General features: G+C 72.0%; 52 protein-coding genes, 1 tRNA gene and 1 pseudogene (1 of these 54 running past the window's edge). 31 read left to right on the top strand and 23 right to left on the bottom strand.

Translation table 11 applies throughout. The annotated features are described in order from the left end of the window. The 5 genes from ACIRJT_RS13015 to ACIRJT_RS12995 all read left to right on the top strand — a co-directional run. Positions 1-141: the 3' end of an ATP-binding protein gene (locus tag ACIRJT_RS13015; RefSeq protein ID WP_403908029.1), read on the top strand. 1,893 nt of this gene lie to the left of the window's left edge; 141 of the gene's 2,034 nt are visible here — the last part of the coding sequence; its start codon lies beyond the left edge, outside the window; its stop codon occupies positions 139-141. Between the two features lie 114 nt (positions 142-255). Next, complete coding sequence (locus ACIRJT_RS13010) at positions 256-672, top strand: roadblock/LC7 domain-containing protein (protein ID WP_007447032.1); 417 nt, start codon at positions 256-258, stop codon at positions 670-672. Next, the gene (locus tag ACIRJT_RS13005; RefSeq protein ID WP_403908027.1) at positions 669-1,025 is read left to right on the top strand and encodes a DUF742 domain-containing protein; all 357 of its coding nucleotides are present in this window, start codon (positions 669-671) and stop codon (positions 1,023-1,025) included. The genes ACIRJT_RS13010 and ACIRJT_RS13005 overlap by 4 nt, the downstream gene beginning before the upstream one ends. Then, positions 1,006-1,620: a GTP-binding protein gene (locus ACIRJT_RS13000; protein WP_403908025.1), complete on the top strand. Its 615-nt coding sequence runs from the start codon at positions 1,006-1,008 to the stop codon at positions 1,618-1,620. The genes ACIRJT_RS13005 and ACIRJT_RS13000 overlap by 20 nt, the downstream gene beginning before the upstream one ends. Further along, positions 1,617-2,891, top strand: a complete 1,275-nt coding sequence (locus tag ACIRJT_RS12995) for a cytochrome P450 (protein ID WP_403908023.1) — start codon at positions 1,617-1,619, stop codon at positions 2,889-2,891. The genes ACIRJT_RS13000 and ACIRJT_RS12995 overlap by 4 nt, the downstream gene beginning before the upstream one ends. 160 nt (positions 2,892-3,051) lie before the next feature. Here the strand turns inward: ACIRJT_RS12995 and ACIRJT_RS12990 are convergent, their stop codons facing one another. From ACIRJT_RS12990 to ACIRJT_RS12975, 4 genes are all read right to left on the bottom strand, one after another. Then, the gene (locus tag ACIRJT_RS12990) at positions 3,052-4,203 is read right to left on the bottom strand and encodes a cytochrome P450 (protein ID WP_403908247.1); all 1,152 of its coding nucleotides are present in this window, start codon (positions 4,201-4,203) and stop codon (positions 3,052-3,054) included. Between the two features lie 182 nt (positions 4,204-4,385). After that, on the bottom strand, positions 4,386-5,276 hold the full coding sequence (locus ACIRJT_RS12985; protein WP_403908021.1) for a cellulose-binding protein: 891 nt from the start codon (positions 5,274-5,276) through the stop codon (positions 4,386-4,388). Positions 5,277-5,523: 247 nt separating this feature from the next. Beyond that, complete coding sequence (locus ACIRJT_RS12980; RefSeq protein WP_403908019.1) at positions 5,524-8,046, bottom strand: SUKH-4 family immunity protein; 2,523 nt, start codon at positions 8,044-8,046, stop codon at positions 5,524-5,526. A gap of 5 nt (positions 8,047-8,051) precedes the next feature. Then, entirely contained in the window at positions 8,052-9,029 is a 978-nt protein-coding gene (locus tag ACIRJT_RS12975) for an SMI1/KNR4 family protein (RefSeq protein WP_215111447.1), read from the bottom strand. 235 nt (positions 9,030-9,264) lie between these two features. Here ACIRJT_RS12975 and ACIRJT_RS12970 point away from each other — a divergent pair, with 235 nt between their 5' ends. Together ACIRJT_RS12970 and ACIRJT_RS12965 are read left to right on the top strand one after the other, a co-directional pair. Then, positions 9,265-9,789: a YwqJ-related putative deaminase gene (locus ACIRJT_RS12970; protein ID WP_403908017.1), complete on the top strand. Its 525-nt coding sequence runs from the start codon at positions 9,265-9,267 to the stop codon at positions 9,787-9,789. A 10-nt stretch (positions 9,790-9,799) separates the two neighbouring features. After that, positions 9,800-10,297: an SUKH-3 domain-containing protein gene (locus tag ACIRJT_RS12965; protein ID WP_403908015.1), complete on the top strand. Its 498-nt coding sequence runs from the start codon at positions 9,800-9,802 to the stop codon at positions 10,295-10,297. A gap of 286 nt (positions 10,298-10,583) precedes the next feature. Here the strand turns inward: ACIRJT_RS12965 and ACIRJT_RS12960 are convergent, their stop codons facing one another. Continuing rightward, a complete protein-coding gene (locus tag ACIRJT_RS12960; RefSeq protein WP_403908013.1) occupies positions 10,584-11,906 on the bottom strand; it encodes a sensor histidine kinase in 1,323 nt (440 codons plus the stop codon). A gap of 156 nt (positions 11,907-12,062) precedes the next feature. Between ACIRJT_RS12960 and ACIRJT_RS12955 the strand changes: the two genes are divergently transcribed. The 7 genes from ACIRJT_RS12955 (at position 12,063) to ACIRJT_RS12925 (ending at position 17,727) form a co-directional block, all read left to right on the top strand. Then, complete coding sequence (locus ACIRJT_RS12955) at positions 12,063-12,935, top strand: hypothetical protein (RefSeq protein WP_403908011.1); 873 nt, start codon at positions 12,063-12,065, stop codon at positions 12,933-12,935. Between the two features lie 6 nt (positions 12,936-12,941). Continuing rightward, positions 12,942-13,012, top strand: a tRNA-Gln gene (locus tag ACIRJT_RS12950). Between the two features lie 108 nt (positions 13,013-13,120). Beyond that, a complete protein-coding gene (gene glmU / locus ACIRJT_RS12945) occupies positions 13,121-14,566 on the top strand; it encodes a bifunctional UDP-N-acetylglucosamine diphosphorylase/glucosamine-1-phosphate N-acetyltransferase GlmU (RefSeq protein ID WP_403908009.1) in 1,446 nt (481 codons plus the stop codon). A gap of 119 nt (positions 14,567-14,685) precedes the next feature. Beyond that, entirely contained in the window at positions 14,686-15,663 is a 978-nt protein-coding gene (locus tag ACIRJT_RS12940) for a ribose-phosphate diphosphokinase (protein WP_015609053.1), read from the top strand. A 207-nt stretch (positions 15,664-15,870) separates the two neighbouring features. Then, on the top strand, positions 15,871-16,458 hold the full coding sequence (locus ACIRJT_RS12935) for a 50S ribosomal protein L25/general stress protein Ctc (protein WP_403908007.1): 588 nt from the start codon (positions 15,871-15,873) through the stop codon (positions 16,456-16,458). Between the two features lie 129 nt (positions 16,459-16,587). Then, entirely contained in the window at positions 16,588-17,181 is a 594-nt protein-coding gene (gene pth / locus ACIRJT_RS12930; protein ID WP_403908005.1) for an aminoacyl-tRNA hydrolase, read from the top strand. Positions 17,182-17,256: 75 nt separating this feature from the next. Then, positions 17,257-17,727, top strand: coding sequence for a hypothetical protein (locus ACIRJT_RS12925; protein WP_403908003.1), 471 nt, complete (start codon positions 17,257-17,259; stop codon positions 17,725-17,727). Between the two features lie 30 nt (positions 17,728-17,757). On the opposite strand, the gene ppc is transcribed toward ACIRJT_RS12925, so the two are convergent. Next, on the bottom strand, positions 17,758-20,487 hold the full coding sequence (gene ppc / locus ACIRJT_RS12920; protein WP_403908001.1) for a phosphoenolpyruvate carboxylase: 2,730 nt from the start codon (positions 20,485-20,487) through the stop codon (positions 17,758-17,760). A 397-nt stretch (positions 20,488-20,884) separates the two neighbouring features. Here ppc and ACIRJT_RS12915 point away from each other — a divergent pair, with 397 nt between their 5' ends. The 3 genes from ACIRJT_RS12915 to ACIRJT_RS12905 all read left to right on the top strand — a co-directional run bounded on the left by ACIRJT_RS12915 (position 20,885) and on the right by ACIRJT_RS12905 (position 23,253). Further along, complete coding sequence (locus ACIRJT_RS12915; protein ID WP_403907999.1) at positions 20,885-21,862, top strand: acyl-CoA desaturase; 978 nt, start codon at positions 20,885-20,887, stop codon at positions 21,860-21,862. Continuing rightward, positions 21,859-22,545, top strand: a complete 687-nt coding sequence (locus tag ACIRJT_RS12910; protein ID WP_097869750.1) for a TetR/AcrR family transcriptional regulator — start codon at positions 21,859-21,861, stop codon at positions 22,543-22,545. The genes ACIRJT_RS12915 and ACIRJT_RS12910 overlap by 4 nt, the downstream gene beginning before the upstream one ends. A gap of 90 nt (positions 22,546-22,635) precedes the next feature. Next, entirely contained in the window at positions 22,636-23,253 is a 618-nt protein-coding gene (locus tag ACIRJT_RS12905; RefSeq protein WP_403907997.1) for a Uma2 family endonuclease, read from the top strand. Positions 23,254-23,263: 10 nt separating this feature from the next. On the opposite strand, the gene ACIRJT_RS12900 is transcribed toward ACIRJT_RS12905, so the two are convergent. Continuing rightward, a complete protein-coding gene (locus ACIRJT_RS12900) occupies positions 23,264-23,641 on the bottom strand; it encodes a glyoxalase (RefSeq protein ID WP_403907995.1) in 378 nt (125 codons plus the stop codon). Further along, positions 23,638-24,450, bottom strand: a complete 813-nt coding sequence (locus ACIRJT_RS12895; protein WP_403907993.1) for a trans-aconitate 2-methyltransferase — start codon at positions 24,448-24,450, stop codon at positions 23,638-23,640. Before ACIRJT_RS12895 ends, ACIRJT_RS12900 begins: the two co-directional genes overlap by 4 nt. 89 nt (positions 24,451-24,539) lie before the next feature. Between ACIRJT_RS12895 and ACIRJT_RS12890 the strand changes: the two genes are divergently transcribed. Next, complete coding sequence (locus ACIRJT_RS12890; RefSeq protein ID WP_403907991.1) at positions 24,540-25,037, top strand: MarR family winged helix-turn-helix transcriptional regulator; 498 nt, start codon at positions 24,540-24,542, stop codon at positions 25,035-25,037. On the opposite strand, the gene ACIRJT_RS12885 is transcribed toward ACIRJT_RS12890, so the two are convergent. Beyond that, positions 24,993-25,781, bottom strand: coding sequence for a LuxR C-terminal-related transcriptional regulator (locus ACIRJT_RS12885; protein ID WP_403907989.1), 789 nt, complete (start codon positions 25,779-25,781; stop codon positions 24,993-24,995). The two genes, ACIRJT_RS12890 and ACIRJT_RS12885, sit on opposite strands and share 45 nt — an antisense overlap. 246 nt (positions 25,782-26,027) lie before the next feature. Here ACIRJT_RS12885 and ACIRJT_RS12880 point away from each other — a divergent pair, with 246 nt between their 5' ends. Then, positions 26,028-26,468, top strand: a complete 441-nt coding sequence (locus ACIRJT_RS12880; protein ID WP_403907987.1) for a GNAT family N-acetyltransferase — start codon at positions 26,028-26,030, stop codon at positions 26,466-26,468. Positions 26,469-26,486: 18 nt separating this feature from the next. Here ACIRJT_RS12880 and galK read toward each other — a convergent pair whose 3' ends face one another. Genes galK through galT form a run of 3 tightly spaced genes read right to left on the bottom strand, consistent with a single transcriptional unit; the run spans position 26,487 to position 29,703 of the window. After that, positions 26,487-27,668 (bottom strand): galactokinase, encoded by a 1,182-nt coding sequence (gene galK / locus ACIRJT_RS12875; protein ID WP_403907985.1) that lies wholly within the window; start codon positions 27,666-27,668, stop codon positions 26,487-26,489. After that, the gene (gene galE, locus ACIRJT_RS12870) at positions 27,665-28,663 is read right to left on the bottom strand and encodes a UDP-glucose 4-epimerase GalE (RefSeq protein WP_403907983.1); all 999 of its coding nucleotides are present in this window, start codon (positions 28,661-28,663) and stop codon (positions 27,665-27,667) included. Before galE ends, galK begins: the two co-directional genes overlap by 4 nt. After that, entirely contained in the window at positions 28,660-29,703 is a 1,044-nt protein-coding gene (gene galT, locus ACIRJT_RS12865) for a galactose-1-phosphate uridylyltransferase (protein ID WP_403907981.1), read from the bottom strand. Before galT ends, galE begins: the two co-directional genes overlap by 4 nt. A 245-nt stretch (positions 29,704-29,948) precedes the next feature. On the opposite strand from galT, the gene ACIRJT_RS12860 reads away from it, so the two are divergent. Further along, entirely contained in the window at positions 29,949-31,619 is a 1,671-nt protein-coding gene (locus ACIRJT_RS12860) for a sodium:solute symporter family protein (RefSeq protein WP_403907979.1), read from the top strand. 15 nt (positions 31,620-31,634) lie between these two features. After that, positions 31,635-31,955, top strand: coding sequence for a hypothetical protein (locus tag ACIRJT_RS12855; protein ID WP_403907977.1), 321 nt, complete (start codon positions 31,635-31,637; stop codon positions 31,953-31,955). A gap of 42 nt (positions 31,956-31,997) precedes the next feature. On the opposite strand, the gene ACIRJT_RS12850 is transcribed toward ACIRJT_RS12855, so the two are convergent. From ACIRJT_RS12850 to ACIRJT_RS12830, 5 genes are all read right to left on the bottom strand, one after another. After that, complete coding sequence (locus ACIRJT_RS12850; protein WP_403907975.1) at positions 31,998-32,708, bottom strand: response regulator transcription factor; 711 nt, start codon at positions 32,706-32,708, stop codon at positions 31,998-32,000. Between the two features lie 271 nt (positions 32,709-32,979). Further along, the gene (locus tag ACIRJT_RS12845; protein ID WP_403907973.1) at positions 32,980-34,848 is read right to left on the bottom strand and encodes a PQQ-binding-like beta-propeller repeat protein; all 1,869 of its coding nucleotides are present in this window, start codon (positions 34,846-34,848) and stop codon (positions 32,980-32,982) included. An 85-nt stretch (positions 34,849-34,933) separates the two neighbouring features. Beyond that, positions 34,934-36,856, bottom strand: a complete 1,923-nt coding sequence (locus ACIRJT_RS12840) for a PQQ-binding-like beta-propeller repeat protein (RefSeq protein WP_403907971.1) — start codon at positions 36,854-36,856, stop codon at positions 34,934-34,936. A 237-nt stretch (positions 36,857-37,093) separates the two neighbouring features. Continuing rightward, positions 37,094-38,797, bottom strand: a complete 1,704-nt coding sequence (locus tag ACIRJT_RS12835; RefSeq protein ID WP_403907969.1) for a PQQ-binding-like beta-propeller repeat protein — start codon at positions 38,795-38,797, stop codon at positions 37,094-37,096. Between the two features lie 69 nt (positions 38,798-38,866). Beyond that, the gene (locus ACIRJT_RS12830; protein WP_403907967.1) at positions 38,867-40,684 is read right to left on the bottom strand and encodes an ABC-F family ATP-binding cassette domain-containing protein; all 1,818 of its coding nucleotides are present in this window, start codon (positions 40,682-40,684) and stop codon (positions 38,867-38,869) included. 147 nt (positions 40,685-40,831) lie between these two features. Here ACIRJT_RS12830 and ACIRJT_RS12825 point away from each other — a divergent pair, with 147 nt between their 5' ends. The 4 genes and pseudogenes from ACIRJT_RS12825 to ACIRJT_RS12810 form a co-directional block, all read left to right on the top strand. Beyond that, a complete protein-coding gene (locus tag ACIRJT_RS12825; RefSeq protein WP_403907965.1) occupies positions 40,832-41,578 on the top strand; it encodes a lipoprotein in 747 nt (248 codons plus the stop codon). A gap of 106 nt (positions 41,579-41,684) precedes the next feature. Beyond that, positions 41,685-42,824: a hypothetical protein gene (locus tag ACIRJT_RS12820; protein WP_403907963.1), complete on the top strand. Its 1,140-nt coding sequence runs from the start codon at positions 41,685-41,687 to the stop codon at positions 42,822-42,824. After that, entirely contained in the window at positions 42,821-43,903 is a 1,083-nt protein-coding gene (locus ACIRJT_RS12815) for a hypothetical protein (protein ID WP_403907961.1), read from the top strand. The genes ACIRJT_RS12820 and ACIRJT_RS12815 overlap by 4 nt, the downstream gene beginning before the upstream one ends. 79 nt (positions 43,904-43,982) lie before the next feature. Continuing rightward, positions 43,983-44,110 (top strand): annotated as a pseudogene (locus tag ACIRJT_RS12810) (Txe/YoeB family addiction module toxin); the annotation flags it as partial. Here the strand turns inward: ACIRJT_RS12810 and ACIRJT_RS12805 are convergent. The 5 genes from ACIRJT_RS12805 to ACIRJT_RS12785 all read right to left on the bottom strand — a co-directional run bounded on the left by ACIRJT_RS12805 (position 44,098) and on the right by ACIRJT_RS12785 (position 48,936). Beyond that, positions 44,098-45,465: an acyltransferase gene (locus ACIRJT_RS12805; protein ID WP_403907959.1), complete on the bottom strand. Its 1,368-nt coding sequence runs from the start codon at positions 45,463-45,465 to the stop codon at positions 44,098-44,100. The pseudogene ACIRJT_RS12810 and the gene ACIRJT_RS12805 overlap by 13 nt on opposite strands. 96 nt (positions 45,466-45,561) lie before the next feature. Then, on the bottom strand, positions 45,562-46,470 hold the full coding sequence (locus ACIRJT_RS12800; RefSeq protein WP_403907957.1) for a 4-(cytidine 5'-diphospho)-2-C-methyl-D-erythritol kinase: 909 nt from the start codon (positions 46,468-46,470) through the stop codon (positions 45,562-45,564). After that, positions 46,467-47,339 (bottom strand): 16S rRNA (adenine(1518)-N(6)/adenine(1519)-N(6))-dimethyltransferase RsmA, encoded by an 873-nt coding sequence (gene rsmA / locus ACIRJT_RS12795; RefSeq protein ID WP_365083608.1) that lies wholly within the window; start codon positions 47,337-47,339, stop codon positions 46,467-46,469. The genes ACIRJT_RS12800 and rsmA overlap by 4 nt, the downstream gene beginning before the upstream one ends. 173 nt (positions 47,340-47,512) lie before the next feature. Continuing rightward, positions 47,513-48,388, bottom strand: coding sequence for a TatD family hydrolase (locus ACIRJT_RS12790; protein WP_403907955.1), 876 nt, complete (start codon positions 48,386-48,388; stop codon positions 47,513-47,515). Positions 48,389-48,564: 176 nt separating this feature from the next. Then, positions 48,565-48,936 (bottom strand): hypothetical protein, encoded by a 372-nt coding sequence (locus ACIRJT_RS12785; protein WP_403907953.1) that lies wholly within the window; start codon positions 48,934-48,936, stop codon positions 48,565-48,567. 452 nt (positions 48,937-49,388) lie between these two features. Between ACIRJT_RS12785 and ACIRJT_RS12780 the strand changes: the two genes are divergently transcribed. The 5 genes from ACIRJT_RS12780 to ACIRJT_RS12760 are packed head-to-tail and all read left to right on the top strand — an operon-like array spanning position 49,389 to position 53,358. After that, positions 49,389-49,565 (top strand): hypothetical protein, encoded by a 177-nt coding sequence (locus tag ACIRJT_RS12780; protein ID WP_371623929.1) that lies wholly within the window; start codon positions 49,389-49,391, stop codon positions 49,563-49,565. A gap of 10 nt (positions 49,566-49,575) precedes the next feature. Then, positions 49,576-50,283 carry a hypothetical protein gene (locus ACIRJT_RS12775; RefSeq protein WP_403907951.1) on the top strand — a complete coding sequence of 236 codons (708 nt, stop codon included), beginning with the start codon at positions 49,576-49,578 and terminating at the stop codon, positions 50,281-50,283. Beyond that, the gene (locus tag ACIRJT_RS12770) at positions 50,280-51,356 is read left to right on the top strand and encodes a DUF6895 family protein (RefSeq protein WP_403907949.1); all 1,077 of its coding nucleotides are present in this window, start codon (positions 50,280-50,282) and stop codon (positions 51,354-51,356) included. Before ACIRJT_RS12775 ends, ACIRJT_RS12770 begins: the two co-directional genes overlap by 4 nt. Next, entirely contained in the window at positions 51,353-52,282 is a 930-nt protein-coding gene (locus ACIRJT_RS12765; protein WP_403907947.1) for a DUF6895 family protein, read from the top strand. The genes ACIRJT_RS12770 and ACIRJT_RS12765 overlap by 4 nt, the downstream gene beginning before the upstream one ends. Further along, entirely contained in the window at positions 52,279-53,358 is a 1,080-nt protein-coding gene (locus ACIRJT_RS12760; protein WP_403907945.1) for a serine hydrolase domain-containing protein, read from the top strand. The genes ACIRJT_RS12765 and ACIRJT_RS12760 overlap by 4 nt, the downstream gene beginning before the upstream one ends. Positions 53,359-53,381: 23 nt before the next feature. Here ACIRJT_RS12760 and rsmI read toward each other — a convergent pair whose 3' ends face one another. Then, the gene (rsmI, locus tag ACIRJT_RS12755; RefSeq protein WP_403907943.1) at positions 53,382-54,278 is read right to left on the bottom strand and encodes a 16S rRNA (cytidine(1402)-2'-O)-methyltransferase; all 897 of its coding nucleotides are present in this window, start codon (positions 54,276-54,278) and stop codon (positions 53,382-53,384) included. Positions 54,279-54,331: 53 nt separating this feature from the next. Here rsmI and ACIRJT_RS12750 point away from each other — a divergent pair, with 53 nt between their 5' ends. Then, positions 54,332-56,101 (top strand): dolichyl-phosphate-mannose--protein mannosyltransferase, encoded by a 1,770-nt coding sequence (locus ACIRJT_RS12750; protein WP_403907941.1) that lies wholly within the window; start codon positions 54,332-54,334, stop codon positions 56,099-56,101. The last annotated feature ends 132 nt before the right edge of the window (positions 56,102-56,233 follow it).

Raw genomic sequence — 56,233 nt, 5'->3', positions numbered from 1 at the left:
TTCGGCGCCTTCCGACGCGGTACCAAGCCCGGAGGCACTCCCGAAGGCAAGGCCGGAGATCCCGAAGGCAGGGCCCGAGACCTCGACGGCCGAGCCGAAGGACCCGACGGCGGGACCGTACCGCCGACCACCGCTCCGTAACCCGGAACGCCCATCCGTTCGGTGTCCGGTCCACCGGACGCGCTCGCTCGAACACCCGAGATTGGAGGTACGGGCCCTCGCCGCTCCCCCGGCGCCACGGTCCCGTCACTCATCATGCAGACCACAGACAACAGCCTCACCTGGCTCCTGCAGAGGCTCCTCGAGCAGACCCCCGGCACCCGGCACGCCCTGGCCCTGTCGCGCGACGGGCTCAAGCTCTGCTGGACCGAGCACCTCACCCTCGACCAGGCCGACCAGCTCGCGGCCATCTGCTCGGGCATGCAGGCGCTCGCCCAGGGTGCCTCCATCGAGTTCGGCGACAGCACCGGAGGCGTCCGGCACTCGATGACCGAGTTCCACGGCGGTCTGCTCTTCATCGTCGAAGCCGGTGAGGGCGCGCATCTGGCCGTCGTCGCCACGGAGGAGGCCGACCCCAGCGTGGTGGGCCACCAGATGACGGAGATGGTCGAGCAGATCGGTGAGCACCTGCGCGCCGCACCACGCGGCGAGGTGCCGAGGAGCGCGTCATGACCCTCCGCCCCGTCGACACCGGAGCCCCCGACCGGCTCTACACGGTCACCGGCGGACGCAGCCGCTCCGCGGACTCCTTCGACCTGGTGACCCTCGTGGTCAGCGAGTGCCGGCCCACCGCCGGAATGCAGTCGGAGCACGCCCGGATCCTCGACCTGTGCCGCCACCCGACCGCCGTCGTCGAGATCGCCGCCGAACTCTCGCTTCCCGTCACCGTGGTGCGCATCCTGCTCGACGACCTCCACGACATGGGCCGCATCACCGCCCGCCACCCCCGGGCGCCCGCCTCACCCGGCGCGCTTCCCGACTCCGACCTGCTGAAGGAGGTGCTCCATGGACTCCGGAAGCTATGAGCTGCCGGCACAGCGCACACCGCTGGCCGACGCCGCGGAAACCGGCCTGAAGATAGTCGTCGTCGGAGGATTCGGCGTCGGCAAGACCACGCTCGTCCACTCGGTGAGCGAGATCCGGCCGCTGAACACCGAAGAGGTGATGACGCAGGCGGGCGTCGGCGTCGACGAGACCTCCGGCGTCGACGCCAAGACGACCACCACGGTCGCCTTCGACTTCGGACGCATCAGCCTCAACGAGCGCATCGTGCTCTACCTGTTCGGCGCACCGGGCCAGGAACGCTTCTGGTTCCTGTGGGACCGGCTGTTCTCCGGCACGCTCGGCGCCGTGGTCCTCGTGGACACCCGCCGGATGAACGACTCCTGGTACGCGATCGACCGGCTGGAGCACCACGGCACACCCTTCGTGGTGGCGGTCAACCGCTTCGACGACGACCTCGCCCACTCCCTCGACGAGATCCGTCAGGCCCTGGCGCTGCCCGAGCACATCCCGATGATCGACTGCGACGCCCGGGTCCGGCGGTCCAGCAAGAACGTCCTGATCACGCTCGTCGACCATCTGCGCACGATGGCCATCGCCCGGGAGACGACACCATGAGCACCTCCAGCCCCTCCTTCGGCCCCCAGGCCCCCTCCGGCTGCCCGGTAAGCGCTGGCGCCGCCGCCGGCGCGGTGCGTCTGTCCGGAGCCTCCTACCAGCAGACGCCCACGGAGCTCTACCGCTCGCTGCGGCGGGAGCACGGGGCGGTGGCGCCGGTGCTGCTGGACGGTGACGTTCCGGCCTGGCTGGTCCTCGGCTACGCCGAACTGTCCTACGTCACCACGCACGACGAGCTGTTCGCGAGGGACTCGCGCCGCTGGAACCAGTGGGAGACCATTCCCCCGGACTGGCCGCTGATGCCGTTCGTCGGCTACCAGCCCTCCGTGCTCTTCACCGAGGGCGACGAGCACCGGCGCAGGGCGGGCGTCATCACCGAAGCCCTCGAAGGCATCGACCAGTTCGAGCTGGCACGCGACTGCCGGCGCATCGCCGACCGGCTCATCGCGGACTTCGCCGGAAGCGGCCGGACGGAACTGATGAGCAGATACGTCCACGCCCTGCCGATGCGGGCCGTGGTCCAGATGTGCGGCATGCCGGTGTCGGGCTCCGACACCCAGCAGCTGGTGGACGACCTGCGCATCTCGCTCGACGCCGGCGAGGGCGACGACCCGGTGGCGGCGTACGGACGCGTCGGCGACCGGCTGCGCCAACTGGTCAAGGACAAGCGGGCGGCACCCGGCACCGACGTCACCTCCCGCATGGTGACGCACGGGGCGGGCCTCACGGACGAGGAGATCGTCCAGGACCTGATCTCGGTGATCGCCGCCGCCCAGCAGCCCACCGCGAACTGGATCTGCAACACGCTGCGGCTGCTCCTGACCGACGAACGCTTCGCGCTGAACGTCTCCGGCGGCCGGCTCAGCGTCGGCGAGGCGCTCAACGAGGTGCTGTGGCTCGACACCCCGACGCAGAACTTCATCGGCCGCTGGGCCGTACGGGACACCCAGCTCGGCGGCCGGCACATCCGGGCGGGCGACTGCCTGGTCCTCGGACTGGCCGCGGCCAACACCGACCCGGAGATCTGGCCGGAGAGTTACGTCGGCGCCGAGAACTCCGCGCACCTGTCGTTCAGCGGCGGCGAACACCGCTGCCCCTACCCCGCACCGCTGCTGGCCGACGTGATGGCCCGTACAGCGGTGGAGACGCTGCTGGAACAGCTGCCGGACCTGATGCTGGCGGTCGACCCGGCGGAGCTCTCCTGGCGTCCTTCGATCTGGATGCGCGGGCTGTCGGCGCTGCCGGTCCAGTTCAGCCCGATGGCGCATTAGCGGCCCGCCGCCGAACGGTGCGAGCGGCCGGAGTCCGCGGTGGATCCGGCCGCCCGGGTCGACGCCGACGTTCCGGTCAGCCGGTCGGTCGGTCAGGCGATCAGTCGGTCAGGCGGCGTTCCGGTCAGCCGGTCGGTCGGTCGGTCAGCCGACGTTCCGGTCAGCCGGACACCGGCGTGAAGCGGACCGGCAGGCTCTGCGGTCCCCGGGTGAAGACCCCGCGCTCGACCGGGTCGAAGCCGTCGGCCAGCCGCAGGTCCGGCATCGCGTCCAGCAGCTGGCCCACCCCGATCTCGACCTCGGCCTTGGCCAGCAGGGCACCGACGCAGAAGTGCCGGCCGAGCGCGAAGGCCAGATGGTCGGCCGCCGCCGAGAAGGCGTTCGTCGCGGTCAGGTCCTCGCGGAAGATGTCGAAGACATCGGGGTTCCGGTAGCGGTCCTCGTCACGGTTGGCGGCGCCTATCAGGCAGGTGACGGTGGAGCCCGCCGGTACGGTGCCGCCGCCGAGTGCCACATCCGTCGCCGACTTGCGCATGATCATGTGCACCGGCGGTGTGTAGCGCAGCGTCTCGGCGAAGGCGCGGGGTATCAGGGTGCGGTCGGCGCGGACCGCCTCCAACTGCTCCGGGTGGCTCAGCAGATTGGTGAAGATGCCGGCGATGGCCTTGTCGGTGGTCTCGCCCCCGGCGGCCAGTAGCAGACTGCAGAACGCCTTGATGTCCTCGTCGCCCATCCGGACGCCGTCGACCTCCGCGGTGCACAGGGTCGACAGCAGATCGTCGCCCGGCGCCTCCCGCCGCTTCCGGATGATCGGCAGCATGTACTCGGCGAACTCGACGCGCGTACGCTCACCGGCCCGCGTCACCTCCGGATCGCCGGAGAGATTGCCGAGAAACGCGATGACGGCCGTGTACCAGCCGTGAAATCGCTCATAGTCGGACTTGTCCAGTCCGAGCATGTCGGCGATGACGTTGACGGGAAAACGGGTGGCGTAGTCGGCGACCAGGTCGACGGACCCGGAATCACGGAACCCGTCGATCAATTCGCGCGAATTACGCTCGATGACCGGCAAGAACTTGTCCCGCAGATCGCTGCCCCGGAAGGCCGGTGCGACCAGGGCTCGACGCACGGCGTGCTCACGCCCGCTGAGCTGGAGAATCGTCCGCCCGTGCACCGGTTCGATCTGCCAGTCGTAGTTCTCCGTGGTGAATTCGCCTTCTTTGTCCTTGAAGACGCGCTCGACGTCCTCGTAACGCGAGACGATGTAACTTCCGGTGGCCTCGTGCCACATCAGAGGCGTGTCCTGACGCATCAGGCGATACGCCCGATACGGATCTTTCTCGAACTCCGGTGACAAAATGTCCGGCGCTGCGACCGACATGAACACTCCCTGCTGAACGGGGAACGGAAACGTGTGAACTGAACACTTCCATCACCTCCTGAGAACACGCGTTCGTCAAGAGTTGCCACCCGTTGCGACCTGCCGGGACCCGCTCAGTCCTGCGAGGCCACCCGCCCCGTCAGCGCCGCCAGCGAGCTGCGCACATGCGCCATGTGCGCCTGGGCCTCCTCGCGGCCCTCATCGTGCTCCCGCAGGATCCGCTCCGTCTCCCGCACCACCCGCTCCTCACGGACCCGGGCCCCGGCCAGCAGCTCCGCCGCCCGCGCCTCCGCGTCCTCCTGGCCGTGCCGGGCCGCCTCCTGCGTGGCGGCGAGGTCCCGGCCCGCCTCCGCGAGCAGCGCCTCGGCCCGCTCGGTCAGCCCCGCGAACCGGGCCTCCGACGCCGCATCCCGGTCGGCCAGTTCGGCCTCGGCCGCCTTGAGGCGCTCCGCGTGCTCCTGCTCCTGGTGGGCCAGCACGCTCGCCGTACGGTCACGGGTCTCCGCCATCGCGGAAGCGGCCGCCGCCCGCGCCTCCTCGGCGTCCTGCCGGGCCGCGGCGAGCAGACCCTCCGCCTCCCGGACCGCCCCGGCCACCCGCTCGTCGGCCACCCCGTCCGCCGCCGCACGCACCTCGCCGGCCGCCTCGCGCGCCGCGTCCCCGGCCGCCCGGCCCGCAGCCCCGGCCGCGTCCCGCAGCGCCTGGCCCGCCGCGACCGCCCCGGCGTCCAGCGCCGCCGCCTCGCTCTCGGCCAGCGCCAGGATCCGCTGCGCCCGCTCCCCCAGCTCCGCGTAGTCCTGCACGGGCAGCGTCGCGACGGTCTCCGCCAACCGGGCGGACTCGGCGAGCAGCTCCTCCACCCGGGCCGTCAGCCGCGCGAGCTCGTCGAGCGCCTCGTCCCGCTCGGCCGTCAGGGCCGCCGTCGCCCGGTCCACCTGCTCAGGGCGGTAACCACGCACCCGCACCCCGACGACGTCGTACGCGGACCCCGGTCCAGCACTCATCCCTGAAACCTCTCTCCGACCCGCCGACACGCCCTGCCACGCTCCGACACCCGTAATACGCCAAGGATGCGGCAATTGGTGCCGGAAGTCGGAATCGATCAACCGCATTCAGGCCGGAAGCGACCGGCATCACAGACCCGGGCGAACCGGTGATCATCGGCCCGAGGCCCCGGAACACGGCGAGGCACCCGGACCCGTCCGGATCCGGGCGCCTCGTGCACGCTCGCCGCTCAGCCCTGCGTACGGCTCAGATCAGGCCGTCCCACATCTGCTCCAGCAGCACCGACCACCAGCTCTCCGGCGACGCCAGCGCCGCCGGGTCCAGCGCCACCAGCTGTGCCTGGAAATCGACGGTCCAGCGCCCCGCCTGCTCCGGGTTCAACCCGAACCGCAACCGCCACATCCGGCCCAGCAACGCCATCGACCGCACGAACTCCGGCAGCCCGGTGTTCACGAACTGCGGCGGCACCGACTGCCCGCCGGGGCCCGCCTCCACCGGCACGGCCACGATGTTCGCCGTCCCGTACTGAACACAGACCGCCCGGCCGAAGTCCGTGCCCATCACCAGATACGAGCCCGCGTCCGGCGCGGACTGCACCTGACGCTGCGCCGCCAGCTCGGCCAGCGTAGGCACCACCGGCTGCCCGGGCTGCGCCCAGAAGAACGGCCCGAAATCGGCGGGCAGCCCCGCCCACACCAGCGTGCGCGCGACGACCTCCGGCACCCCCTGACGGGACACCGCCCGCTGGTCGAACCGCAGGATGCCCTGCGGACCGAACGCCTGCACCAGCTCCTCGGCCACCGCCTCCGGCGGCAGCGCGGGCGCGGGCGGCATCTGCGGCAGCGGCGCCCGCACCGGCGCGGGCCGCGCCGGGCCGTCCGCGACCTGGTGCAGCTCGCCCTGGTGCGTCAGCAGATGCTGCATGCCCTGCTGCCGACTGGCGTGATCCGTGCCGTACGGGGCGACGCTGGTGATCCGCACCTGCGGCCAGGTCTCCCGGATCATCCGGGCGCAGTACCCGCCCGGCAGCTCACAGGACTCCAGCTCGGTGTGCAGCTCGATGACCTGCTGCGGCGGCACGTTCATCGCCCGCAGCTCGTGCAGCATCTGCCACTCGGGATGCGGGGTGCCCGGCGCCGAACGGCGGATCAGCTGCTGCTCGCTGCCGTCCGGAGCCCGGAACCGCAGCACGGCCTGGTAGCCGGGGCCCACGGTCGGCTGACCGGTGGGCTGCTGCGGATAGCCGTACGCCGCCGGCGGCGGGGTGTGCGCACCGGGCGGCGGACCGGGCGGACCCGGCGGCTGCGGCACGGGACCGGGGGCCCCGGGCGGGCCGGGAGGACCGGGCGGCCCTACCTGCCCCGGGCCCGCGAACATCGTCTCCGCGTGGTGCACCCCACCACCGGGAGGCGGCGTGGAACCGGGCGGCGGACCCGGCGGGCCGGGAGGCTGCGGCGCACCCGGAACACCGGGCGGGCCGGGAGGCTGCGGGACTCCCGGAGCACCGGGCGGACCCGGCGGCCTGGGAGCACCCGCGACGCCCGCACCGAGGCTGCTCCCGTCGGCGAACATCGTCGCGGCATGGTGCATCCCCCCGCCGGGAGGCGGCGTGGAACCGGGCGGCGGACCGGGAGGACCGGGAGGCGGGGTGGAACCCGGCGGCGGGGTGGAACCCGGCGGCGGACCCGGCGGCGGGGTGGCGCCGGGCGGGCCGAGCTGGGACACGAGCTGCGTCGGGACGTACCCGCCCGCCGGGGCACCGGGCGCACCCGGACCCGAGGGCGGCGGCGTCGCACCCGGCGGCATCCCGGGAACCCCCGGGGCGCCGGGCGGCGGCGGGGTCGACGAACCGCCCCCGCGAGACCTGCGCGGCGGCACGACCGCCTTGCTGGTGGCCGCGTCCGCGATGTCACCGGCCCCGCCCGGGGGGCCCTGGTCCGGCCGGAGCGCCTGCGCCACCTGCGTACGCGGCAGCTGACTGCCCCCGGACATCAGGGCCGTGGGCGCCTCCGCCGGGACGACCGGCGGCGGGGCCTCCTCGTCGTCGGTGCCCGACAGCGGCGGCGCGAACACCGTCGCGGGCAGCGGCACGGCCCCGTCGTCGGAGTCCGAGTTGGTGTCCGTACCCGCCCAGGGCGTCGCCCCGGCGGGCACACCGTCGGAGGCCGTGGGCTCGTGGGCATCGCCACCGCCGGCGGCGGGCCACGACGCGGCGGGCCCCCCGGCGGAAGCGGGAGACGAAGGCGGCGGCGAATCCGCGACAGCGGAGGGCACGGGTCCGGGCTCGGGAACCGGAACGGGAACAGGAGAAGGCTCGGAAACGGAAGCGGCGGGGGCGGCGGGCGCGGCCGCGGACGCCTCCTGCGACTCCCGCCGCTCAGCCCGATGATCCGGAATCCCCAGCTTGTCCGCCGCCTCCTGGAGCCACTCCGGCGGCGTCAACAGGAACGACGTCTGGTTCAGATCCACCCGCTGCGGCGGCTCGGGAGCCGCGACCGGCGCACCGGCCAAAGTCCCGTACTCCTCCTCGTAACGCCGGATCACCTCGCCCACCGGCAGCCCCGGCCACAACGTCGCCTCACCGCTGTCGCGCGCGATCACCAACCGCTGACGGCCCCCGTCCGACACGGGTCCCTCCGCCCGGTCCTCGGCCCACACCACGAAACCCAGCTCGAACTCACGGACCCGCACCTCACGGTGCTGGTACGCGGGCACATCACCGTTGACCCACTCGTCCGCCCGCTCCTGCGCCTGCGCGAAAGTCACCACCGCGCTCACCCCTCCACCGGGACGGCGCGCGCGAAGCCGCCGTCCACCATCAGGTTCGCCACGGTCTCCAGCTCCGGCGGATTGCCCGCCAACCGCTGGAGGAAGGCGTCGAAGTCCACGCCGCAGGGCAACAACAGCCGCTCCACACGCTCCTGGACACTCCAGCCGTCCTGGTCCCGGGCATCGTCGTACGGGCAGAACCACACCGAACCCGGGTCCTGACCGCGCACCTTCACGGCGAGAATCCCGCCCTGGACGAACGCGACGCCCAGGAAATCCTTGGTGAAGTGGTCCCGCAGACACTTGTTCACGTACACCAGATCGTTCACCGCGGCCTCGTCACGCACCGTGAAGAACGGCTGGTCCACCAGCAGCCCCAACTCCGCGTCCAACGCCGCGCCCACCGGGGCCGAACCGCCCGCCGCCTTCAGGAACGAGCGGTACGCGCCGGGCAGCCGGTAGCCGAGGTCCTCCTCGACGCCCTGCACCTGCTGCTCACTCACCGCGGCCGCGCCCCTGGGCAGCCGAAAATGCGCCGGGCGGGTCTCCTGCAACGGGCGGGTACCGCGCCGGTTCTGATCCACGTCCGTGCCCGCCAGGCCGCCGTGATGACGCAGCAGCGCCTTCACCTCGACCGGCACCAGCTCCATCCGCCGACCGCCCGGCACGTGATGCCAGGTCCAGCCGTGCGGGGTCGCCACCGCGGGAATCGTGTCCCACAGGTCGTGACCGCTCGCCGCCAACGCCGCGTTCGCCGACACGTAGTCGGTGAGGCGCAGCTCATCGATGCCGAAGCCCGGGGGCGGATCGGCGATCTCGGCGGCGGCACGCGCGTACGGCGAAAGAACCGGGTGGCCGCTCCCGTCCATCCGCACCCCTCTGGGGTGGCGGGACGCCCGGACCGGGTCCGGGAAGTTCACGACCTGCCCGGCGTAGGCGGCGTTCGGTGGCGCGGCTTGCTGCCCGAGCCGACCTGTCGTCATGGCTGTTGCCCCCTGCTGCGTCCGGTGTTCCGCACAGCCTAAGCGGTGGGGCAACAGGGCAACCCGTCCCGCAGGATCCGTCACGAACGGTCACATTCGCGTGACGGTAAGGCGGCAGACCCGCACCTTCGGGTGACACGCAGACACGTTTCGCCGACCCAGCTTCCCCACCACCCGGCACATTTGGCAGGCTGTCCCCGCAACTCGGGGGATTGCAGGGAGGGACGTCAACACGATGCATTCCACACAAACCGTCACATCAGGCGATCCGCGCCTCAGCTGGAGCAGCACCGAAACCAGCCGTACACCCCGACTGATCCACCGCCGCGACGGGATTCTCCCCGCCGTGGCCGCCGCGCTGTCCGTACGCGGCGAAACCCTGACCTGCACCGCCGGCAAAGGGGACCAGCCACCCGTACTGCACCCGCTCGTCCAGGACTTCCTCGACACCCTCACCAGCGGCCAGCGTGAACGCTTCACCGGCCGCTGCCCCGAAGCCATACTGCTCTCCCGCCAGCTCACCGCCGCCGAGAGCGGGCGCTCCAAACGCGCCCAGCGAAAACCCCTGACCAACGGGGAAGCGCGCCGCGCGCTCAAGCACTCCCGGCTCACCACCCGCCGCATCCGCGAGGACGGCGACCCCCTCCACGGCAGCTACGCACCACCCTGCCGGTCCTGCTCCGCACTCCTGTCCCACTTCGGCGTACGCCCCGTCGACCTGACCTCCACCGGCGCCGCGACCACCGCCGAGAAGGGCTGACCGCCCACCGATGCACGACCGCCAGCAACACTCCTCCACCCGCTTCCCCGTCGCCGTCGACGCAGCCCTGCGCGAAGCGGGCTGGCAGCCCGGACGCTGGGACATCCGCCAGGCCGAGGAATGGGCCGACGCCCTGCGCTCCCACGCCTCCCCGGCAGGCCACCAGCACGCGGTCTTCCCGGCCGCGGTCGAGGCCTGGGCGGAGTTCGGCGGCCTCCACATCACCGCGTCCGCACCCGGCCGGCACATCGCGCCCGCCGCGGTGCGCATCGACCCGCTCAGCGGCCTCCACCTGGCGCGGACGCTCGGGGACCTCGGCCGCGCCCTGGAGACGGAGGTCAGCCCGCTCGGGGCGGAGGGCGAGGAGCAGGCGGTCCTGGCGATCGATACGGAGGGCCGGGTATACAGCATCGACCACACGGGGGACTGGTTCCTGGGCCAGGACATCGACGAGGCCCTGGCCACCCTGATCACCGGCACCCAACCGGCCCGCCTGACCTCAGCCTGACCCGGGCCACTCCCAGCCCGTCCGGCGATCGAGGACGGAACCGTCGCTCGGGACGAAGGGGCACGAACGGGCACCATCGCCTCCCGGACACGGAAAAGCCGCCGCCCCCCACGACCGGGGTTCCGTCCTCAAACGCCGGACGGGCTGAAGTGGGCAGCCCACTCCGGACGGGCTGGAAGGGGCGGCCCTCAAGCAGGCCGAAGTGGGCGGCCCGCGCCGGACCGGATGAAGGGGGCGGCCCTCAACCGCCGCACACACGGAAAGGTGCGGCCCGGAATCAGCCGCTTCAGGCGTCGCGCGAGCCGTCCGGCAGCACCGCCGAGACCCGGAAGCCCCCCGCGTCCGTCGGACCGGACACGAACACGCCCCCCAGCCCCAGCACCCGCTCCCGCATCCCCACCAGGCCGTTCCCCCCGCTCGGCAGCCCCGCGTCCGCCGCCGCCAAGTCCGAAGGACCGTTCTCCACCTGCATCGCGACCTCGGCCTCCCGATGCGCGAGCCGCACCCACGTCTTCGCGCCCGCCGCATGCTTGTGCACGTTCGTCAGCGCCTCCTGCACCACCCGGTACGCCGTCTGCTCGACCTCCGGCGGATACGGCCGCAGCTCACCGTCCACCGACAGCTCCACGACCATCCCCGCCTGCCGCGACTGCGCCACCAACGCCTCCAGCTCATGCAGCCGGGGCCCGTCCTCGGAAGCGGCGGCGGCGGCCGCGACGGCCGCCTGCCTCACCGACGCCAGCGGAACCGCCCCCGCGGCAGCGGGCGCGGTCAACGCGTCCCCGGTGCGCAGCACCCCGAGCATCTCGCGCAGCTCCGTCAGCGCCTGCCGACCCATGTCCCCGACCAGCGCCGCGTTGCGCACGGCCTTCGCCGGATCCTTCGGCGCCACGGCCTGGAGAGCGGCGGCGTGGACCACCATCAGGCTCACCCGGTGGGCCACCACGTCATGCATCTCCCGGGCGATCCGGGTCCGCTCCTCCGTACGCGCCCACTCGGCCCGCTCCTCGGCCCGGTCCGCGAGCAGCGACAGCTCCCGCTCCAGCGAATCGGCCCGCTCGCGCAGGCTCTCCATCAGACGGCGCCTGGCCCCTATGTAGAGGCCGAGCAGCACGGACGGGGCCGTGAGCCCCACCGCCATGAAGACGGACAGCAGCGGGACGTACCAGTCCCCCGGCCCGAAGTCGGCCTGCTCCGCCACGCTCTGCCGCAGCCGCACCCAGGTGACGATGAACGTCCCCACCAGCGCCATCCCCGCCAGCACGACGGTGATCCGGCGCGGCACCTCGGACGCGGCCAGGGTGTAGAGGCCCACGAGGGCCATCAGGAAGCCCATCTCGGCCGGCGTCATCGCGATCGTCACGAGCACCACGGCGATCGGCCACCGCCGGCGCACCAGCAGCACCGAACCCGCCAGCAGTCCGAACACCACGCCCACCGGCACCGGCACCCCGGTGTTCCGGGCGAACTCCACCCCCTCCAGGCCACACTCCAGCGCCGACACCAGCGCCAGTCCCACGTCCAGGGCGACACCGCGTCGCCGCTCCCACCACCAGTAGCCGCGGGTGGTCGATCCCGCCGCCTCCCGGTCTGCCCCCGTTGCGGTCATGGCATCCAGCCTACGGGCGGACGCATCTCATTTTCGGGTGACCGGCAACAGCACGTTCCGCATTCGAACAAGCACGAAACCCATGCCGATCGCCTGAAATGGCGAATCGACCGCGCTTTCGACCCGGACGTTCGCATTCCGGACGACGATCCCCGTATGACGGAAACCACAAGCAAGTACGCCGACTTCGAGGGCCTGCGCGAGCGGGCGGTGGCGCTGCGCCGGGAGGGGCTCAGCCGCCGCCAGATCCGCGACCGGCTCCACGTCGACAACAACGACATCCTCAACCGGCTCCTGGAGGGAGAGCCCGCCCCGGAGTGGACGAAGCGTCCGAACGCCAAAGACGATGTACGGGCGAAAGCCCGGGAGCTGCGGCTCCAGGGCCTGACCTATGACCAGATCCAGGTCGAGCTGGGCTGCTCGAAGAGTTCGATCTCGCTATGGGTGCGGGACCTGCCGAAGCCCGAGCGCAGTCGGACCCGGGAGGAGTCCTCCGCCATCGGGCGGCGCGGCTGGGAGGCGACGCTCCAGCGGCGGGACGTCGAGCGCCGGGCGGCAAAGCAGAAGGCCGCAGACGAGATCGGCTCCATGACCGACCGCGAGCTCTTCTTGCTGGGCGTCGGCCTCTACTGGGCGGAGGGCTCAAAGTCCAAGCCGTACCGCACCCAGGAGAGGGTCACCTTCGTCAACAGCGACCCCGACATGATCGAGGTCTTCCTTGCCTGGCTCCGACTCCTGGGAGTGAACGACGAGCACCTACGCTTCCACGTCCATATCCACGAGACAGCGGACGTCACGACCGCCGAGCAGTTCTGGGCCGCACTCACCGGCGCGGAGCCCTCGGCCTTCGGGAAAACGTCGCTCAAGAAGCACACCCCGAAGACGAACCGGAAGAACGTCGGCGAAAACTATCGGGGCTGCCTCGCGGTACGTGTCCTGAAAAGCGCCGAGCTGTACCGTCGCATCGAGGGCTCCTGGTGCGGCATAGTAGGTGCTGCAAAAAGAGCCGATCAAGAGAATCGGACATAACGCCCATCCCGGGTCGTCTAAGGGCAAGACGTCAGATTTTGGATCTGATCATGAGGGTTCGAGTCCTTCCCCGGGAGCAGCGCTCGCGGGCCCCGACCTCCCCGGTCGGGGCCCGCCCCCGTTTCCACCGGAAACACCCCCGGTATCCTGCGGATGACCACCACCCGAAGCCGAAGGGCACATCCGTGAGCGCAACCAGCCCGGCAGCCGTCGTCGTCCTCGCAGCGGGTGAGGGCACCCGCATGAAGTCGAAGACACCCAAGGTCCTGCACGAGATCTCCGGGCGCTCGCTCGTCGGACATGTCGTCGCCGCCGCCCGTGAGCTGGCCCCCCAGCACCTCGTCGTGGTCGTCGGGCATGCCGGCGAGCAGGTCACCGCGCACCTGAACGCCGACGCCCCCGTGCGCACCGCGTTCCAGGCCGAGCAGAACGGAACCGGGCACGCCGTCCGCATGGGCCTCGAGGAGTTGGGCGGGAGCGTCGAGGGCACCGTGATCGTCGTCTGCGGCGACACCCCCCTGCTGTCCGGCGAGACGCTCGGCGCGCTCGCCGCCACCCACGCCGCCGACGCCAACGCGGTCACCGTCCTGAGCGCCGAGGTCCCCGACTCCACCGGCTACGGGCGCATCGTGCGCGACCCCGCCTCCGGTGCGGTCACCGAGATCGTCGAGCACAAGGACGCCACCGACGAGCAGCGGGCGATCCGGGAGATCAACTCCGGGGTGTTCGCGTTCGACGGGCGGCTGTTGGGCGACGCGCTGGGCAAGGTGCGCACCGACAACAGCCAGGGCGAGGAGTACCTCACCGACGTGCTGTCCATCCTGCGCGAGGCCGGGCACCGGGTCGGGGCGTCCGTGGCGGGCGACCACCGCGAGATCCTCGGCATCAACAACCGGCTCCAGTTGGCCGAGGCGCGTCGGCTGCTGAACGAGCGGCTGCTGGAGCGGGCGATGCTCGCGGGCGTGACCGTGGTGGACCCGTCGTCCACGCTGATCGACGCGACGGTGACGTACGAGCGGGACGCGGTCGTGCACCCGGGGACCCAGCTGCTGGGGACCACGCACCTCGCGGAGGACAGCGAGGTGGGGCCGAACTCGCGGATCGGGAGCACCGTCGTCGGGGCCGGAGCCCGGGTGGACAACTCCGTGACGGACTCGGCCGAGATCGGGGCGGGGGCGCTCGTCGGCCCGTACGCCTACCTGCGGCCGGGCACCCGGCTGGGGACCAAGGCCAAGGCCGGTACGTACGTGGAGATGAAGAACGCGACGATCGGGGAAGGGACCAAGGTCCCGCATCTGAGTTACGTCGGTGACGCGACGATCGGCGATCACACCAACATCGGTGCGGCGAGCGTCTTCGTGAACTATGACGGCGTCGCCAAGCACCACACGACGATCGGCTCCCACTGCCGTACCGGTTCGGACAATATGTTTGTGGCGCCCGTCACGGTCGGGGACGGGGTCTACACCGCCGCCGGGTCGGTCATCACCAAGGACGTGCCCGCCGGTTCACTGGCCGTGGCCCGGGGCCAGCAGCGGAATATCGAGGGTTGGGTGGCCCGGAAGCGGCCGGGCAGCGCCGCCGCGCAGGCCGCTCAGGCGTCGTCGCAGGAGACCGACGGGCAAAGCTGACCGGAAACAGGTGCGCCGGTGACGGCGTACCGTGATAGATGCTCACCCATTTCGGCTGGCTCGTTGCACATCGGGACCTATGCGTGCAGCGCCAGATACACGTCTGAGGAGACTGTGCTGTGACCGGGATCAAGACGACCGGCGAGAAGAAACTGATGCTCTTCTCCGGCCGCGCCCACCCCGAGCTTGCCGAGGAGGTCGCCCATCAGCTGGGAGTCGGTCTCGTGCCGACGAAGGCCTTCGATTTCGCCAACGGTGAGATCTACGTGCGGTTCCAGGAGTCGGCACGTGGCGCGGACTGCTTCCTGATCCAGAGCCACACGGCTCCGATCAACAAGTGGATCATGGAGCAGTTGATCATGCTGGACGCGCTGAAGCGCGCTTCCGCCCGCTCCATCACGGTGATCGTGCCGTTCTACGGCTATGCCCGCCAGGACAAGAAGCACCGTGGCCGCGAGCCGATCTCGGCGCGCATGGTGGCGGATCTGATGGCGACGGCGGGTGCGGACCGCATCCTCACCGTCGATCTGCACACGGACCAGATCCAGGGCTTCTTCGACGGCCCGGTGGACCACCTGTTCGCGCTGCCGATCCTGGCGGACTACGTGGGCGCGAAGGTCGACCGCTCCAAGCTGACGATCGTGTCGCCGGACGCGGGCCGGGTGCGGGTCGCCGACCGCTGGTGCGACCGGCTGGACGCGCCGCTGGCGATCGTGCACAAGCGTCGCGACAAGGACGTGCCGAACCAGGTCTCGGTCCACGAGGTCGTGGGCAACGTCGAGGGCCGGGTCTGTGTGCTGGTCGACGACATGATCGACACCGGTGGCACGATCTGCGCCGCCGCGGACGCGCTGTTCGCGCACGGTGCGGAGGACGTCATCGTGACGGCGACGCACGGGGTGCTGTCGGGTCCGGCTGCGGACCGCCTGAAGAACTCGAAGGTGAGCGAGTTCGTGTTCACGGACACGCTGCCGACCCCGGGTGAGCTGGAGCTCGACAAGATCACGGTGCTCTCGATCGCGCCGACGATCGCGCGCGCGGTGCGTGAGGTGTTCGAGGACGGTTCGGTGACGAGCCTCTTCGAGGAGCAGGGCTGACAGCAGTGACGATCACCCTCCGGTGATCCACTTTGGGGTGCGGCCTCCCCGCCGGGTAGACTCAGCGAGTTGCTCGGCGAGGGAGGCCGTACCTGTGTGTACGGCGGTCCGTTATCGACGCGCTCTTCGTAGCAGGCCTGTCGTGGGCCGGGTGACCGTTCGTGTTCCGTCTCCCGACGGCTCACCCACCTGACGAGGAGTGCAACCATGGCTGAGATCAAGCTCGCCACCGAGGTCCGTACCGAGTTCGGCAAGGGCGCCGCCCGCCGCGTGCGTCGCGCCAACCGCGTTCCCGCGGTCGTCTACGGCCACGGCGCCGAGCCGGTCCACGTCACGCTGCCGGGCCACGCGCTTCAGCTGGCGCTGCGTACGGCCAACGTCCTGATCGGTCTGGAGATCGACGGCAAGGACGCGCTGGTCATCCCCAAGGCCGTGCAGCGTCACCCCCTCCGCAGCACCATCGAGCACGTCGACCTGCTGACCGTGAAGCGCGGCGAGAAGGTCGAGGTCGAGATCGCGGTGCACGCCGAGGGCGACCTGGCGCCGGGCGCCAACCTGCTCGAGTTCGTGCTGAACACGCTGCTCGTCGAGGCCGAGGCCACCCACATCCCCGAGTCCGTGACGGTCTCCGTCGCGGGTCTGGACGCCGGTGACTCGATCCAGGCCAAGGACATCAAGCTGCCGAAGGGCTCCGTGCTCGCCGGTGACGAGGACGCCATCGTGATCCAGGTCGTCGCCGCGCAGGCCGAGGAGCCGTCCGCGGACGAGGCCGGCGAGACCGGCGCCGAGGCCTGAGCCGTACCGCTCACCGTTCCACCTGCTTGACTGACGGGGTGGTGGTTCCCTTCCGGGAGCCGCCGCCCCGTTCGCCTGCCATCCCTGCTGGCCCTGCCATCCCCCTGCGTGCGAGGAGACCGAGCGCTGATGTCCGACGCCACCGAACCCTGGCTCATCGTGGGCCTGGGCAACCCGGGTCCCGACTACGCCGCGAACCGCCACAACGTCGGGTTCATGGTCGCCGATCTGCTGGCGACGCGGATCGGCGGGAAGTTCAAGCGGGCGCAGAAGGCCCAGGCGCAGGTCGTGGAGGGGCGGATGGGCCCGCCGGGTCCGGCGAGCCGCCGGGTGATCCTGGTGAAGCCGATGTCGTACATGAATCTGTCGGGCGGGCCGGTGACGGCGCTGCGGGACTTCTACAAGGTGCCGACGGATCATGTCGTGGCGGTCCATGACGAGCTGGACGTCGACTACGGGATGCTGCGGCTGAAGCTGGGCGGCGGCGACAACGGGCACAACGGGCTGAAGTCGATGACCAAGGCGATGGGTCCGGACTATCACCGGGTGCGGTTCGGGATCGGGCGGCCGCCGGGGCGGATGCAGGTCGCCGATTTCGTGCTGAAGGACTTCTCGTCGACCGAGCGCAAGGAGCTGGCGTTCCTGGTGGACCGGTCGGCCGACGCGGTGGAATGTCTGCTGGCGGAGGGGCTGGAGCGGGCGCAGAGCGCGTACAACTCCTGACATTCCCTTCCCTGGTGGGGCGTTTTTCGGCCACAGGTTGACCGGGGGTGCGGGTCTGGCCAAGGATCGGCCCCCATGAAACGGAGCTCTTCCCACCGTGCGGCGCTCGCGGGCCGTCGGGCGGCCATGGGGTTGGTCGTCCTGGTGCTGCTGGTCGCGGGTGCGTGGTCGTCGTGGAACACCGCGCACCACATCGTTCTGGCCAAGGGCCGTGACCACGGCACCGTGACGGTGACGGGGTGCGGCGAGGAAACATGCACGGGTGCGTACGAGCCGGACGCGGCGTCGCGGGAGCGCCCGCGGGTGAGCGTGGACCGGTCCGTAGCGGCGCGGGAGGGGGATCGTTTCCCCGTGGTGGTGAAGCCCGGCACCGATGCGGTGGTCCGCACGGGGATGCCGGGCCTTCTGCATGCGTGGGTGCCGCTGGGCGGGGCGATGGTGCTGGCCGCGTTCGTGATCGGCGGCGGGCTGCGGATGTCGCGGACGGCCTGGGGGGTCGGTACGGCGGGGGCGGCCCTGCTGGTGGCGACGTTCGTCGCGCTGTAGCAGGACCGCCCCTTTTCGGCGTGCGTACGGTCAGCCGGTGTTGCGCAGGCCTGCCGCTACGCCGTTGACGGTGAGCAGCAGGGCGCGGGCGAGCAGCGGGTCGGCTTCCTCGCCGCGCTCCGCCGCCTGGCGCTGGCGGGCGAGCAGGGAGACCTGGAGGTAGGAGATCGGGTCCAGGTAGGCGTCGCGGATGGCGAAGGTCTGCTGGAGCACGGGGCTGGTGCCGAGCAGTTCGGTGGAGCCGGTGACCTTGAGGACTTCCCGCACGGTCAGCGCGTGCTCGGCCTCGATGGCGTCGAAGACGTGCTTCAGCTCGTCGGGGACGAGTGTGTCGACGTAGTGCCGGGCGATGCGCAGGTCGGTCTTGGCGAGCGTCATCTCCACGTTGGAGAGGAAGTTGCGGAAGAAGTGCCAGTGCTCGTGCATCTCGTCGAGGACGGTGTCGAGTCCGGCTTCGCGCAGGGCCTTGAGGCCGGAGCCGACGCCGAACCAGCCGGGGACGATCTGGCGGGACTGGGTCCAGCCGAAGACCCACGGGATGGCCCGGAGGCCGTCGAGCGAGACGCCGGAGCCGGGGCGGCGGGAGGGCCGTGAGCCCAGGTGCAGGTCGGCGAGCTGGTCCACCGGGGTGGAGGCGAGGAAGTACGCGGGGAGGTCGGGGTCCTCGACGAGCTTGCGGTAGGCGTCGTGGGCGGCGTCGGAGACGGTGTCCATGGCCGCGTCCCAGCGGGCGAGGGCTTCGTCGGACTGGCGGGGCGCGGTGTGCAGGGCGGAGGCCTGGAGGGTGGCCGCGACGGTCAGTTCCAGGTTCTCGCGGGCGAGGGCGGGGATGAGGTACTTGTCGGAGATGACCTCGCCCTGCTCGGTCACCTTGATCTCGCCCTCCAGGGTGCCCCAGGGCTGGGCGAGGATGGCGTCGTGGGAGGGGCCGCCGCCCCGGCCGACGGTGCCGCCGCGGCCGTGGAAGAGGCGCAGGCGTACGCCGTAGCGGTGGGCGACGTCGCGGAGGCGTCGCTGGGCGCGGTGGATCTCCCACTGGGAGGTGGTGATGCCGCCGAACTTGGAGGAGTCGCTGTAGCCGAGCATGACCTCCTGGACGTCGCCGCGCAGGGAGACGAGGCGTCGGTAGGAGGGGTCGGCGAGCATCTCGTCGAGGATGACGTCGGCGGCCTTGAGCTCGTCGGTGGTCTCCAGGAGCGGGACGATGCCGATCTTGGCCCAGCCGGCGTGGAGGTCGAGGAGTCCGGCCTCGCGGGCGAGGACGGCGGCGGCGAAGACGTCGTCGGCGCCCTGGCACATCGAGATGATGTAGGACTCGATGACTTCGGGGCCGAAGCGTTCGAAGGCCTGCTTGATGGTGTGGAAGACGCCGAGGGTCTTCTCGCCGGCCGCGTCGAGCGGGGCCGGGGTGGGGGCCAGCGGGCGGCGGGAGCGCAGTTCCTTGGCGAGGAGCTTCTGCCGGTAGTCGCGGGGCATGTCGGCGTAGCGCCAGGACTCCTCGCCGAGCCGGTCGAAGAGCTGGCCGAGGGCGTGGTGGTGGGCGTCGGCGTGTTCGCGTACGTCCATGGTGGCGAGCTGGAGGCCGAACGCGCCGAGGGTGCGGATGGTGCGGTCCATCCGGCCGTCGGCGAAGAGGCCGCCCTTGTGCGCGCGCAGGGAGGTCTGGATGAGCTCCAGGTCGGCGAGGAGCTCGGCGGTGCCGAGGTAGTCGCAGCCGGGGCGGTGGGGGGTGCCTTCGGCGAGGCGCTCGCGGGTGTTGACGAGCTTCTGCCGGATGCAGGTGGCCTTGAGGCGGTAGGGCTCCTCGGCGTTCAGCCGCTTGTAGCGGGGGCTGATGCCGGGGAGGCGTTCCAGGTCGGCCTGGAGGGAGGTGAGGAGTTCCTCGGTGGCTCCGGCGTAGCGGATGGAGTTGGAGAGGAGGCCGCGGAGGTGGTCGATCATCTCCAGGGCGTCGGAGATGCCGTGCTCGTGCTGGAGGATCAGGACGTCCCAGGTGACGGCGGGCGTCACGTTGGGGTTGCCGTCGCGGTCGCCGCCGATCCAGGTGCCGAAGGTGAGGGGGCGGGTGCCGGCGGGCAGTTCGACGCCGACGCGGTCCAGCTCGGCGGCGAGGTCCTCCAGGACGTCTCCGACGGCGCCCGCGTGGAGTTCGTCGAGGTAGTAGATGGCGTTGCGGGCCTCGTCGGCGGGCTCCGGACGGACGACGCGGAGTTCGTCGGTCTGCCAGATGAGGTCGATGTTCTCGGCGAGCCGGAGGTCCAGGCGGCGGCGGTCGGCCTCGACGACCGGGGTCTCCAGGAGGGCCCCGATGCGGCGGAGCTTGTTGAGGACCGAGCGGCGGGCGGCCTCGGTGGGGTGCGCGGTGAAGACGGGGCGGACGTTGAGGTTCTTGACCGTCTCGCGGAGGTGCTCGGGGTCGGCGTCCTTGAGCCGGTCGGCGGTGCGGGCCAGCAGGCCGCCCTCGGCCGCGCGGCGGTCGCGCATCTCGTGGGCGCGGTGGACCTGCTCGGTGACGTTGGCGAGGTGGAAGTAGGTGGAGAAGGCGCGCACGAGCTGTGCCGCGGTCTCCAGGTCCGTGTCGCCGAGGAGTTCGGCGGCGGCTTCGCCGTCGGTGCGGGTCAGGGCGCGGACCCGCTCGACGAGGTCGAGGAGCTCCTGTCCCTCCTGGCGTACGAGGGTCTCGCCGAGGAGGTCGCCGAGGCGGCGGATGTCGGCGCGCAGCGCGGGGCTGGCGGCAGGGGTCTGGTCGGCACTGCTCACAGTGTGCGGCTCCTTGCAGTGAATGAGGAGGTGCGTTCGCTTCGCCGCCCCACGTGGGTGGTGGTGGGGCGGGTGGCGGGTTCCGGGGCCCTGCGGCTGGCAGCGGTGCTGTCGCCACGCCCCGACGAGCGGGTGCGGACCGCGCTGTCCGACGCTCCCAGGATAGGTGTCGTCGCAGGCGGCGTGTCCGCTGCCCCGACGGGGGTCGCGGTCGTCGCCCGGGACACCCGGGCCCCTATCCCCTTACCCCATGGGCGGGCGGGCTACCGCGTGGGACGGGTTGGAGCGGCTTCTCGTGTTGTGGGGCCCGTCACTGCCATACTTACCAAGCCGTAGGTTACGCAACCGTAGCCACGGCCGTCCGCGCCTTCTCCCTCACCCTCAGAGGTATCCCCCCATGCCGAGCACCCCCCATGTGATCGACGAGACCGAGCCTCCCGGGGCCGCGTTGCCCCCCGGCACGCTGGGTGGCGACAAGAAGCGTTCGATCGAGCAGCTCGCGCTGCTGGCGTTCATCGTGGTGCCGTTCGTGGCCCTGGTCGTGGCGGTGCCGTTGGCGTGGGGCCGGGGGGTGAGCTGGCTGGACGTGGGGCTGATGGTGGCGATGTACTTCATCGGCTGTCACGGGATCACGATCGGCTTCCACCGGTACTTCACGCATGGTTCGTTCAAGGCGAAGCGGCCGCTGCGGATCGTGCTGGCCGTGATGGGCTCGCTGGCGGTGGAGGGGCCGCTGGTGCGGTGGGTGGCCGATCACCGCAAGCATCACCGGTTCTCGGACGCGGAGGGCGATCCGCATTCGCCGTGGCGGTTCGGGGAGAGCCTGCCGGCCCTGATGAAGGGGCTGTGGTGGGCGCACATCGCGTGGATGTTCGACGAGGAGCAGACGCCGCAGCAGAAGTACGCCCCCGATCTGCTCAAGGATCCGGCGATCCGGGGCATCTCGCGCCACTTCCTCTCCTTCACCATCGTCTCCCTGGCGATTCCGCCGCTGGTCGGCGGCCTGGTGACGATGTCGTGGTGGGGTGCGGCGACGGCGTTCTTCTGGGGTTCGCTGGTGCGGGTGGCGCTGCTGCACCATGTGACCTGGTCGATCAACTCGATCTGTCACGCGGTGGGCAAGCGGCCCTTCAAGTCCCGTGACCGGTCGGGGAACGTGTGGTGGCTGGCGGTGCTGTCGTGCGGCGAGTCGTGGCACAACCTGCACCACGCGGATCCGACGAGCGCCCGCCACGGTGTGATGAGGGGGCAGGTCGACTCCAGTGCCCGGCTGATCCGCTGGTTCGAGATGGCGGGCTGGGCCACGGATGTGCGGTGGCCGGATGGAGCGCGTATCGAATCCCGGCGCACGTCCGTTCCGGCCGACGCGTCATGATTGACGACGTGGCGACCGACGGCAGCACGAGCAGCGAGAAGAGCAGGACCTCCCCCTCCCGCCGGGCCCGGCGGGTCCGGATGACGGGCAAGGAGCGCCGCGAGCAGCTGCTGGACATCGGGCGCGCCCTGTTCGCCGACAAGGGTTTCGAGGGCACGTCGGTGGAGGAGATCGCGGCGCGGGCCGGGGTGTCCAAGCCGGTGGTGTACGAGCACTTCGGCGGCAAGGAGGGCCTGTACGCGGTGGTGGTCGACCGTGAGATGCGCCAGTTGCTGGACATGGTGACGGGGGCGCTCACGGCGGGCCATCCGCGCGAGCTGCTGGAGCAGGCGGCGTTCGCGCTGCTGGACTACATCGAGTCGTACACGGACGGTTTCCGGATCCTGGTGCGGGATTCGCCGGTGGCGCAGTCGACGGGCACGTTCGCGTCGCTGATCAGTGACATCGCCACGCAGGTGGAGGACATCCTGGGCCTGGAGTTCAAGGCCCGGGGTTTCGATCCGAAGCTGGCCCCGCTGTACGCGCAGGCGCTGGTGGGGATGGTGGCGCTGACGGGCCAGTGGTGGCTGGACGTGCGCAAGCCGAAGAAGGCCGAGGTCGCCGCCCATCTGGTGAATCTGTGCTGGCACGGGCTGGAGAACCTGGAGGCGAAGCCCCGGCTGATAGGGCACCGGAAGAACTGACCGCGTGACCCTTGCGCACGTCGTCACCCGTGGTGATGACGTATGCGGATTTCCCGCCGTAGGGTGGTCGGGAGGGCAGAGGACTCGTCCATGGGAGGAACCGTGACCGCCGAGCCGACCACCGCGCACAGCTCCCGCTGGCCGGTGCCCCCGCAGGACGGATACACCGTGGACGATCTGTTCACGCTGCCCGATCTCCCGCCGCACACAGAGCTGATCGACGGCAGTCCGGTTTTCGTGAGTCCGCAGCGAGACTTTCACAGCACGATGATCGATCTGCTGGTGACGGGACTGCGCAGTACGGCACCGCCGGAGGTGAAGGTCCGCCGCGAGATGACCGTGGTGCTGGACCGGCGCAATGGGCCGGAGCCGGATGTCTCCGTCGTTCGCAGCGAGGCTGATAAGAAGGGGATGGAGCAGACGTCGTACGCCGCGGCCGACGTGCTCCTCGCCGTGGAGGTCGTCTCCCCCGAGTCCGAGGCCCGCGACCGTGAGGCCAAGCCGCACAAGTACGCGACGGCCGGCATCCCGCACTTCTGGCTGGTCGAGATGACCGGGACCGACCAGCACCCCGTCGTCCGGGTCTACGAGCTGGACCCGGTGACGAAGGCGTACGCGCTGACCGGGATCCATCACGACCGGTTGAAGACGGGTGTGCCGTTCCCGGTGGACATCGACGTCTCGGCGGAGGCGCTCGCAGCGCTGTAGAGGGCTCGGGTTACGCGTCCGGCTCCAGGAACTCCAGCCGGTTGCCGACCGGGTCGTGGGCGTAGAAGCGGCGGTGGCCGGGAAGGGCGCCGTCCCACTCGACGGCGACGCCGTGGGTCTCCAGGCGCGCCGCGTACGCCACGATCCCCGTGACGCGCAGGCCCGGGTGGGCCTTCTTCGCCGGGCGGAAGTCCTCCTCGATGCCCAGGTGGAGCTGGACCGGGCCGGAGGCGAACCAGCAGCCGCCCCGGGCGGCGAGCACCGGGGGTTTCGGGATCTCGGTCATGTCCAGGGCGCCCGTGTAGAAGGCGCGCAGGGCGTCCTCGGAGCCGGGTGGGGCGGCGAGCTGTACGTGGTCGACGGCGGCGAGGCCCACCGGAGCGGTCATGGCTTCTCCTTGCGGGCGACGGCGAAGATGCGGCGGAACGGGAAGACCGTGCCGTACCGGCCGGGCGGGTAGGCCTCGCGGAGCAGGTCGCGGTATGCGGTGAGGAACGCGTCGCGGGCCGCCGGGTCGTCGGCCAGGGCGGTGAGGACGGGGCGCAGTGCGGTGCCCTTGACCCAGTCGAGGACCGCGTCGTCGCCGTGGAGGGTCTGGAGGTAGGTGGTCTCCCAGACGTCCGCCGTGCAGCCCAGGTCGCGGAGGCGGGTGAGGTAGTCGGTGGGGTCCAGGGCCGAGGCGGTGCGGTCGCCGACGCCGTGGAGCAGGGGCCGCCAGCGGTCGGATTCGCGGAGGGCGGCCAGGAGGGTGTGGCTGGGTGCGGTGAAGTTGCCGGGGACCTGGAAGGCGAGGGTGCCGCCGGGGGCGAGGGCGTCGAGCCAGCGGGGGAAGTGTTCGGCGTGGCCGGGGATCCACTGGAGCGCGGAGGTGGAGACGATCAGGCCGTACGTCTCGGTGGGCGTCCAGGTCGCGGCGTCGGCCTCGGCGAAGTCGAGCAGGGGCGGCCGGGCGTGGGCGGCGGCTTCGGCGAGCATCTCGCGCGAGGTGTCGTAGCCGGTGATCCGGGCGGTCGGCCAGCGGTCCGCGAGGAGGGCGGTGACGTTGCCCGCGCCGCAGCCGAGGTCGGCGATGCGGGGTGCGGGGCGGCCGGGGAGGTCGCCGATGCGGGCCAGGAGGTCGTGGAAGGGGCGGGTGCGGTGGTCCGCGTGGCGCAGGTACTGCTGCGGGTCCCAGGAGGGCTGGTCGGATGCGGTCATGGGGAACAGGATCACGCCGATAATCTCTTGATGTCAAGACACTTGAATTCAAGAGACTTCACATCGAGGGACCCTCTACACTGATCGACATGGAGGACGAGGTCGACCGACTGGTCGCTGCATGGCGCCGAGAGCGCCCCGACCTCGACGTGGAACCACTCGAGGTGCTCAGCCGCGTCTCCCGCCTGGCCCGCCACCTCGACCGGGCCCGCCGCATCGCCTTCTCCGAGCACCATCTGGAGCCGTGGGAGTTCGACGTGCTGACGTCGCTGCGCCGGGCCGGCGCCCCGTACCAGCTCTCCCCCGGGCAGCTGCTCACCCAGACCCTGGTCACCTCGGGCACGATGACCAACCGCATCGACCGCCTGACCAAGAAGAACCTCGTCGAGCGGCTGCCCGACCCGAGCGACCGGCGCGGCGTCCTCGTCCGGCTCACGACCGAGGGACGCGACCGGGCCGACCAGTCGCTGGCCGGACTGCTCGACCAGGAACGCGCCATCCTCGGCGAGCTCTCCCGCCACCAGCGTGGCGAACTGGCCGGGCTACTGCGCCAGTTGACCGCCCCGTTCGACAACATCCCGACCTAGCGGGCCCGTCGTCGGATCGGCGGGGCCGACCCCCGCCCGGCGGGCCAGCGCCACCGCCGCCAGCGTCGAGTGCACCCCGAGCTTGCCCAGCACGTTCTGCATATGGGTGCGCACCGTGTGCGGGGACAGGAACAGCCGCTCGGCGACCGCCTTGCGGCCGAGACCCGCCACCATGCAGCGCAGCACCTCGCGCTCCCGGGGCGTCAGCGAATCCACCAGCCGCTCGCTCTCGGTGCGGTGCTTGCGGGCGGCGGTCAGCTCCCGCAGTACGCCGGTGAGCAGCGCGGGCGGCAGATGCGTCTCGTCGCGCAGCACGCCCCGGATCACCGCCAGCAGCCGTTGCAGCGAGCAGTCCTTGGCCACCCAGCCGGAGGCCCCGGCCTGGAGTGCCCGTGCGGCGACTCGCGGGTCGTCCTTCTCGGCGAGCACCACCGACCGGACGGCGGGCCGGCCCGAACTGACCCCGGCGACCAGGGAGATGCCGTCGACGACGCCCGTCTCCTCCTGCCGGGGCCCCGGGACGGCATACCCGGTGCCGGTCGCCAGGGCGGCGCCCAACTCGGCGTCCACCAGCAGGACGTCGTAACCGCGCCCCTCGGCGGCCGCGCGCTCCAGGGCCCGCAGCGCGGCCGGACCGCTGCCCGCCGCGGACACGTCCACGTCCGGCTCGGCCGCGAGGGCCGCCGCGAGCGACTCGGCGAAGATGCGGTGGTCGTCGACCACCAGAACCCGGATACGCGCCACAGAACCCCCATCGGTGGGGGCGGACAGCTGCGGGTACGGCGCCCGGAGGGCTCGGAGCGGCCCGCTTGTGCTCCGGCCGCCGCCTTCGCACCGCCTGCCACTCGCCCCCGGGCGCCGTACCCGGCTCTCTCGCTCCCCTGAATCGGCACCGGCCCCCACCGGTGCTGAGCATCAGCGTACGGGCGGGGGCCACGAGGGGAAGGCGATTCGCCGAACTGGTTGCCCAGGGTGTTTAGGGTGTGCTTCATGTTCCGTCTTGAGACAGAAGTAGACAAAGAACGTCGCATTCTGCTGAGCGGGCGCCTGCACGAGGACAACATCGCGGCCGCGGCCGGCCTGCGTGCGTTGCTCTCCACCCCCGCCGAGCACGAAGTGCCGCTGGAGGTCTGGGCCTTGGACGAGCAGGGAGACCTGGCGGGCGGGCTGACCGGGCGGACCTGGGCGTACTGGCTGCATGTCGATCTGCTCTGGGTCGACGCCCCGCACCGGGGCTCCGGCCTCGGCGCGCGTCTGCTCGCCGAGGCCGAAAGGACCGCCCGAACCGAGCGCGCCTGCACCCGGTCCCGGCTGGAGACCTGGGACTTCCAGGCCCCCGGCTTCTACCGCACGCAGGGGTACGAGGAGATCGGCCGGGTCGCGGACTACCCGCCGGGCGTCACCGAGTTCATCCTGGTCAAGGACTTGTGAGCGCCGTGCCCCGGCAGCTCACCGCAGTCGGCGCGCCCCGGCGGACGGGATGGCGTCGAAGATCCCCGGGGCCGTGTGTCCGGCCGCCGCGAACGCCTCGCTGACGGCCTTGGCCACGGTGCCGGCCGCCGCCGCCTCCACCAGGACGACCGCCGAGCCGCCGAAACCGCCGCCGGTCATCCGCGCACCGAGCGCCCCGGCCTCGTTCGCCGCCTCGACGGCCAGGTCCAGTTCGGGGCAGGAGACCCGCAGATCGTCGCGGAGCGAGCGGTGCCCCTCGGTGAGGACGGGGCCCGCTGCGCGGACGTCGCCCGCGTCGAGCAGCGCGATGACCTGCTCGACCCGGCGGTTGTCGCCGACGACATGGCACACGTAGCGGACGACGGACTCGTCCGCCCCGGCGTCGGCGAGGCTGGTGAGGGCCGTGGCCAGGCCCTCGTACGACAGGTCGCGCAGCATCGGTATGCCGAGCAGCCGGGCGCCCTCCTCGCAGCCGGCCCGGCGCTCCGCGTACGCGCCGTCGCCGAGCGCGTGCTTGACCCGGGTGTCGACGACCAGCAGCGTCAGGCCCTGGGCGGCCAGGTCGAAGGGGACCTGGCGCAGGGAGAGGTCGCGGGTGTCCAGGTGGAGGGCGTGGCCCTCGACGCAGCAGGCCGAGGCCATCTGGTCCATGATCCCGCAGGGCACGCCGACGAAGTCGTTCTCGGCGCGGCGACCGACGACGGCGAGTTCGGGTCCGGTGAGGCCGAGGTGGAAGAGGTCGTTCAGAGCCAGCGCGGTGACGACCTCCAGGGCGGCGGAGGAGGAGAGTCCGGCGCCCGTGGGCACGGTGGAGGTCAGGGCGACGTTCGCTCCGGTGACCGGGTGCCCGGCCTCGCGCAGCGCCCAGACCACCCCGGCGGGGTAGGCGGCCCAGCCGTGGCCGGAGTGCGGGGCGAGTTCGTCGACGCGCAGCGAGACGACGCCGCCGGGGACGTCGGAGGAGTACAGGCGCAGGACACCGTCGTCGCGGCGGGAGACGGCGGCGACGGCGGTGTGCGGGAGGGCGAGCGGCATGACGAAGCCGTCGTTGAAATCGGTGTACTCGCCGATGAGATTCACCCGTCCGGGTGCCGCCCAGATGCCGTCGGGCTCGCCCCCGTACAGCTCGGCGAAGGTGGCGGCGGGGTCGGTCCCGTACGCCTGGTTGATCTCGGTCATGGGGTGGTCGTGTCCTCTCGGCGGGCGAACTGCCAGGCGTCGGCGATGATTCCGGCCAGGTCGGCGCGGGAGGGCTGCCAGCCGAGGCGCTCGACGGCGGTGGCGGCGGAGGCGACGAGGACGGCCGGGTCGCCGCCGCGGCGGGGGGCGGCGGTCTCGGGTACGGGGTGGCCGGTGACCTTGCGGACGGTCTCGATGACCTCGCGGACCGAGAAGCCGTTGCCGTTGCCGAGGTTGCAGATGAGGTGCTCGCCGGGGACGGCGGCCTGAAGGGCCAGCAGGTGGGCGTCGGCGAGGTCGGCGACGTGGATGTAGTCGCGGACGCAGGTGCCGTCGGGGGTGGGATAGTCCTCGCCGTACACGGAGATCGACTCGCGCTGTCCCAGCGCCACTTGGAGGACCAGCGGGATGAGGTGGGACTCGGGGGCGTGGCGTTCGCCGCAACTGCCGTAGGCCCCGGCCACGTTGAAGTAGCGCAGCGACACGGCGGCCAGGCCGTGGGCGGTGGCCTCGCCGCTGATCATGTGGTCGACGGCGAGTTTGGACGCGCCGTAGGGGCTGGTGGGGGCGGTGGGGTCGGTCTCGGTGATGGGGCTGGAGACCGGTTCGCCGTAGGTGGCGGCGGTGGAGGAGAAGACGAGGGTGCGCACGCCGTGCTCGCGCATCGCGGCGAGCAGGGCGGTGGTGCCGCCGACGTTGTTGACCCAGTACTTCTCCGGGTCGACGACGGATTCGCCGACCTGGGAGAAGGCGGCGAAGTGCAGGACGCCGTCGTAGGAGGGGTCCAGGTGGCGGGCCGCGTCCTGGATGCGGCCCTCGACGAACGTCGCTCCGGCCGGGACGCCCGCGCGGAAGCCGGTGGAGAGGTCGTCCAGGACGGTCACCGTGTGCCCGGCCTCCAGCAGATGCTGGGCGACGACGCTCCCGACGTAGCCGGCGCCGCCGGTGACCAGGTACTTCTTCGGGAGCTTGCCGACGTTCGGGGAATCGCTCACTTGCTCGCTACCTCTCGCAGTCGCTCGGCCGCGGCCTCCGGCGGCACGTCGTTGATGAACACGCTCATGCCGGACTCGGACCCCGCGAGGAACTTCAGCTTGCCGGAGGTCCGGCGAATGGTGAAAAGCTCCAGGTGCAGCGCGAAGTCCTCCCGTCCGGGGACGCCGAACGGCGCCTGGTGCCAGGCGGAGATGTACGGGGTCGGCGGCTCGCCGGGTCCGAAGATCCGGTCGAAGCGCCTCAAGAGTTCCAGATAGACCTGTGGGAACTCTGTCCGCGCCTGCTCGTCCAGCTCCCGCAGATCGGGGACGCGGCGGCGGGGGTACAGGTGGACCTCGTAGGGCCAGTGCGCCGCGTACGGGACGAAGGCGGTCCAGTGGTCGGTGGAGAGGACGACGCGCGAGCCGTCCTTCTCCTCGCGGGCGACCACGTCGTCGAAGAGGTTTCCGCCGGTCTCCTCGCGGTGGCGGGCGGCGGAGCGGAGCATCAGTTCGGTGCGCGGGGTGACGAAGGGGTAGCCGTAGATCTGGCCGTGCGGGTGGCCGAGGGTGACGCCGATCTCGGCGCCGCGGTTCTCGAAGCAGAAGACCTGGGTGACCTGGTCGAGTGCGGCGAGCTCGGCGGTGCGGTCGGTCCAGGCGGCGAGGACGAGGGCGGCCTGTTCCTCGGTGAGGTCGGCGAAGGACGCGTCGTGGTCGGAGGTGAAGCAGACGACCTCGCAGCGGCCGGAGTCGCCGGCGAGGGAGGGGAAGCGGTTCTCGAAGACGGCGACGTCGTAGTGGTCGTCGGGGATCTCGCTCCGCCGCCCCTCCCGCGTGGGGCAGAGCGGGCAGGCGTCGGCCGGGGGGTGGTAGGTGCGCGTCTGGCGGTGCGAGGCGATGGCGACCGCGTCGCCGAGCAGCGGGTCGCGGCGGATCTCGGACGAGGTCGAGACGGGATCCAGCGGGCGATGGTCGACGGCGTCGCGGACGGTGTCGTCGGCGGAGTCGTAGTAGATCAGCTCACGGCCGTCGGCCAGGGTCGTAACCGTCTTCTTCACCAGGGTCCTCCACCCAAATCCTCCCAACATAATCGCACATAACAAATCACAAGCAAACACCTCAGTCAATGCCTGCGGGGCCGACGGGGTCAACAGGAATGCGGGCCGCATACCGGCCGCATACCTGGACATTCACCCACACTCGATCACGATCGAACAAAGAACCCCAACGAGAGTGTTCATTTCTCGAACACAGAGGCGTAAGTTCCGACGGGTTCAGTTCGCGCAACGAAGCGAGTACCCCCATGCACACACTTGCCGAAGGGCTCCGGCTCCCCACGAACGGGCTCGACTACGCCATCCTGGCGATCTACTTCGTCGTCGTACTCGGCATCGGCTTCGCGGCCCGCGCCAGTGTGAGGACGAGCCTCGACTTCTTCCTCTCCGGACGGTCCCTGCCCGCCTGGGTGACCGGGCTCGCCTTCGTCGCGGCGAACCTGGGCGCCACCGAGATCCTCGGCATGGCGGCCACCGGCGCGCAGTACGGCGTCGCGGTGGTGCACTGGTACTGGATCGGCGCCATCCCCGCCATGGTCTTCCTCGGCCTGGTGATGATGCCGTTCTACTACCGCTCCAAGGTGCGCTCGGTGCCGGAGTTCCTGCTCCAGCGGTTCGACAGGTCCGCGCACCTGCTCAGCTCCGTGCTCTTCGCGTTCGCGGCGATCCTCATCGCGGGCGTCAACCTCTACGCCCTGTCGATCGTCGTGGAGGCGCTCCTCGGCTGGCCGCAGTGGGTCGCGATCGTCGTCGCGGGCCTGTTCGTGCTGGTCTACATCACGATCGGCGGGCTCTCCTCGGCGATCTACAACGAGGTGCTCCAGTTCTTCGTCATCCTCGCCGCGCTGATCCCCCTCACCGTCCTCGGCCTGAAGCGGGTCGGCGGCTGGGACGCCATGAGCGACTCGCTGACGAAGCAGCACGGCGGGGACTTCATGACCGCCTGGGGCGGCACCGGCATCGGTGACGCCAACCCGCTGGGCGCCAACTGGCTGACGATCATCCTCGGTCTCGGCTTCGTGCTGTCCTTCGGCTACTGGACGACGAACTTCGCCGAGGTGCAGCGCGCCCTGTCCGCGAAGAACCTCTCCGCCGCCAAGCGCACCCCGCTGATCGCCGCGTTCCCGAAGATCTTCATCGTCTTCGCGGTGATGATCCCGGGCCTGGTCGCCGCGGTCATCGTGCCCAAGATCGGCACCCCGGACTCCGACCTCACCTACAACGACGCGATACCCCTGCTGATGCAGGAACTGCTGCCCAACGGTGTGCTCGGCATCGCGGTCACCGGTCTGCTCGCCGCGTTCATGGCGGGCATGGCGGCCAACGTGTCCTCGTTCAACACGGTGTTCACCACCGACATCTGGCAGCGGTACGTGGTGAAGGACAAGCCCGACGCCTACTACCTGCGCTTCGGGCGGCTGATCACGGCGATCGGTGTGCTGGCCTCGATCGGCACGGCGTTCATCGCCGCCAGCTTCTCGAACATCATGAGCTACCTCCAGACGCTGTTCTCGTTCTTCAACGTCCCGATGTTCGTCGTCTTCATCATCGGCATGTTCTGGAAGCGGGCCTCGATGAAGTCCGGCGTCTGGGGCCTGGTCGCGGGCACCGGGGCCGCGATGATCAACTACTTCTGGATCTACAAGGGCGGGATCATCGACATCCCGTCCGACCAGGGCGCCAACTTCGTCTCCGCGATCGTCGGCTTCGTCGCCGGAGCCGTCGTCATGGTCGTCGTCACCCTCTTCACCGCGCCGAAGCCCGAAGCGGAGCTGGCCGGTCTGGTGTACGGGACCGAATCGCCGGACCCCGACGAGGCACTCGACGAGGCCGACAGCGCCTGGTACCGCAAGCCCGCGCTGCTCGGCTGGGGCGCGGTCGTCCTCGCCGCCGCCTGCTACATCCCCTACTCGCTCTGATCGGAGGGACTCACCATGTCCGACCTGCACAAGTCCGACCTGCACAAGGAAGTCTCCGAACTGGAGCGCAAGTCCGCGACCGCGGCCCGTCTCTTCGACATCCGGCGGATCATCGGCGGCCTGTTCGTGGTCTACGGGGTGATCGTCACCATCGCCGGCATCAGCCCGTCCGACGCCGACCTGAAGAAGGCCGAGGGCGTCCACATCAATCTGTGGACCGGCCTCGCGATGCTGGCACTCGGCCTCTTCTTCCTCGTCTGGATGAAGCTGCGCCCGGCCGAGGCCCCGGAAGCGGAAGCGGACCCGGCCCCGGACCCCGGGCCCGACGCCGGCTGACCCGCCCCGCCGCTCGTCCGCCGCGCCCGCAGGGGCCCTACGTCACCCGCGCTGTCCGGGGATGTACGGCCCCTGCCGCGTGTCGCGGTGGTCCGCGGCCCTCTCCAGCAGTCCCGTACGGGCCGCGAGGGCGGCCGCCTCCAGGCGGGAGCCGACCCCGAGCTTCATCAGGACCCGCTGGACGTGGGTGCGGGCGGTGCTCGGGGCGATGTCCATGCCCGCCGCGATCAGCCGGGTGCCCTCGCCCTCGGCGACCCGCACCAGCACCTCCGCCTCGCGCGGGGTGAGCATCCGCAGCAGCCGCCGCCCCTCGTCGTCGGGCTGGGCCGTCGGGTTGAGCAGTTCGGCGAAGGCCCCGCGCAGCAGCTGCGGGGCGATGGCGCTCTCCCCCGCCCGCGCCTTGAGCATGGCCCGCTCGACGCCCTCGATGCGCTCGTCGTGCCGGACGTACCCCGCGGCCCCGGCGGCGAACGCCGCGGCGATCCCGCGCGGACTGGGCACCGGCCCGAGGACCACCACCGCCACCTGCGGGCGCTCCTGGCCGATGCGCACGATCGGGTCGAAGACACCGGGGGCGGCGGGCGATGCCGTACCGAACAGGCAGACCTCCGGGGCCCTGCCGACCACCAGTTCCGCCGCCCCGGACGTCGGCGCCGCCGCGCCGAGCACCCGGTGCCCGCGCAGTTTCAGCGCCGAGGCGAGTGCCTCGGCGAGCAGCCGGTGATCATCGACCACCATGAGCCGCACGCCCACGGTCCTCACCCCCCAAGCCCCTGTACGCCCGGCCCCCCGGACGCCTGCCCCGGCAAGTTACACGCTTGTCCGACGCCGCGCGGCCCATACGTGGGAGAAGCCCCCCGGAGTGCCGAACTCTGTGCCGTCCGGCCCTCGTCGACCTGCGTTCATGACCCGTTGACCGGCATGTCCCGATCACTTCACGGCCGGCAAACGATCGGCCCCGCCGGTGAGGGGATCGACCGGCGGGGCCTGGCACTGCGGGACGCTCCCCGAAGGAGCGCGGTGATCAGTCGGTGCGGTAGGCGACGACGAGGTAGCGCTTCTCGTCGGGGTTGACGGTGCTGGGCTTGTGGACCGAGCTGCTCGCCATGTAGAACCGGCCGTCGGTGTAGTGGAATTCGCCCGAGTCGATGGAGAACCGCTTCTCCGCCTCCCGGACGGTCTCGTCGCTCGGGTTCTCCATCAGCAGGGTCTGCTTGAGGGTCTCGCCGTCGATGGAGACGACCTGGCCGCCCTTGTCGTACGGGCCCTCCTTGTAGGCGATGATGCTGGTGCCGTCCATCCGGAGCGGCGTCAGGGTGTGGCGGTCGCCCGCGTCCGCCCGGCCGCCGAGGAGCTTTCCGGTGGCCAGGTCGAAGGCGACGATCTCGTTCGTGTCGCCGTACTCGCTGGTTCCGTCGTGCCTCTCGGTCGGCAGGTAGAGCCGGTTGTTGCCGACGGCCATGTGCTCGCACTGCTCGACATCGGTGGAGCCGCACTCCGCCGCGTACTTGTCCGCGTCGGCGGGAATGCGGACGATCAGCTTGCCGGTCGCCGCGTCGATCGAGAAGAAGTCGGAGATGCTGCTGCCGTCGCCGGCGGTGTCGCCGACGTCGGCCGCGACCACCAGCGGCTTGGTGGAGACGATGCTCGCGTATTCGACGCCCGCGGGCATCTGGAACGAGGACAGCGGCGCGCCGGTCGTCGGGTTCAGCGCCTGCACGGTGAGCTGCGGGCTGTCGGACGTGCCGCACCTGCGGACCACGGCGAGGGCTTCGCCTCCCGCGTAGCCGCGGTCGTAGCAGCCGTCCGCGCCGACCTTCGGCTTCCAGAGCTCGGCGCCGTCGGCCAGCTTGAAGGCCGCGCCGCCCGAGGTTCCGCCCGCGGCGACGGTGGTCCCGCTGAGTGTGACCTCGTCGAAGCGGATCGGCCTGTCACCGCCGGTGGCGGAGGTGACGCTCTTGCTCCACAGGAGCTTGCCGGCGCTCAGGTCGATCACGCCGACCTGGTTGCACGACGGGTACTTGTTCTCCTTGGTCGGCTTCGTCTCCTGGAAGACGATGGCCGCCTTGTAGTCCTTGCTCATGTGGCGGGACACGGTGCAGATCTCGCCGGCCAGCGGGAAGGACCAGAGCTTGGTGCCCTTGTCGCGGTCGTAGCCGGTGACCTCGGCGATGCCGGACTTGACGTACGCCTTGTCGGTGACCCAGGAGCCCGCGACCGTGGTGATGTCGGTGACCACCGGCTCCGGGAACTGGAAGGCGACCTTGGACTTGGTGTTGGCGGGCGCCTTCTCCTCGCCGCCCGCCAGGCCGCCCTCGCCGCCCTTGGCCTCGCCGCCGGAGCCGCCGGACGAGGAGGCCTCGTTCGTGCCGCCCTCGTCGCCGGTGGAGGCGTAGATGATCCCGCCGCCGATGATCAGCACCACGGCGACGGCCGCGGCGACGATGATCTGCATCTGGGTGGAGAACTTCTTCCCGCCGTTTCCGGCCGGCTGCGGGGCCCCGTACTGCGGCTGCATCGGCTGGGTCGGGTAGCCGTAGCCCTGCTGGGGCATCCCGGGCTGCCCTGCGGGCCCCTGCGGGTAGCCGTAACCCTGCTGCGGGGCCTGGGGGTAGCCGTAGCCGTTGGGCTGCGGCGCGGGCGGGGTGGGGTAGCCGCCGGCCGCCGGGGGCGGGCTGCCGTAGCCCCCGGGGGGCGCGTCCTGTGGGGCGGCGGGCTGCCGCGGCGGCTGCTCCGGCTGCTTGCCGAAGGGGTCCGCGGGCGGCGGGGTCGGTTGGCCGAACCCTCCCGGCGGCGGGTCCTGCGGCGCGCCGAAGCCACCGGAGGGCGGGGCCGGGGGCGTGTTCGGCGGCTCGTTGGGCGGCTGCTGCGGTGGCTGGGGCGGCTGGGTCATGGCGTGCGTACCTCGGGAGACGAGTGGGTGTGGGGGCGCGTGGGGCCGGGACGGGCCGACCGCGGTCGGATGCCGGGGCGGACCGTCACTTGGTGAACACCAGCATCGTCGACTGCTCCAGCTCTTCCTTGTCGTTGCTCGCGCTCACACGCTTGCTGAAGATGTAGGAGCGGCCGTCCTGGTAGAGGACCTTGGACGAGAAGAAGCCGTTCTCGATCCGGCCGGCCGACGCCGGGTGCTGGAGCAGCGTCTTGGGGGTGCCGCCGGTCGGCGGGAGGGTCACGAGCGCGCCGGCGGTGTCGTACTTCGGCCGCATGTAGAGCAGCACGTCGCCGCCCTCCATGCCCAGCGGCTTCAGAACGCGCTCCGCCGGGGCGGGCGCCTCCCACTTGGGCTTCCCGGTGTTCAGGTCGAACGCGATGACCTTGTTCGTCCGCGAGGTACCGCTGCTGTCGTCCTCGGTCGCGATGTAGAAGGTGTTGGCGTCGGCGGCGACGCCGCTGCACCCTTCGAGCTTCTCGCCGAAGATCGCGAAGCTGCCTCCGCAGTCGACGGTGAGCTTGTCGCCCTGCGCGGGTGCGAGCTGCGAGCGGAGCTTGCCGCTCTCGGTGAGCGCGGCGATGCCGTACTGCTTCTTCTTTTCGTTGTCGAACCTGACGACGAGCGGGCTGACCGAGTAGACCTTGCTGACCTGCCAGCCGCGCGCGGGCTCGTACGTCCACTTGGCCTTGCCGGTGACCGGGTCCAGCTCCTGGACCTGGTGCTGCGGGTTCTCGGCGTCGCCGGTGCGGCAGCTGGCCGCGGCGATCAGCTTCGCGCCGCCGGCGAAGGCGAAGGGCTTGCAGTTGCCCTCGGGGTTGCCGAACAACTCCTTGCCGTCGCTGACGCGGTAGGCGTTGGAGTTGCCCGTGCGCCCCACCGTGACGGTGTCTCCGCTGATCGCCAGACCGATGTCCGACAGGAAGTCCCAGGTGCCGTTCTTCTTGATCGTCTTCTTCCAGCCGGCCTTGCCGGTGTTGAGGTCGATCATCTGGAGGACGGAGCACTTGGCCCGGTCGGTGGTGCCGTCCTTCACGCCGATGACGAGCTTGCCGTCGGCGGTCGCGGTGTTGGGCGCGGCGCACACGTCGGCGGGGAGCTCCAGGGTCCACTTCTGCTTGCCGTCGACGACGGAGTAGCCGGAGACACCGCGGTACATGGCCTTGGCGACCAGGTCGCCGGTGAACCAGGGGCCTTCGACGGACGCGCCGTTGCGCGGCAGGTCGACGTCGTTCTTCTGGAGCCAGGCGACCTTGGCCTCGCCCGGCTTGCGCCCGGCGTTGAGGTCGTCGTTGCCCTCGCGGCCGTCGCCGCTGCCGTCGCCCTCGTCGACCGTCGGCGACTCGCTGGGGGGCTTGGGGTCGTTGCTCGGGCCGGCGACGGGCTTCTTGGGGTCGTCCCCGTCGTCGTTCACGAGGAACCAGGTGCCCGCCCCGGCGACCAGGACGACGGCGAGCGCCGCCGCGACCACGATGCCGGTCTTGTTCTTGAGGAACCCGCCGCCGGAGCCCGGTCCGCCGGGGGCGGGGACGCCGGGGTACTGCTGCGTCGGGTAGCCGTAGCCGGGCTGGGGCTGCTGGCCGTACGGACCGGGAGCCTGCTGGCCGTACGGGCCCGGGGCCTGCTGACCGTAGGGGCCGGGTTGCTGGCCGTACGGGCCGGGGGCCTGCTGGCCGTAGGGGCCGGGCTGCTGGCCTGGCTGCTGCGGGTAGCCGTAGCCGGGCCCGGCCGGGGGCTGCTGCTGCGGATAGCCGTACGCCGGGGTGCCCGGCGGGGGCGTCTGCGGCGGGCCGGCCGGGGGCGCCGGCGGCTGTGCGGGGGGCGGGCCCTGGGGCGGCTGACCGGGCGGCGTCTGCGGCGGCTTCGCCGGGTTCGGCTGGTCCTGGGGCTGCTGAGGAGTTCCGTTCGGCGGCTCCTGCGGAGCCCCGAAGCCTCCCTGCGGCGGTTGCTGGCTGGGCGGCTGGCTCATATCAGCACGTCCCCCTTCGTGCGGCCCGGTGCGCGAATCGGTCTCCCCCGCATTCCCAAGAGGATCAATTCCCCTCGGAAAGGAGCGAATCGGGCATGGCTTCCGCGGTGTTACGACAGTCGGGCGGGGCTTCTTTGTACCACCCACCCGCCACGGGGCACCGGTTCGGGCCAAGTCCTGTTCCCAAGGGAGAACCGCCTTGTGATGCCTCCGTTACGCCCCGGCGGGAGGTGATGGTCAGTCACCGAAAGCCATCATCGCCGGCAGCTCCATCTCCTCCTCGTCGGTGGCCCCGGAGACATGCGTGAGCATGAGCAGCGAACGGCCGGCGGTGTGGAGGACGAGCGGATCGGTGAAGGTGCGCTCGGTCGCCGCGGCCGACGCCGGGTGGCGCAGGACCTGCCGCGGCGCGCCGCCTTCCGGCCCGAGCGCCACGATGCCGCCGCCGACGTCCTTGGTCCTGCTCCTCGGGCCGGGCGGGCTGAGGTAGATCAGCGCCCTGCCGTCTTCGACGCGCAGCGGCATCAGGGTCCGGCCGGCGGGCGCGGGGACCTTCCACTTCTTCTTGCCGGTGCTCATGTCGAAGGCGACGACGTCGTTGGTCAGCACGCCGTCCACGAACCGGTGCTTCGTGGCGGCGTAGAGCGTGTCGGCGTCGGCGGCCAGGCCGACGCAGGTGTCGAGGTTCGCACCCACGTTCCGCCGCATGCCGGAACACCGGGCCTCGGGGACGTCCGCGCCGGCGGCGGGCCGGGAGCGGAAGGTTCCGTCGGCGTTCAGGACCGTGATCGCCCACTCGCCCTCCACCGCCCCGCCCTTGCGGAGCGAGATCACCGGCGGGTCCACGGAGTGGACTTGGTCGATCGCCCAGCCCTTCTCGGCCCTGTACGTCCACAGGGTCCGGCCGGTGCCCGGGTCGATGCGCCGCACTTCCCCGACGGCGTCGTCGGGCTCGGACCCGGCCTCGGACTCGGCGGCCGGCTGGTCGCGGCAGCTGAAAGCGGCGAGCAGGACGGCTCCGCCCGCGAGACCGTACGACGGGCAGGGGCCGGGCAGTTCGTCCCACAGGTGCTTGCCGTCACTGATCCGGTAGGCGTCGGTGCGGCCGACGCGCCCGATCGTCAGGACGTCGTCGCTGATCGCCATGACGATGTTCGCGAGCCCGTCCTGCGTCGGCGCGCGTTCGAAGGTCGCGGACCAGCCCGCCTCACCGGTGGCCAGGTCGATCATCTGGAGCTTGTCGCAGACCGAATTCTCCGTGGAGGTGTCGGTCATGAGGCCGATGACGATCTTCCCGTCCGCGGTCGGCAGGGTGGGCGCCGCGCAGATGTCGGAGGGCAGGCGCAGGCTCCACTTCCGCGATCCGTCCTCCAGGGAGTAGCCGGACGCCGTGCGGTACATGGCCTTGGCCACGACGTCGCCGACGGTCCAGGGGCCGAGGGCGGAGGCGCCGCCCCCCGGCAGGTCCACGCCGTTCCGCTGGACCCAGCGGACCTTCGCCTCGCCCTCCTTGCGGCCCTTGTTGATCTCCGCGGCCCCCGGGGCGGGCGTCGTCCTCGGGCTCGGCCCGGTGCCGGGCCGCTTCGGGGAGGTGCTCTCCTGGGCGACGGGCTTCTTGTCGTCGGCGCCTTCATCGCCGCCCACCGCGAACCAGACGCCCGTCCCGATGACGAGGACCCCGGCGAGCACGGCGGCGACGAGACCCGCTACCCGGCCCCGTGAGCGCCCGCCGGAGGGCGAGGGCCCGGGCGGCCCCGGGTAGCCGTACGGCACGGTGGGCGGCCGACCGTACGGGCCGGGCTGCGGCTGCGGCTGGTGCCGGGGCGGCACGGGGGCTCCGTACGCACCGGGCCGCGGTTCGTACGGAGCGCCGAAGCCCTCCTGCTCCCCCGGCCCGCCCCGCGGCGGCTGCGGCGGCTGCGGTGGCTGCGACTGCGGCATCGGTGTGGATCCCCCTCCGAACGTACGGCGCCTGCCGTCCCGTTCTACCACCTGCCGCGCCGGCCTCCGTCAGGCGTCCTCGGCCAGCTCCAGCCAGCGCATCTCCAACTCGTCCCGCTCGGTGACGAGTTCGCGCAGCTCGGCGTCGAGCCCCGCGACCTTCTCGAAGTCGGTGGCGTTGTCCGCGATCTGCTTGTGCAGCGTTGTCTCGCGGGTGGAGAGCTTGTCGAGCTGCCGCTCGACCTTCTGGAGCTCCTTCTTCGCGGCGCGGGCCTCCTGCGCCGAGACGGCCGGGGCGGCGGCGGGTGCGGTGGACGTACGGGGCGCTGCGGCGGAGGGGGTGGACTCCTCCTCCATCCGCCGGCGGCGCTCCAGGTACTCGTCGATCCCGCGCGGCAGCATCCGCAGGGCGCGGTCGCCGAGGAGTGCCATGACCCGGTCGGTGGTCCGCTCGATGAAGAACCGGTCGTGGGAGATCACGATCATCGAACCGGGCCAGCTGTCGAGGAGGTCCTCCAACTGGGTCAGGGTCTCGATGTCGAGGTCGTTGGTGGGCTCGTCGAGGAAGAGGACGTTGGGCTCGTCCATCAGCAGCCGCAGGATCTGGAGCCGGCGGCGCTCACCGCCGGAGAGGTCGCCGACGGGCGTCCACTGCTTCTCCTTGGTGAAGCCGAACTGCTCGCAGAGCTGACCGGCGGTCATCTCGCGGCCCTTGCCGAGGTCGACCCGGTCGCGCACCTGCTGGACGGCCTCCAGGACGCGGAGGTTCGGGTTCAGCTCGGTGACCTCCTGGGAGAGGTAGGCGAGCTTGACGGTCTTGCCGACGATGACCTTCCCGGCGGCGGGCTGTTCGTCTCCCTGGCTGCGGGCGGCCTCGGCGAGCGCGCGCAGCAGCGAGGTCTTGCCCGCGCCGTTGACGCCGACCAGGCCGATGCGGTCGCCGGGGCCGAGCTGCCAGGTGAGGTGGGTGAGGAGGGTCTTGGGCCCGGCCTGGACGGTCACGTCCTCCAGGTCGAAGACGGTCTTGCCGAGGCGGGCGTTGGCGAACTTCATCAGTTCGCTGGTGTCGCGCGGCGGCGGCACGTCGGCGATGAGTTCGTTGGCGGCCTCGATGCGGTAGCGCGGCTTGGAGGTGCGGGCGGGGGCGCCGCGACGCAGCCAGGCCAGCTCCTTGCGCATGAGGTTCTGCCGCTTGGACTCCTCGGTGGCGGCGATGCGCTCCCGCTCGGCGCGGGCGAACACGTAGTCGCTGTAGCCGCCCTCGTACTCGTGGACGGTGCCGCGCTGGACGTCCCACATGCGGGTGCAGACCTGGTCGAGGAACCACCGGTCGTGGGTGACGCAGACGAGGGCGGAGCGCCGGGTCCGCAGGTGGCCGGCCAGCCAGGAGATGCCCTCGACGTCGAGGTGGTTGGTGGGCTCGTCGAGGACGATCAGGTCCTGCTCGTCGATGAGGAGCTTGGCCAGCGCGATCCGGCGGCGCTCGCCACCGGAGAGCGGGGCGATGACGGTGTCGAGCCCGTGCTCGAAGCCGGGGAGGGCCAGGCCGCCGAAGAGCCCGGTGAGCACGTCGCGGATCTTGGCGCTGCCCGCCCACTCGTGGTCGGCGAGATCGCCGATGACCTCCTGGCGGATGGTCTTCTTCGGGTCCAGGGAGTCGTGCTGGGTGAGGACGCCGAGGCGCAGCCCGCCGTTGTGGGTGACGCGGCCGGTGTCCGCGTCCTCCAGCTTGGCGAGCATCCGGATGAGGGTGGTCTTGCCGTCGCCGTTGCGACCCACGACACCGATCCGGTCGCCCTCGGAGACCCCGAGGGATACGCCGTCGAGCAGGGCACGGGTGCCGTACACCTTGCTGACCTGCTCGACATTGACCAGATTGACGGCCATTTCACTCCTGTCCCGGGGGTCCCTGCGGCGAGGACCGCTCGACGTACCAGAGTAGTCGCCGCGCGGAGCGCGATAACGTGCGCGAATCGATCATGGGGAGCAGCCCCGGGTCGGAGCGGTGCGGAAGACATTCGGGGTGGGGACTTCATGACGATGGCGCGTGGAACGGTACGGGGCCTGATACCGGCAGTCCTGGCGGCGGTGACGCTGGCCGGCTGTTCGTCGTCGACCGGGGCGGGCGACGACGGCCCGGGCGGGCCGGCGGCGAGCAGCGCACCCGCGAAGGCGGCCGGGGCCGGGGCGGAGAAGGCCGGGGCGGACGAGACCGGGACGGACAAGGCCGGGGCGGAGAAGACCGGCACGGCCGCCACGAAGGTGGCGGAGAAGGGCGGGCAGGTCGGAGGCGCGGGTTCGGCGTGCGAACTGCCGGTGACCTTCGACATCGCGGCGGACTGGAAGCCGCGGGGGGCCACGATGAATCCGGACCCCGAGCTGGCCGAGGTGCTGGCCGAGCTCTCCGAGCAGGGCACGGTGAAGGTGGCCTGCGAGGTCGACGCCAAGCCGGCGGGCAACATCGGCTTCCTCCGGGTATGGCAGGGCAAGGCGTCCGAGGACGACCCGCGCGCGGTTCTGAAGGCCTTCCTGGCGGACTCCCCGAACGGAGCCGAGGCCGCCACCTACACACAGGTGACGGCCGGTGCGCTCGCGGCCGCCGAGGTCGGATACACCACCCACAGCGAACTGCTGGACGAGCCGAAGAAGGAGCGCGCCTTCGCCGTCGTGACGCCCGACGGTCCGGTCGTGGTGCACCTGGGCGGGATGGACACCGAGGAGCACACGGCGATGCTTCCGGCGTTCGAGCTGGCGAAGAAGACCCTGAAGCCGCGCCGATGACGGGCTGGTGACGGGCTGGTGAGCCGTGCCCGGCCCCCGCGCCCGTCGCGGGAGAGAGGGCATGCGGTAGCGTGCGCCGACTGATCATGGGGCCAGGGGGGCCAGAGTGGCGGCAACGGCATGGGAACGGTTCATCGGTCACCGGGTGCTGCCGAAAGCGACCGCGATGGTGCTCGCCGCGGTGCTGGTGGCCGGATTCCTCCTCGTACGGTCCGAGCGGCGCGACGCCCATAACGCCGGTGTGCTGGACACGGCCTGCGGGGGTGTTCTGCCGGCCGGGACGGTACGTGGTCTGCTGCCCGGGGACGAGACCTGGGAGCTGCGCGACGACCTGGACCTGACCGGGCCGTCCGGGCGGGGGCCGCGCACCCTGCTGCGGTGCTCGCTGGAGTGGGGCGACCACGGGGGAGGCGGGTCCGGGGGCCTGGAACTCGCGGCGGTGCCGGTGCTGGACGTTCCGCTGTCCGGCGTACGGCCCAGGGACATCCTTGCCGCGCGGACCGCGGAGGAGCCCGACTGGGCCACCGCGTACCGGACCGCCACCACCCAGGTCACCGCCGACTGCCCGGCCGGCCTGCCCGGCTACCCCCGGCCGGTGACCCGCTTCCGCGTCCACGCATCGCTGGACGCGGACGGGTCGCAGGTCGCGGGAGAGCTGGGCGACGCGGTGGCGGCGGTCGCCAACCACGTACGTGACCGGGGCCGCTGCGGAGGCACGGCGGTGGAGCCCTCGGACGTACGGCCGCCGCCGGAGCCCGAGGCGGAGGACTCCGAGGAATCCGAGGACTCCGAGGAGGTCCCGCAGGCCTGCCGCTGGTTCCGGCCGGAGATGCTCGACGGCAGGGCCCGGGGGCGTGACGACCGGGAACCCGACGGCGTCACGGGCGACGACGCGGACGCCTGCTCCCTGAGCGTGCGGCGTGCGGAGCCGGCGAATCGGCTGGACCATGCCGCCCTCGTGTCCTCGGTGAGCTGGCGGGGGCCGCTGCTGCCCGAGGCGCGCACGGCGTACGGGTCCGAGCTGGCCGCCCTGTCCCGGGCCCCGGAGCCGGAGAGCGGCGAGAAGTCGTACGTGCTGGCCGTCTGGGCCGAGTCCTCGTGCTCGGGGGCCCGGACGCTGAGCCGGGTGACGGTGGAAACGGCCGCGCCCGCTCTCGCGGCCGACCGGGCCGACCGGATCCTCGACGCGTATCTGGCCTCGTCCGCCTGCCGTGCGGTCAAGGTCCTCGGAAAGGTGTGGAAGTGAGCGACGTCCGTTTCTGGCGCAGGCGGTGGGTGCGCCGCACGGCGGCCTGGACCGCGACCGCGGCGGTGCTGGCGGGAGGAATCTTCTGGGTCTCCGGCGGCTACGACTCCTGGCGCGACGACCGGGCGCTGGACTCGGCCTGCGAGGGCGATCTGGCGGCCGGGGCGGTGCGGGAGCTGTTCGACGGCATCCACCTGACCTCGTCGGCCCGCTGGGGCGACCGGCGGCACTGCACGGTCAGCGCGTCGGACGAGGACACGGACGCCGGCCTGGTGCTGTGGTCCGGGAGGACCGAACGCATGGCGGACCTGGAGAACTCCAACGGGTTCGACGCGCCCCTGGGCCACGGCTGGACCGGTTCCTTCGGGTTCGACCCGGACAGCGAGGACAGGGACGAGGCGAGGGCCGTCCTGATGCTGAACTGCGGCAAGGAGTCCGACTACGGGCAGCTGATGACGGCGGAGGCCGACCTCGGCCGGGGCGGTTTCGACGACCCCGTGGCACGGGAGCGGCTCGTCGCCGTCCTCACGGAGACGGCATCGGCATACGCCCGGCGGACCGGCTGCGCGGCTCCGGTCGGCGGGCGGGTGAAGCACGTGGGCGTTTCGACGACCCGCGCGGACTACAAACCCGTCGCCGCTGCGACGGGGAGCTGTGCGGGCCTGCTGGACGGGAAGACGGCCGCCCGGTGGGGCGTGCGCACGGTGCAGGAGATCACGGCGGCCCCGGCGCCTCTGGAGAACTGCGTCCTGGGCGGTCTGCGCGGCGCGTACCTGTACGGGTTCACCGCGTTTTACGGGCCGTCCGCCCGGTCTGCCCGCGTCCGGATGCACGAATGGCTGGACAGCGACGCCGCCGCCCGCACGGGACCGGACGCGCCGACCGGCGACTACGCGCTGGAGGCCCGATGCCCCGGCGCGGGCGGGACCGCCCTGTTCCGGGTGGACACCCTCGGCGACCAGAACGACCGGAAGCTCGCGGCGCCGGTCGTGGACCACCGGGGACTGCGGGCGGCCCTCCAACGCTTCGCCGAGCGCTCGGCGGAGAACCACGGCTGCGAGGCGCCCCGGGCGACGTAGGGGCGGAGAGCGGGCACGAGCCCGTGGTGATAGCGGCGCTCGATGAGTACGAGTCCCTCAAGGAGACCGCGTACCAGCTCCGGAGCCCCTGAAACACGGCTTCAGGGGTACTGGTCGCGCCGCATCACCGACGAGCACCGGCTCATCCACAAGGTGGTCGACGACGAGGTCCGTATCGCCGCCTGCCACTACCACTACGGCCGCTGAAGTCCGGCCCGCACGCCGGTCCCCCGCCCCGCCCGCTCCACGAGCAGCCAGCCGCCCAGCGTCATCGCGACGGCGGCGGGCGCGCTGACCGGGACCGCGATCAGCAGGGCGGTACGGCCGTCCAGCAGGCCGCCGAAGCCGACCATGGACAGGCCCAGCACGCCGAGCAGGCAGAGCGTCGCGCCCAGGGCCGCGAGGGGTCCCGCTCCCGTGGCCCCGGGGCTTCCCAGGGCTTCCGGACTTCCCGGGGCCGCGGAGACCGGGCGTTCGAAGGCGCGGAAGGCGGCGACGAGCCCGGCGGTGAGGGCCGCCGCGAGGGCGAGCCGCAGCGGGACCTGGGCCCACCAGGCGGCCGACGCAGGTTCGGGCAGCCCGACGCCGAGGGCGAGCAGCGCCCCGTACACCCCGAACATCGCCGTGAGGTGCCAGAGGAACGCGGTCATCGCCACCCCGTTGGCCGCCACCACCGTGCGCCAGACGCGGGGGCGCTCCAGCAGGCGGGCCGCCGGGGCGCGGAGCAGTTCGACCGCGCCGACGAGCCAGAGGCCGTGGCAGAGCAGGGCGAGGGTGGGCGGGGCCATGTTGCTGACCTTCTCGCCGGGCATCCCGACCATGGACAGCGGGTACGGCCCGAACGCCACCAGCGCGATCGCGGTGACCAGGCCAGCCCCGGCGAGGAGCGCGGGGCGGCGGATGCGGCCGTCGGCGCGCAGGAAGCCGAGCTGGTGGACGGCCAGCCAGACGAACGCGAAATTCAGGAACTCGACGTACGGGACTTCGGCCGCGAAGCGCAGCACGTCCACCGCGAGCGCCGCCCCGGCCAGTCCGGCGAAGGCCCCCCAGCCGTACCGCTCGTGCAGCTTCAGAAGCGACGGGGTGAACGCGACCATCGCCAGGTAGATCCCGATGAACCAGAGCGGCTGGGTCACCATGCGCAGGGTGACGCCGGTCAGTCCGCCGCCTCCGCCGAGGAGTTGGACCAGCAGCGCCGCCGCACCCCAGACGAGGACGAAGACCGTGGTGGGGCGCAGCAGCCGCTGGAGCCGGGCGCGCAGGAAGGCCGAGTAGACGGAGTCCTCGGACCCCGCGGGGCGCTTGCGGAGCAGGGAGCGGTAGGACAGCGCGTGGGAGAAGCCGCCGACGAAGAAGAACACCGGCATGACCTGGAGCAGCCAGGTCAGCGGCTGGAGTTCCGGGACGACGGCGAGCAGGTTGCCCACCCCGTCCGGGGTGACGGCGGCCATCAGCCAGTGGCCGAGCACGACCGCGCCGAGGGAGGCGACCCGCAGGAGGTCGACGTAGCGGTCCCGGGTGGCGGGCGTCGCCCCGGCCAGTTCACGAACACTTGATCCCATGGAGGTACGGTCGCGCGGGCCGGGCGGGGCGCGGCAGCGCGACCGTACTCAGATCCCGGGTGAGTACGAGGGGCGGAGGGGAAGAGGGGCGCGGGGTCAGATCGCCTTCGCGCCGGGTGCGGGCGACACCGCCGTGCGCGCCTCGCGGCACGTTCCGGAGGCCATCAGCGCCTCGGCCACCTTGCGGGCCGCCGACTCGTCCTCCACCAGGAACGCCGTCGTCGGCCCGGACCCGGAGACCAGGGCGGCCAGGGCCCCCGCCTCGGTGCCCGCGGCCAGGGTGTCCGCCAGCGAGGGGCGCAGGGAGAGCGCGGCGGGCTGGAGGTCGTTGCTCAGGGCGCCCGCGAGTGCGCCGGAGTCGCCGGAGCGCAGGGCGGCGAGGAGAGCGGGGGACGCGGTCGGTTCCGGGACCTCGGTGCCGGCCGTGAGCCGGTCGAACTCGCCGTACACGGCGGGCGTGGAGAGGCCGCCGTCCGCCACCGCGAAGACCCAGTGGAAGGTCCCGCCGACCTCGATCGGGGTCAGCTTCTCGCCGCGTCCGGTGCCGAGCGCGGCCCCGCCGACCAGGCTGAACGGGACGTCGCTGCCCAGCTCCGCGCAGATGGCCAGCAGCTCGTCGCGGCTCGCGCCGGTCCCCCACAGGGCGTCGCAGGCGACCAGGGCCGCGGCCCCGTCGGCGCTGCCGCCCGCCATGCCGCCCGCGACCGGGATGTCCTTGGCGATGTGCAGGTGGACGGCGGGCTCGACGCCGTACCGCTCGGCCAGCGCGAGGGCGGCGCGGGCGGCGAGGTTGGTGGTGTCCAGCGGGACCTGGGCGGCGTCCGGGCCGGAGCAGGTGATGCGCAGCTCGTCGGCGGGGACCGCGGTGACCTCGTCGTACAGGCCGACGGCGAGGAAGACGTTGGCCAGGTCGTGGAAGCCGTCGGGGCGGGCGGCGCCCACGGCGAGCCGCACGTTGACCTTGGCGGGGACGCGGACGGTGACGGTCGTACCCGCAGCATTCACAGGGCCGCCTCCGGCTTGTTCTCCGCGATCGCCGCGAACTCCTCCACCGTCAGCGCCTCACCGCGTGCCTGCGGCGAGATCCCGGCGGCGACGAGCGCGGCCTCGGCGGCGGGCGCGGAGCCGGCCCAGCCGGAGAGCGCGGCGCGCAGGGTCTTGCGGCGCTGGGCGAAGGCGGCGTCCACGACGGCGAAGACCTCGGCGCGGCTCGCGGTGGTGGCGATGGGCTCGGTGCGCCGGACCAGGGAGACGAGCCCGGAGTCGACGTTCGGCGCGGGCCAGAAGACGGTGCGGCCGATGGACCCGGCGCGCTTGACGTCCGCGTACCAGTTGGCCTTCACCGACGGCACGCCGTAGACCTTGTTGCCGGGGCGGGCGGCCAGCCGGTCGGCGACCTCGGCCTGGACCATGACGAGGGTCCGCTCGATGCTGGGGAAACGCTCCAGCATGGTCAGCAGGACGGGCACGGCGACGTTGTACGGGAGGTTCGCCACGAGCGCGGTGGGGGCCGGGCCCGGCAGCTCGGTCACCAGCATCGCGTCGGAGTGGACCAGGGCGAAGCGGTCGGCGCGCTCCGGCATCCGGGCCCGGACCGTGGCGGGCAGCGCGGCGGCGAGCACGTCGTCGATCTCGACGGCGACGACGCGGTCCGCCGCCTCCAGCAGCGCCAGGGTCAGCGAGCCGAGCCCGGGGCCGACCTCGACGACGGTGTCGTCCGGGCGGACCTCGGCCGTGCGCACGATGCGGCGGACGGTGTTGGCGTCGATGACGAAGTTCTGACCGCGCTGTTTGGTGGGACGTACGCCCAGCTTCGCGGCCAGGTCGCGGATGTCTGCGGGGCCCAGGAGGGCGTCGGGCTCTGTGCTGCTCACCCGGTAAGCCTACGGCCGTGGCGCGACCCGGCCGCCAGGCGTGCCCGCGGGGGCCCGCCCGGCGGTCGGAAGCGGGGTCGGAAGCAGGGCCCGCCCGGCGGTCGGAAGCGGGGCCCGCCCGGCGGTCGGAAGCGGGGCTCGTCCGGCGGTCGGAAGCGGGGCTCGTCCGGCGGTCAGAAGTCGAACGCGCGCGCGGTGTTGTCGTAGATCGCGGCGGCCAGCACGTCCTCGTCCAGGCCCTTCACCTCCGCCATGGCACGGAGCGTGACCGGAATGAGGTACGGCGCGTTGGGTCGGCCGCGGTACGGGGCGGGGGTGAGGAAGGGCGCGTCCGTCTCGACGAGGACCAGCTCGGTCGGGGCGACGGCCAGGGCGTCCCGCAGCGGCTGGGCGTTCTTGAAGGTCACGTTGCCCGCGAAGGACATGAAGTACCCGGCCCGCGCGCAGGTCCGGGCCATGTCGGCGTCGCCGGAGTAGCAGTGGAACACGGTCCGCTCGGGCGCGCCCGCGTCGAGCAGGACCCGCAGGACGTCCTCGTGCGCGTCGCGGTCGTGGATGACCAGGGCCTTGCCGTGCCGCTTGGCGATCTCGATGTGCGCCCGGAAGGACTCCTCCTGGGCGGCGACGCCCTCGGGTCCGGTGCGGAAGAAGTCCAGGCCCGTCTCGCCGACCCCGCGCACGTGGTCGAGGGCGGCCAGCGCGTCGATCTCCGCCAGCGCCTCGTCCAGCGCCGCCCTGCCGCCGGGCTCCCTCGCCCCCTGCCGCGCGGTGCCGGCGGTGCCCTCGACGTACCCGTGGACGATGCGCGGGGCCTCGTTGGGGTGCAGGGCGACCGAGGCGTGGACGGCGGGGTGGGCGGCCGCGGTGTCGGCGGCCCAGCGGGAGCCGGCCACGTCGCAGCCGACCTGGACGACGGTGGTCACGTTCACCGCGGCGGCCCGGGTGAGGGCCTCCTCGACGGTGGAGTCCTGCATGTCCAGGTGCGTGTGGGAGTCGGCGACCGGAACCCGCAGGGGCTCGGGCAGCGGCGGGGCTTCGGTACGGCTCATGCCGACGATCGTACGAGGGCCCCACCCTCGTACGACCGTCGGCTGCGGAAGCCACCCGGGTACGTCACCCGCGACGGAAGGCCCACTCCTGTCCGCGCCGGAAGGATCACGTCACCCGCGGTGGTTGGTCGGTGTCACGCGCGGTGGCCGGGGTCACGCGCGGTGGAAGAGATGGATCACTTGCGGTGGAAGGGGTGGAGCAGGTCGGACAGCCGCCAGTGTCGGGCCGGGGCGGCGGCGGTCGACACCGCCCGGTCCTTGGCGGCGGTCTCCGGGGCGCGCGGCGTCCGCTGCTTCCGCAGCAGCTGCTGGACGCCGGCGACCCGTCCCGCCCGCATGATGCGCACCACATGTCCGCCGCAGTTGGCGCAGGTGGGCGTGGAGAGCGGGGACGGCACGCGCTCGCCGTCCGCCGTGTAGACGACGAAGGCGTGGCCGTGGACGTCGACATGGTGCTCTATCTCGTAGGACTGCTCCCAGCCGTACCCGCACTTCATGCAGGCGAAGGCATACGCCTCATGGACAGTGGTGGCTGCGATCTCGCTCATGCCTGCTCCTCTTGGCCGCGGGTCACGCGCTCCGGGGACGGGCGGCCCGCCCGAGGGTTTTCGAGCGGGTGGCCCGTCTCCCCTCCAGTGGACACCTGCACCCGTACGGACGCACCAGCTCAGAGCCAATATTGGTGCGTTCTTGGCCTGCTTTGGGAGCCCTTTGCCGACGCATGGCACTGGACTGGACCACGAGGGGGCGGTGCGTGACCACCGGAACACGAGCGCCCCCGAGCGCGCCGTGCGTCCGTCATGAACGCGCCCCTGCACCACCCCTGTGCGCCCGCCTCTTTCCCTTGAATTCCCGGGCTTTTCCCCGCCCGCACTCCATGAATTCACCATTCAATTGAAATCGCGATTTACCCGGATGTCGCACGCCGATTTGCGGCGCCCCGATTCCTCCTTTTCACTCATTACGTCCACCCCATTTCCCACAGGACGGGGAACAACCCATGTTCACCACGGACACCACTGCCACCGACGTCGAGCTCGACCTCGAAGCCGCCCTCAACCCGGGCGAGGTCGAAGGTCTGTACCGCGACTCCCGTGAGTGCGCCTACCTCGCACTCCTCGCGGGCGGCGGCGCGCTGCTGCTCTCGCCCCCGACCCCGCGCCCGAAGAAGGGCTAGTCGCCGGCACATGGACCAGACACATGCCTCGTCGCCCCTGGCGGGCGCCGTGCATGACCTGGCAACAGAGGTGGTCCTCGCTCTGCGGAGCGGGGACCACCTCGCCACGGTGTGCGGCGCGGCGGGAATCGACGAGGAGAATAGGACCGGAATCGCGGCGGCACGGGTCATCGGGGCCGACCTGCTGCTGCCCAGTGTTCTGTACGGACGCCATCCGCATCCGGGTGACGTGGCCGTGCTCGACCGGGCGGTGCGGGAGTTCCCGCCCAAGCCCGACGCTCCGGCCGCGACGGCCTGGAGCCACTGGCACATGATCTCCACGCTCCAGCGGATCGCGTCGCCCTCACCGGGGGCCGCCGCTCCCGCGACGTGCGCGGAGCCCGACGCCGCCTGGCTGGAGGAGTCCCCCTGGCAGGCGTTCACCCATCAGCTCTCGGTGCTCGCACCGCTGGCCGTCCCGGCCGCCCCCTCGGCCGTGCGGCGGGCCGCGTCGAACCGTGTCGTCGACCTGTCGCGCGGCTTCGTCCGCGCGGTCCGGCGGCGCGACTGGCTCCAGGCGGCGGGCGCGGGCCGCTGGCTCGCGGCCATCGGCGGCGAACCGGCGACGCTGGGCCTGGAGCGCGGCCTGGACTTCGTCGAGCTGATGGGCGGCCACGATCCCCGGGTCACCCTCCATGTGCGGGCCGCCCGGCTGATGGCCGAGGCGAGGGCACGGTGACGACGACGGCGACCGAGGGCCCCTCCCAGGACCGCCCGGCCGTCGGCCCACGTGGACGCCCGGGTCCGGGGTCCGGGGCCGGGGTCCACCGGGAGCACCCGGCCCCCGGCGCCGCGCTCACGGTCCTCCCCGGCGTCCTGCGCGGAGCCCTCGCCTGGACCGACGCGCAGCGGGCGCACTTCACGCTCCCCGACGACGTCCTGGAACCCCGCACCCAGGTCAACGCCACGCTGAAGCCGCTGGGCGAACTGGCCCAGCTCGGCTCCACGATCCGCCGCACCACCGCCCCCGGCACCCCGGAGCACGAGCTGGCCGGGGAGCTCGTCGCGTACGCCTGGGAGCAGGTGGCGGAAGGCGAGCTGCTCCTGGAGCTGCTGCGCGCCGAGCCGTTCGCCGCGTACCCGTACGAGATCTACGCCGCCTTCGCCGGGTACGGGCTGCGCCACGAGGGCTTCGAGGCCCTGGCCCGCACGCTCACCGCGACCCGCGCCTGGGCCCACACCGAGCAGCACGCCAACCGGCAGCTGGGCCTGGTCAACTCCGAGCGGCGGGTCGGCGTGGTCACCCACACCGACGCGGGAGCGGTCCTGTCCCGGACCTGGCTGGGCGGCCTGTCGGAGCCGTGGATGTTCGAGGGCCCCTCCGGCTACGCGCTGACCCACACCGTCTTCCACCTCACCGACTGGGGCCGGATGCCCGACCGGGTCCCCGCGAGGATCGACGGCTATCTGCGGACCTGGCTGCCCGCGTGGGCCGACGGCTGCCTGGAGAGCGGCCAGTGGGACCTGACGGGCGAACTGCTGGCGGTGGCGGCTTCGCTGCCGGGCCCGGCGCCGGAGCCGCTGCTGGACGCGGTGTGGCCGGTGCTCGCCGACGTACAGCACGCGAGCGGCTGCGTCCCGGAGACCGGCCCACCGGTGCGGGACACGGCGTCGCCGGACCCGTACCCCTTCATCGACTGCTACCACTCCACGCTCGTGACGGCCTTCGCCGCGGCCCTGTCCCTGAGGTCGCTGCGGTCGCCGGGGCAGACGGACGGGTCCGCGCCCGGCCGGGAAAGGCGGACCGCATGAGCAGCGGCATCCAGCAGATCCACGACGTCGGGGCGAAGGCCCTGGGCTGGCTGTACGAACACCGGGAGGGGTTCCGGCTGGAGGCCGACCCGTCACCGGAGGCGGGGATGCTGGACCGCTTCAAGCCGCTGGGCGAGCTGGCACTGATCGGCAAGGTCATCTTCCGCGAGGGCGTGGCCGGCTCGCAGCAGTCCTCCCTGGCCCACAAGCTCCTGGACCACGCCTGGCACGAACTGCTGGACTCCGGGGCCCGGCTGCTGGAGGGCCAGCGGCGCGAACCGCTGTCGCCGGTGCCGCTGGAGGTCTACGTGCCGTTCCGGGAGCTGGGCTACCGGCAGCCGGACCTGGAGTCCGCGATCCGGCTCAACCACCGGTTGGCCAGCTGGGCGGCGCTGGAGGTGCTGCCGGTGCGGCGGCTCGGCCTGAGCGCGATCGAGCGGCGCTTCGGGGTGGAGCCGTGCATTCCGGAGACGGCGGCGCTGGCCCACACCTGGCTGGCGCGGCGGGCCGAGCCCTGGACGGTCGAGGGCCACATCGGCTACGACATCACGCACACGGTGTTCCACCTCACCGACTGGGGCGAGAAGCCCGCCGGCCTGCCCGCCGACATCGCGGAGTACCTGGCGCTGTGGCTGCCGGTCTGGCTGGACGACTGGCTGGACCTGAAGCGCTGGGACCTGCTGGGCGAGCTGCTGGTCGTCGACGCGTGCCTCCCCGGACCGACGCTGGACCCGGCGGCCTGGCAGGGGTTCGCGCAGGCCCAGCAGCCGGACGGGGCGATGCCGGTGGTCGGCGGAATGCCGGAGGGCGACGAGGAGTCGGTGTTCGACCTCGTCTACCACCCGACGCTGGTCGCCGCGTTCGCCTCGGCGCTCGCGATGTCCCGCGCCCTGTCCGACCTCAGCGCAGCACCGGCCCCGGCATGACCGACACGACCGCGGTCCGCGTGGACACCCCCGGCTCCCCGGCCGACGCACGCCTCCTGGCCGAGGCGGCCGGCGCGGTCGACGCACCGGACCTGGTGCTCGCGGTCAGCCGGAACGGGGTGCGCACCGTCCACACCGGCGGCGGTACGGAACCGGGCCCGGTGGGCCGGGAGCGGCTGGTGTACGAGCTGGGCTCGGCGTCGAAGCCGTTCGCGGGGCTCCTGCTGGCCCGGCTGGTGGCGCAGGGCCGGGTGCGGTACGCGGACCGGGCGGCGGACCTGCTGGCCCCGGGCCTCCCGGTGCACCCGGCGGTGCGCCGGATCACCTTGCGCCATCTGCTCACCCACACCTCGGGGCTGCCGGGCCTGCCCGCCGACTTCTACCCGCAGGCGGTGCCCCGCTGGTCCACCGACCCGTACGGCGGCTACCCGGCCGACCGGGTGGTCCGGGCCTTCCTGCGGGCCCGCCCGCGCCACCGGCCCGGGACCCGCTGGCACTACTCGAACTTCGCCGTCTCGGTCCTCGGCCACACCCTGGCGGCGGCCACCGGCACGCCGTGGGAGATCCTGCTGCACCAGCAGGTGCTGGCCCCGCTGGGCCTGGCGGCGACCCGGGTGCGCCCGGGGCCGGAGGGCACGGAGGCGGTCGGCCACCGCCGCGACGGGACGCCGGTGCCCGCGCTGGACACCGGGGGCTTCACGGCGGCGGGCGCGGTCCGGGCGACCCCGCTGGACCTGCTGACGTTCCTGGAGGCGCACGCGGCGGCGCACGTGGCGGACCGTCCGGGCGGGCCCGATCCCCGGGACCCGACGCTGGACGCCGCGCTCACCGACGTGTCCCGCCCCCTGCTGCGGCGGGGCCTGCGCCACGCGCACACCCACACGCTCACGTGGTTCCTCCACCCGTCCCCGTACGGCCCGGTCCTCTTCCACGCGGGAGCGACCCTGGGCCAGCAGGCGTTCCTGGGCTTCCGCCCGGACACGGGTCTCGCGGTGGCGGCGACGGCGACACGGCGGGTGCACCGGGCGGACACGTTCGTCGCGACGGCGTACGGCCTGCTGACGGAGACGCCGTAGGCGCTACGGCTTCGGCGGGGCCGCTACGGCTTGCGCGGGGCACCCTTCTCCGCGCCCTTCTCCGCGTTCTTGGCGGCGACCACCGCGTCGAAGACGTCCCGCTTGGGCAGCCCGGCGGCGGCGGCGACGGCGGCGATCGCCTCCTTGCGCCGCTCCCCCGCCTCCTCGCGCACGCGCACACGCCGCACCAGTTCGTCGGCGTCCAGGCCCTCGTCGCCGGAGTCGGTGGCGCCCTCCACGACGACGGTGATCTCCCCGCGCACGCCGTCGGCGGCCCACACGGCCAGCTCGCCGAGCGGGCCGCGCTTGACCTCCTCGTACGTCTTGGTCAGCTCCCGGCACACGGCGGCGCGGCGCTCGGCGCCGAAGACCTCCGCCATCGCGGCGAGGGTGTCGTCGAGCCGGTGGGGGGCCTCGAAGAAGACCATGGTGCGCCGCTCGTCCCCGACCTCGCGGAGCTTGGAGAGCCGTTCACCGGCCTTGCGGGGCAGAAACCCCTCGAAGCAGAACCGGTCCACGGGCAGCCCGGAGAGCGCGAGCGCGGTGAGCACGGCGCTGGGCCCCGGGACGGCGGTGACGCGGATGTCCTTCTCCACGGCGGCGGCGACGAGCCGGTAGCCGGGGTCGGAGACGGACGGCATGCCCGCGTCCGTGACGAGCAGGACACGCGCGCCGCCGGTCAGGGCCTCGACGAGCTCCGGCGTGCGGGCGGACTCGTTCCCCTCGAAGTAGGAGACGACACGCCCCGAGGTGTGGATGCCGAGCGCCTGGGTGAGCCGGCGCAGCCGCCGGGTGTCCTCGGCGGCGACGACGTCGGCCCGCTCCAGTTCGGCGGCGAGGCGTGGCGGGGCGTCCGACACGTCACCGATGGGGGTCCCTGCGAGCACGAGCGTTCCAGTCGTTCCAGTCACATCAGCCATCCTCGCAGCACGGGCAGCGCCCTTCGCACAGATGCGTTCCCTACGATGGCGCGGTGACGAGTACCGCACCCGAGACCCAGCGGGGCCAAGACGCCGGGGAGCCGCTCGGCGAACAGCCGACCTCCTGGCAACGGCGGCTGCGCCGCTTCGGCCATGTTCCCCGCCCGGAGACCTCTCTCCGCGACCGGCTGGACCCGCCGTACACCCGGCCCGGACGGCAGGTGTGGTCGGTGCTCGCGATCCCGCCGCACGTGGCCGACCGGCTGGTGCGGTGGTCCGGCTGGGGCGGCCCGCTGCTGGTGACGCTGGTCGCCGGGCTGCTGCGCTTCTGGCGGCTTGACCAGCCGCACGCCGTGATATTCGACGAGACGTACTACGCGAAGGACGCGTGGGCGCTGGTCAACCAGGGGTACGAGGGGTCCTGGCCCAAGGACGTCGACAAGCTGCTCCTGAAGGACCCCTCCTCCGTCCCGATCCCGACCGACCCGGGCTATGTGGTGCATCCGCCGGTCGGCAAGTGGATCATCGGGCTCGGCGAGCAGCTGTTCGGCTTCACGCCGTTCGGCTGGCGCTTCATGGTGGCGGTGCTGGGCACGGTCTCCGTACTCCTGCTGTGCCGGATCGGCCGGCGGCTGTTCCGCTCCACGTTCCTGGGCTGTCTGGCGGGGCTGCTGCTCGCGGTGGACGGGCTGCACTTCGTGATGAGCCGGACCGCCCTGCTCGACCTGATCGTCATGTTCTTCGTGCTGGCCGCGTTCGGCTGCCTGGTGGCCGACCGCGACCATGCCCGCCGCCGATTGGCCGACGCGCTGCCGGTCGACGAGGAGGGGGTGCTGCGCCCCGACGCCCGGATCGCGGAGACCCTGCGCCTGAGGTGGCGGCCGTGGCGGCTGGCGGCCGGCGTGATGCTGGGCCTGGCCTTCGCCACGAAGTGGAACGGCCTCTACGTCCTGGCCGCGTTCGGCCTGATGACGGTCCTGTGGGATGTCGGCGCGCGGCGCACAGCGGGGGCCGTGCACCCGTACCAGGCGGTGCTGCGCCGCGACCTGGTCCCCGCGTTCTTCTCCACGGTGCCGGTCGCGATCGTCACGTACGTCGTGTCGTGGACCGGCTGGATCGTCACGGACAAGGGCTACTACCGGAACTGGGCGGCCACCGAGGGCAAGGACTCCTCCTGGAGCTGGCTGTTCCCGGACTGGCTGCGCAGCCTGTGGCACTACGAGAACCAGGTGTACGACTTCCACGTCGGCCTGACCTCGGGCCACACGTACGAGTCCAACCCGTGGAGCTGGCTCGTGCTGGGCCGGCCCGTGTCGTACTACTACGAGGAGGAGGCGGGCTGCAAGGAATCGGCGACCGGCAAGTGCGCCAGCGAGGTCCTCGCCATCGGCACCCCGCTGCTGTGGTGGCTGGCCTGCTTCGCCCTCGCGTACGTGCTCTGGCGCTGGTTCTTCCGCCGCGACTGGCGGGCCGGCGCGATCGCCTGCGGTGTGGTGGCGGGCTGGCTGCCCTGGTTCTTCTACCAGGAACGGACGATCTTCCTCTTCTACGCGGTGGTGTTCGTCCCGTTCCTGTGTCTGGCCGTGACGATGATGCTGGGCGCGATCGCGGGCCCGGCGGCGGGCACGGGCGCCCGGGCCGAACTGGGCCTCACCACCCACGACCCCACGGGCGAACGCCGCCGCACGCTGGGGGCGATCACGGTGGGCGTGCTGGTACTCCTGATCGTCTGGAACTTCATCTACTTCTGGCCGCTGTTCACCGGGACGTCGATCCCGGAGGACCTGTGGCGGGACCGGATGTGGCTGGACACGTGGGTTTAGGCACCATCGTGCGACCGGGACGGGAAGCAGAAACGCGGGGGGGGGGGGGGGGGGGGGGGGGGGGGGGGGGGGGGGGCCGGCGGGCGGGGGCGGGGGGGGGGGGGGGGTAGAGATGATAAGAAGCACCACCCC

It is taken from the genome of Streptomyces sp. NPDC102283 (genome assembly GCF_044766265.1).
Lineage (GTDB): Bacteria > Actinomycetota > Actinomycetes > Streptomycetales > Streptomycetaceae > Streptomyces.
Note: the sequence above shows the minus strand (reverse complement) of the source record. Positions and strands in the feature narration are given on the sequence as shown.

Coding starts and splice junctions, on each gene's coding strand:
- ACIRJT_RS12790 (WP_403907955.1), bottom strand. CDS start 48,388: ATGAGCCGTACCGAAGCCCCGCCGCTGCCCGAGCCCCTGCGGGTTCCG.
- ACIRJT_RS12975 (WP_215111447.1), bottom strand. CDS start 9,029: ATGACGACAGGTCGGCTCGGGCAGCAAGCCGCGCCACCGAACGCCGCC.
- ACIRJT_RS12960 (WP_403908013.1), bottom strand. CDS start 11,906: ATGACCGCAACGGGGGCAGACCGGGAGGCGGCGGGATCGACCACCCGC.
- pth (WP_403908005.1), top strand. CDS start 16,588: ATGTCCGACGCCACCGAACCCTGGCTCATCGTGGGCCTGGGCAACCCG.
- ACIRJT_RS12880 (WP_403907987.1), top strand. CDS start 26,028: ATGTTCCGTCTTGAGACAGAAGTAGACAAAGAACGTCGCATTCTGCTG.
- ACIRJT_RS12855 (WP_403907977.1), top strand. CDS start 31,635: ATGTCCGACCTGCACAAGTCCGACCTGCACAAGGAAGTCTCCGAACTG.
- ACIRJT_RS12895 (WP_403907993.1), bottom strand. CDS start 24,450: ATGACCGCATCCGACCAGCCCTCCTGGGACCCGCAGCAGTACCTGCGC.
- ACIRJT_RS12805 (WP_403907959.1), bottom strand. CDS start 45,465: ATGGGATCAAGTGTTCGTGAACTGGCCGGGGCGACGCCCGCCACCCGG.
- ACIRJT_RS12760 (WP_403907945.1), top strand. CDS start 52,279: ATGACCGACACGACCGCGGTCCGCGTGGACACCCCCGGCTCCCCGGCC.
- ACIRJT_RS12910 (WP_097869750.1), top strand. CDS start 21,859: ATGATTGACGACGTGGCGACCGACGGCAGCACGAGCAGCGAGAAGAGC.
- ACIRJT_RS12765 (WP_403907947.1), top strand. CDS start 51,353: ATGAGCAGCGGCATCCAGCAGATCCACGACGTCGGGGCGAAGGCCCTG.
- ACIRJT_RS12970 (WP_403908017.1), top strand. CDS start 9,265: ATGCATTCCACACAAACCGTCACATCAGGCGATCCGCGCCTCAGCTGG.
- ACIRJT_RS13010 (WP_007447032.1), top strand. CDS start 256: ATGCAGACCACAGACAACAGCCTCACCTGGCTCCTGCAGAGGCTCCTC.
- ACIRJT_RS12935 (WP_403908007.1), top strand. CDS start 15,871: ATGGCTGAGATCAAGCTCGCCACCGAGGTCCGTACCGAGTTCGGCAAG.
- ACIRJT_RS12840 (WP_403907971.1), bottom strand. CDS start 36,856: ATGAGCCAGCCGCCCAGCCAGCAACCGCCGCAGGGAGGCTTCGGGGCT.
- ACIRJT_RS12925 (WP_403908003.1), top strand. CDS start 17,257: ATGAAACGGAGCTCTTCCCACCGTGCGGCGCTCGCGGGCCGTCGGGCG.
- ACIRJT_RS13005 (WP_403908027.1), top strand. CDS start 669: ATGACCCTCCGCCCCGTCGACACCGGAGCCCCCGACCGGCTCTACACG.
- ACIRJT_RS12780 (WP_371623929.1), top strand. CDS start 49,389: ATGTTCACCACGGACACCACTGCCACCGACGTCGAGCTCGACCTCGAA.
- ACIRJT_RS12905 (WP_403907997.1), top strand. CDS start 22,636: ATGGGAGGAACCGTGACCGCCGAGCCGACCACCGCGCACAGCTCCCGC.
- ACIRJT_RS12990 (WP_403908247.1), bottom strand. CDS start 4,203: ATGCGTCAGGACACGCCTCTGATGTGGCACGAGGCCACCGGAAGTTAC.
- ACIRJT_RS12860 (WP_403907979.1), top strand. CDS start 29,949: ATGCACACACTTGCCGAAGGGCTCCGGCTCCCCACGAACGGGCTCGAC.
- ACIRJT_RS12915 (WP_403907999.1), top strand. CDS start 20,885: ATGCCGAGCACCCCCCATGTGATCGACGAGACCGAGCCTCCCGGGGCC.
- ACIRJT_RS12785 (WP_403907953.1), bottom strand. CDS start 48,936: ATGAGCGAGATCGCAGCCACCACTGTCCATGAGGCGTATGCCTTCGCC.
- galK (WP_403907985.1), bottom strand. CDS start 27,668: ATGACCGAGATCAACCAGGCGTACGGGACCGACCCCGCCGCCACCTTC.
- ACIRJT_RS12965 (WP_403908015.1), top strand. CDS start 9,800: ATGCACGACCGCCAGCAACACTCCTCCACCCGCTTCCCCGTCGCCGTC.
- ACIRJT_RS12890 (WP_403907991.1), top strand. CDS start 24,540: ATGGAGGACGAGGTCGACCGACTGGTCGCTGCATGGCGCCGAGAGCGC.
- ACIRJT_RS12835 (WP_403907969.1), bottom strand. CDS start 38,797: ATGCCGCAGTCGCAGCCACCGCAGCCGCCGCAGCCGCCGCGGGGCGGG.
- rsmI (WP_403907943.1), bottom strand. CDS start 54,278: ATGGCTGATGTGACTGGAACGACTGGAACGCTCGTGCTCGCAGGGACC.
- ACIRJT_RS12830 (WP_403907967.1), bottom strand. CDS start 40,684: ATGGCCGTCAATCTGGTCAATGTCGAGCAGGTCAGCAAGGTGTACGGC.
- ACIRJT_RS12900 (WP_403907995.1), bottom strand. CDS start 23,641: ATGACCGCTCCGGTGGGCCTCGCCGCCGTCGACCACGTACAGCTCGCC.
- ACIRJT_RS12775 (WP_403907951.1), top strand. CDS start 49,576: ATGGACCAGACACATGCCTCGTCGCCCCTGGCGGGCGCCGTGCATGAC.
- ACIRJT_RS12985 (WP_403908021.1), bottom strand. CDS start 5,276: ATGAGTGCTGGACCGGGGTCCGCGTACGACGTCGTCGGGGTGCGGGTG.
- ACIRJT_RS13000 (WP_403908025.1), top strand. CDS start 1,006: ATGGACTCCGGAAGCTATGAGCTGCCGGCACAGCGCACACCGCTGGCC.
- ACIRJT_RS12995 (WP_403908023.1), top strand. CDS start 1,617: ATGAGCACCTCCAGCCCCTCCTTCGGCCCCCAGGCCCCCTCCGGCTGC.
- ACIRJT_RS12845 (WP_403907973.1), bottom strand. CDS start 34,848: ATGACCCAGCCGCCCCAGCCACCGCAGCAGCCGCCCAACGAGCCGCCG.
- ACIRJT_RS12825 (WP_403907965.1), top strand. CDS start 40,832: ATGACGATGGCGCGTGGAACGGTACGGGGCCTGATACCGGCAGTCCTG.
- ACIRJT_RS12955 (WP_403908011.1), top strand. CDS start 12,063: ATGACGGAAACCACAAGCAAGTACGCCGACTTCGAGGGCCTGCGCGAG.